General features: G+C 71.6%; 53 protein-coding genes. 19 read left to right on the top strand and 34 right to left on the bottom strand.

All coding sequences use genetic code 11. The features are described from left to right. Positions 1 to 217: 217 nt before the first annotated feature. The 3 genes from HC031_RS17620 (at position 218) to HC031_RS17610 (ending at position 2722) form a co-directional block, all read left to right on the top strand. Positions 218 to 754 (top strand): Lrp/AsnC family transcriptional regulator, encoded by a 537-nt coding sequence (locus tag HC031_RS17620; protein ID WP_167926431.1) that lies wholly within the window; start codon positions 218 to 220, stop codon positions 752 to 754. A 148-nt stretch (positions 755 to 902) separates the two neighbouring features. Next, positions 903 to 1358 carry an Lrp/AsnC family transcriptional regulator gene (locus HC031_RS17615; protein WP_338090711.1) on the top strand — a complete coding sequence of 152 codons (456 nt, stop codon included), beginning with the start codon at positions 903 to 905 and terminating at the stop codon, positions 1356 to 1358. Then, positions 1355 to 2722, top strand: coding sequence for an aspartate aminotransferase family protein (locus HC031_RS17610; protein ID WP_167926429.1), 1368 nt, complete (start codon positions 1355 to 1357; stop codon positions 2720 to 2722). Before HC031_RS17615 ends, HC031_RS17610 begins: the two co-directional genes overlap by 4 nt. Before the next feature lie 87 nt (positions 2723 to 2809). Here the strand turns inward: HC031_RS17610 and HC031_RS17605 are convergent, their stop codons facing one another. Continuing rightward, positions 2810 to 3199: a DUF3499 family protein gene (locus tag HC031_RS17605; protein WP_167926428.1), complete on the bottom strand. Its 390-nt coding sequence runs from the start codon at positions 3197 to 3199 to the stop codon at positions 2810 to 2812. Positions 3200 to 3335: 136 nt separating this feature from the next. On the opposite strand from HC031_RS17605, the gene HC031_RS17600 reads away from it, so the two are divergent. Beyond that, positions 3336 to 3812, top strand: coding sequence for a metallopeptidase family protein (locus HC031_RS17600; RefSeq protein WP_167926427.1), 477 nt, complete (start codon positions 3336 to 3338; stop codon positions 3810 to 3812). Between the two features lie 89 nt (positions 3813 to 3901). Here the strand turns inward: HC031_RS17600 and HC031_RS17595 are convergent, their stop codons facing one another. From HC031_RS17595 to HC031_RS17585, 3 genes are all read right to left on the bottom strand, one after another. Continuing rightward, on the bottom strand, positions 3902 to 4159 hold the full coding sequence (locus tag HC031_RS17595) for a WhiB family transcriptional regulator (RefSeq protein ID WP_167926426.1): 258 nt from the start codon (positions 4157 to 4159) through the stop codon (positions 3902 to 3904). 418 nt (positions 4160 to 4577) lie between these two features. Further along, complete coding sequence (locus HC031_RS17590) at positions 4578 to 7088, bottom strand: bifunctional FO biosynthesis protein CofGH (protein ID WP_167926425.1); 2511 nt, start codon at positions 7086 to 7088, stop codon at positions 4578 to 4580. Positions 7089 to 7141: 53 nt separating this feature from the next. Beyond that, the gene (locus tag HC031_RS17585) at positions 7142 to 8143 is read right to left on the bottom strand and encodes a hypothetical protein (RefSeq protein WP_167926424.1); all 1002 of its coding nucleotides are present in this window, start codon (positions 8141 to 8143) and stop codon (positions 7142 to 7144) included. Positions 8144 to 8252: 109 nt separating this feature from the next. On the opposite strand from HC031_RS17585, the gene cofD reads away from it, so the two are divergent. Both cofD and HC031_RS17575 read left to right on the top strand, forming a co-directional pair. Beyond that, positions 8253 to 9245 carry a 2-phospho-L-lactate transferase gene (cofD, locus tag HC031_RS17580; protein ID WP_167926423.1) on the top strand — a complete coding sequence of 331 codons (993 nt, stop codon included), beginning with the start codon at positions 8253 to 8255 and terminating at the stop codon, positions 9243 to 9245. Next, on the top strand, positions 9238 to 10362 hold the full coding sequence (locus HC031_RS17575) for a coenzyme F420-0:L-glutamate ligase (RefSeq protein ID WP_338090710.1): 1125 nt from the start codon (positions 9238 to 9240) through the stop codon (positions 10360 to 10362). Before cofD ends, HC031_RS17575 begins: the two co-directional genes overlap by 8 nt. Here the strand turns inward: HC031_RS17575 and HC031_RS17570 are convergent. From HC031_RS17570 to HC031_RS17560, 3 genes are all read right to left on the bottom strand, one after another. Then, the gene (locus HC031_RS17570) at positions 10353 to 11453 is read right to left on the bottom strand and encodes a sugar phosphate nucleotidyltransferase (protein ID WP_167926422.1); all 1101 of its coding nucleotides are present in this window, start codon (positions 11451 to 11453) and stop codon (positions 10353 to 10355) included. The genes HC031_RS17575 and HC031_RS17570 overlap by 10 nt on opposite strands. Before the next feature lie 62 nt (positions 11454 to 11515). Beyond that, on the bottom strand, positions 11516 to 12697 hold the full coding sequence (locus HC031_RS17565) for a glycosyltransferase (protein ID WP_167926421.1): 1182 nt from the start codon (positions 12695 to 12697) through the stop codon (positions 11516 to 11518). Positions 12698 to 12891: 194 nt separating this feature from the next. After that, on the bottom strand, positions 12892 to 14964 hold the full coding sequence (locus tag HC031_RS17560; RefSeq protein ID WP_167926420.1) for an FG-GAP-like repeat-containing protein: 2073 nt from the start codon (positions 14962 to 14964) through the stop codon (positions 12892 to 12894). Between the two features lie 150 nt (positions 14965 to 15114). Here HC031_RS17560 and HC031_RS17555 point away from each other — a divergent pair, with 150 nt between their 5' ends. After that, entirely contained in the window at positions 15115 to 15831 is a 717-nt protein-coding gene (locus HC031_RS17555; protein WP_167926555.1) for a TIGR03089 family protein, read from the top strand. A gap of 44 nt (positions 15832 to 15875) precedes the next feature. On the opposite strand, the gene HC031_RS17550 is transcribed toward HC031_RS17555, so the two are convergent. From HC031_RS17550 to HC031_RS17530, 5 genes are all read right to left on the bottom strand, one after another. Next, complete coding sequence (locus HC031_RS17550; protein ID WP_167926419.1) at positions 15876 to 17834, bottom strand: acetoacetate--CoA ligase; 1959 nt, start codon at positions 17832 to 17834, stop codon at positions 15876 to 15878. Positions 17835 to 17894: 60 nt separating this feature from the next. After that, on the bottom strand, positions 17895 to 18434 hold the full coding sequence (locus HC031_RS17545; protein ID WP_167926418.1) for an acyl-CoA thioesterase: 540 nt from the start codon (positions 18432 to 18434) through the stop codon (positions 17895 to 17897). Positions 18435 to 18483: 49 nt separating this feature from the next. Further along, a complete protein-coding gene (locus HC031_RS17540; protein WP_167926417.1) occupies positions 18484 to 19242 on the bottom strand; it encodes a 3-hydroxybutyrate dehydrogenase in 759 nt (252 codons plus the stop codon). Continuing rightward, positions 19239 to 19982 (bottom strand): acetoacetate decarboxylase, encoded by a 744-nt coding sequence (locus HC031_RS17535; protein WP_338090709.1) that lies wholly within the window; start codon positions 19980 to 19982, stop codon positions 19239 to 19241. The genes HC031_RS17540 and HC031_RS17535 overlap by 4 nt, the downstream gene beginning before the upstream one ends. Before the next feature lie 99 nt (positions 19983 to 20081). After that, entirely contained in the window at positions 20082 to 21242 is a 1161-nt protein-coding gene (locus HC031_RS17530) for an acyl-CoA dehydrogenase family protein (RefSeq protein WP_167926415.1), read from the bottom strand. A gap of 248 nt (positions 21243 to 21490) precedes the next feature. Between HC031_RS17530 and HC031_RS17525 the strand changes: the two genes are divergently transcribed. The 3 genes from HC031_RS17525 to HC031_RS17515 all read left to right on the top strand — a co-directional run bounded on the left by HC031_RS17525 (position 21491) and on the right by HC031_RS17515 (position 29639). Beyond that, positions 21491 to 22915 carry a nucleotide sugar dehydrogenase gene (locus tag HC031_RS17525; protein ID WP_167926414.1) on the top strand — a complete coding sequence of 475 codons (1425 nt, stop codon included), beginning with the start codon at positions 21491 to 21493 and terminating at the stop codon, positions 22913 to 22915. A gap of 184 nt (positions 22916 to 23099) precedes the next feature. Then, a complete protein-coding gene (locus tag HC031_RS17520) occupies positions 23100 to 28535 on the top strand; it encodes an SCO7613 C-terminal domain-containing membrane protein (protein ID WP_167926413.1) in 5436 nt (1811 codons plus the stop codon). A gap of 123 nt (positions 28536 to 28658) precedes the next feature. Then, positions 28659 to 29639 carry an endonuclease domain-containing protein gene (locus HC031_RS17515; RefSeq protein ID WP_167926412.1) on the top strand — a complete coding sequence of 327 codons (981 nt, stop codon included), beginning with the start codon at positions 28659 to 28661 and terminating at the stop codon, positions 29637 to 29639. Between the two features lie 5 nt (positions 29640 to 29644). On the opposite strand, the gene purE is transcribed toward HC031_RS17515, so the two are convergent. The 7 genes from purE to mca form a co-directional block, all read right to left on the bottom strand. Then, the gene (purE, locus tag HC031_RS17510) at positions 29645 to 30142 is read right to left on the bottom strand and encodes a 5-(carboxyamino)imidazole ribonucleotide mutase (protein ID WP_167926411.1); all 498 of its coding nucleotides are present in this window, start codon (positions 30140 to 30142) and stop codon (positions 29645 to 29647) included. Then, a complete protein-coding gene (locus HC031_RS17505; RefSeq protein WP_167926410.1) occupies positions 30135 to 31277 on the bottom strand; it encodes a 5-(carboxyamino)imidazole ribonucleotide synthase in 1143 nt (380 codons plus the stop codon). Before HC031_RS17505 ends, purE begins: the two co-directional genes overlap by 8 nt. A gap of 73 nt (positions 31278 to 31350) precedes the next feature. Then, a complete protein-coding gene (locus HC031_RS17500) occupies positions 31351 to 31923 on the bottom strand; it encodes a hypothetical protein (RefSeq protein ID WP_167926409.1) in 573 nt (190 codons plus the stop codon). Positions 31924 to 32010: 87 nt separating this feature from the next. After that, complete coding sequence (locus HC031_RS17495; protein WP_167926408.1) at positions 32011 to 33999, bottom strand: thioredoxin domain-containing protein; 1989 nt, start codon at positions 33997 to 33999, stop codon at positions 32011 to 32013. A 77-nt stretch (positions 34000 to 34076) separates the two neighbouring features. Beyond that, the gene (locus tag HC031_RS17490) at positions 34077 to 36587 is read right to left on the bottom strand and encodes a putative bifunctional diguanylate cyclase/phosphodiesterase (protein WP_167926407.1); all 2511 of its coding nucleotides are present in this window, start codon (positions 36585 to 36587) and stop codon (positions 34077 to 34079) included. Positions 36588 to 36960: 373 nt separating this feature from the next. Beyond that, complete coding sequence (locus tag HC031_RS17485; RefSeq protein ID WP_240942634.1) at positions 36961 to 37221, bottom strand: hypothetical protein; 261 nt, start codon at positions 37219 to 37221, stop codon at positions 36961 to 36963. A gap of 33 nt (positions 37222 to 37254) precedes the next feature. Beyond that, positions 37255 to 38133 (bottom strand): mycothiol conjugate amidase Mca, encoded by an 879-nt coding sequence (gene mca / locus HC031_RS17480; protein WP_167926406.1) that lies wholly within the window; start codon positions 38131 to 38133, stop codon positions 37255 to 37257. 199 nt (positions 38134 to 38332) lie between these two features. Between mca and HC031_RS17475 the strand changes: the two genes are divergently transcribed. Further along, positions 38333 to 38728 carry a DUF4307 domain-containing protein gene (locus HC031_RS17475; RefSeq protein ID WP_167926405.1) on the top strand — a complete coding sequence of 132 codons (396 nt, stop codon included), beginning with the start codon at positions 38333 to 38335 and terminating at the stop codon, positions 38726 to 38728. Between the two features lie 122 nt (positions 38729 to 38850). Continuing rightward, positions 38851 to 39345 (top strand): transcription elongation factor GreA, encoded by a 495-nt coding sequence (gene greA, locus HC031_RS17470; protein ID WP_167926554.1) that lies wholly within the window; start codon positions 38851 to 38853, stop codon positions 39343 to 39345. A 37-nt stretch (positions 39346 to 39382) separates the two neighbouring features. Here the strand turns inward: greA and ilvA are convergent, their stop codons facing one another. From ilvA to HC031_RS17450, 4 genes are all read right to left on the bottom strand, one after another. Next, entirely contained in the window at positions 39383 to 40609 is a 1227-nt protein-coding gene (gene ilvA / locus HC031_RS17465; RefSeq protein WP_167926553.1) for a threonine ammonia-lyase, read from the bottom strand. Positions 40610 to 40697: 88 nt separating this feature from the next. Then, positions 40698 to 41489, bottom strand: a complete 792-nt coding sequence (locus HC031_RS17460; RefSeq protein WP_167926404.1) for a hypothetical protein — start codon at positions 41487 to 41489, stop codon at positions 40698 to 40700. After that, positions 41486 to 42886 (bottom strand): amidase, encoded by a 1401-nt coding sequence (locus tag HC031_RS17455; protein ID WP_167926403.1) that lies wholly within the window; start codon positions 42884 to 42886, stop codon positions 41486 to 41488. Before HC031_RS17455 ends, HC031_RS17460 begins: the two co-directional genes overlap by 4 nt. A 29-nt stretch (positions 42887 to 42915) precedes the next feature. Further along, positions 42916 to 44073, bottom strand: a complete 1158-nt coding sequence (locus tag HC031_RS17450) for a cystathionine gamma-synthase (RefSeq protein ID WP_167926402.1) — start codon at positions 44071 to 44073, stop codon at positions 42916 to 42918. A 33-nt stretch (positions 44074 to 44106) separates the two neighbouring features. On the opposite strand from HC031_RS17450, the gene HC031_RS17445 reads away from it, so the two are divergent. Next, entirely contained in the window at positions 44107 to 44517 is a 411-nt protein-coding gene (locus tag HC031_RS17445; RefSeq protein ID WP_167926401.1) for an HIT domain-containing protein, read from the top strand. A gap of 6 nt (positions 44518 to 44523) precedes the next feature. Here HC031_RS17445 and HC031_RS17440 read toward each other — a convergent pair whose 3' ends face one another. Beyond that, complete coding sequence (locus tag HC031_RS17440; protein ID WP_167926400.1) at positions 44524 to 46152, bottom strand: alkaline phosphatase D family protein; 1629 nt, start codon at positions 46150 to 46152, stop codon at positions 44524 to 44526. 296 nt (positions 46153 to 46448) lie between these two features. Here HC031_RS17440 and msrA point away from each other — a divergent pair, with 296 nt between their 5' ends. Further along, a complete protein-coding gene (gene msrA / locus HC031_RS17435) occupies positions 46449 to 47114 on the top strand; it encodes a peptide-methionine (S)-S-oxide reductase MsrA (protein ID WP_167926399.1) in 666 nt (221 codons plus the stop codon). A gap of 24 nt (positions 47115 to 47138) precedes the next feature. On the opposite strand, the gene HC031_RS17430 is transcribed toward msrA, so the two are convergent. Continuing rightward, entirely contained in the window at positions 47139 to 47336 is a 198-nt protein-coding gene (locus tag HC031_RS17430) for a hypothetical protein (RefSeq protein WP_167926398.1), read from the bottom strand. Then, a complete protein-coding gene (locus tag HC031_RS17425; protein WP_167926397.1) occupies positions 47333 to 47539 on the bottom strand; it encodes a hypothetical protein in 207 nt (68 codons plus the stop codon). Before HC031_RS17425 ends, HC031_RS17430 begins: the two co-directional genes overlap by 4 nt. A gap of 316 nt (positions 47540 to 47855) precedes the next feature. Between HC031_RS17425 and HC031_RS17420 the strand changes: the two genes are divergently transcribed. After that, positions 47856 to 49229, top strand: a complete 1374-nt coding sequence (locus HC031_RS17420; protein WP_167926396.1) for an NsdA family TPR-like regulatory protein — start codon at positions 47856 to 47858, stop codon at positions 49227 to 49229. 287 nt (positions 49230 to 49516) lie between these two features. Here HC031_RS17420 and HC031_RS17415 read toward each other — a convergent pair whose 3' ends face one another. Beyond that, on the bottom strand, positions 49517 to 50131 hold the full coding sequence (locus tag HC031_RS17415) for an SHOCT domain-containing protein (protein WP_167926395.1): 615 nt from the start codon (positions 50129 to 50131) through the stop codon (positions 49517 to 49519). A 246-nt stretch (positions 50132 to 50377) separates the two neighbouring features. Between HC031_RS17415 and HC031_RS17410 the strand changes: the two genes are divergently transcribed. Both HC031_RS17410 and HC031_RS17405 read left to right on the top strand, forming a co-directional pair. Beyond that, positions 50378 to 50686, top strand: a complete 309-nt coding sequence (locus tag HC031_RS17410; protein ID WP_167926394.1) for a type II toxin-antitoxin system Phd/YefM family antitoxin — start codon at positions 50378 to 50380, stop codon at positions 50684 to 50686. Between the two features lie 3 nt (positions 50687 to 50689). Next, positions 50690 to 51208, top strand: coding sequence for a type II toxin-antitoxin system RelE family toxin (locus HC031_RS17405; protein WP_167926393.1), 519 nt, complete (start codon positions 50690 to 50692; stop codon positions 51206 to 51208). Between the two features lie 63 nt (positions 51209 to 51271). Here the strand turns inward: HC031_RS17405 and HC031_RS17400 are convergent, their stop codons facing one another. The 3 genes from HC031_RS17400 to HC031_RS17390 form a co-directional block, all read right to left on the bottom strand. Continuing rightward, positions 51272 to 51469: a hypothetical protein gene (locus HC031_RS17400; RefSeq protein WP_167926386.1), complete on the bottom strand. Its 198-nt coding sequence runs from the start codon at positions 51467 to 51469 to the stop codon at positions 51272 to 51274. A 37-nt stretch (positions 51470 to 51506) separates the two neighbouring features. Beyond that, the gene (locus HC031_RS17395; protein WP_167926392.1) at positions 51507 to 52643 is read right to left on the bottom strand and encodes an AI-2E family transporter; all 1137 of its coding nucleotides are present in this window, start codon (positions 52641 to 52643) and stop codon (positions 51507 to 51509) included. Between the two features lie 239 nt (positions 52644 to 52882). Then, a complete protein-coding gene (locus HC031_RS17390) occupies positions 52883 to 53263 on the bottom strand; it encodes an SHOCT domain-containing protein (RefSeq protein WP_167926391.1) in 381 nt (126 codons plus the stop codon). A gap of 395 nt (positions 53264 to 53658) precedes the next feature. Between HC031_RS17390 and HC031_RS17385 the strand changes: the two genes are divergently transcribed. Beyond that, positions 53659 to 54099 carry a cupin domain-containing protein gene (locus HC031_RS17385; protein ID WP_338090708.1) on the top strand — a complete coding sequence of 147 codons (441 nt, stop codon included), beginning with the start codon at positions 53659 to 53661 and terminating at the stop codon, positions 54097 to 54099. 81 nt (positions 54100 to 54180) lie between these two features. Here HC031_RS17385 and HC031_RS17380 read toward each other — a convergent pair whose 3' ends face one another. Beyond that, on the bottom strand, positions 54181 to 54837 hold the full coding sequence (locus tag HC031_RS17380) for a DUF2306 domain-containing protein (protein WP_338090720.1): 657 nt from the start codon (positions 54835 to 54837) through the stop codon (positions 54181 to 54183). A gap of 181 nt (positions 54838 to 55018) precedes the next feature. Between HC031_RS17380 and HC031_RS17375 the strand changes: the two genes are divergently transcribed. Further along, entirely contained in the window at positions 55019 to 55747 is a 729-nt protein-coding gene (locus tag HC031_RS17375; RefSeq protein WP_167926390.1) for a TetR/AcrR family transcriptional regulator C-terminal domain-containing protein, read from the top strand. Here the strand turns inward: HC031_RS17375 and HC031_RS17370 are convergent. The 3 genes from HC031_RS17370 to HC031_RS17360 all read right to left on the bottom strand — a co-directional run. Continuing rightward, the gene (locus HC031_RS17370; RefSeq protein ID WP_167926389.1) at positions 55707 to 55958 is read right to left on the bottom strand and encodes an acyl carrier protein; all 252 of its coding nucleotides are present in this window, start codon (positions 55956 to 55958) and stop codon (positions 55707 to 55709) included. The genes HC031_RS17375 and HC031_RS17370 overlap by 41 nt on opposite strands. 35 nt (positions 55959 to 55993) lie before the next feature. Then, positions 55994 to 57226: an FAD-dependent monooxygenase gene (locus HC031_RS17365; protein ID WP_167926388.1), complete on the bottom strand. Its 1233-nt coding sequence runs from the start codon at positions 57224 to 57226 to the stop codon at positions 55994 to 55996. Positions 57227 to 57373: 147 nt separating this feature from the next. Then, positions 57374 to 57671: YeeE/YedE thiosulfate transporter family protein (locus HC031_RS17360; protein ID WP_167926387.1), on the bottom strand; the 298-nt coding region annotated here is incomplete at its 5' end.

Raw genomic sequence — 57671 nt, 5'->3', positions numbered from 1 at the left:
TCGTGCCGGCATCTTTCCTGTGACGGAGGAAGGTTGACGACTGATCCTGGCACGACGACGCGGGTGCCACAAGGGATTCCGTTGCAGGACTCGCGCTGAACAACGAAATGCGCCAAGCTATCGGACAATCGAAGGGGTCGAACGTCGGGCGGAGCAACCCGATAATGCGACGGCCGCACCCCGGTGACACAACGGCCGTGAACCGATGGGAGTCGACATGGACAGGTGGTCGCACACTGGCGATGACCACGGTTCAGCCGCGGGGCTCACACCGGGCCGGCGGACCGCGGCCACCGGCGATGGCAACCAGCCGCCGCTCGACTCTGTCGCCAAGCGGATCATCGAGCAGCTGCAGCAGGACGGCCGGCGCACGTACGCCGAGATCAGCAAGGCGGTGGGGCTCTCCGAAGCCGCCGTCCGGCAGCGGGTCCAGCGGCTGCTCGACGCGGGCGTGGTCCAGATCGTCGCGGTGACCGACCCGTTGCAGCTCGGTTTCCCGCGCCAGGCCATGATCGGCATCCGGACGATCGGGGACGTCGAGCCGATCGCAGCCCGCATCGGCGCGCTCGACGAGGTCGACTACGTGGTGATCGCCGCGGGCTCGTACGACCTCCTCGCCGAGGTCGTCTGCCGCGACGACGACCACCTGCTGGACACGCTCCAGCTGATCCGCACGGTGGACGGGATCGCGGCCGCCGAGGCGTTCATGTACCTCAAGCTGCGCAAACAGACCTACAGCTGGGGCACGCGCTAGCCCGTCGCGCCCACGTCCGGCCAGCCCGCCGGCCATCCGGGCGCGGAGGGCAGCAACACCCCTTCCTCCCTGCGGAATCATGAACGATTTAGGCATTCGCCGACGGATTCGGTTGCATGTTGCGACTTCTTCAGCGAAAATCGCGGATGTGACGGAACCAGTGCTGGATGACATCAACAAGCTGATCATTGAGCAGCTCCAGCGCGACGGCCGCATGTCATACGCCGCGCTCGCGAAGATCGTCGGGCTGTCGGAGGCTGCGGTCCGCCAACGGGTACAGCGACTACTGGACACCGGCGTCATGCAGATCGTCGCCGTGACCGATCCCCTGACGCTCGGCTTCGCGCGCCAGGTGATGATCGGCATCAAGGTGACCGGCGACATGCGGGCCGTCGCCGACGCCATCGCCGCGATCCCGGAAGTCGACTACGTGGTCATCTGCGCGGGCGGTTACGACCTCCTCGCCGAGCTGGTCTGCACCGACGACGAGCACCTTCTGCACCTGCTCAACGACACCATCAGAACCATCCCGGGCGTCACCGCGACGGAGACGTTCCTCTACCTCAAACTCGCCAAGCAAACGTACGCGTGGGGGACCAGATGACCGACGACAAATCGATGTACGCAGCAGCCCGCGACCACCTCTGGATGCACTTCACCCGCCTGTCCGCGTACGCCGAGACCGACGTACCCGTGATCGTGCGCGGCGACGGCCCGTACGTCTACGACGCGCGCGGCAGGCGCTACCTCGACGGGCTGTCCGGACTGTTCGTGGTGCAGGTCGGCCACGGCCGCTCCGAGCTGGCCGAGGCCGCCGCCAAGCAGGCCGCCGAGCTGGCGTACTTCCCCCTGTGGTCCTACGCCCACCCGAAGGCGATCGAGCTGGCCGACCGGCTCGCCGACCTCGCCCCCGGCGACCTCAACCGGGTCTTCTTCACGACCGGCGGCTCGGAGGCCGTCGAGAGCGCCTGGAAGCTCGCCCGCAGCTACTTCAAGCAGGTCGGCAAGCCGATGAAGACCAAGGCGATCTCGCGGGCCATCGCCTACCACGGCACCTCGATGGGCGCCCTGTCGATCACCGGCCTGCCGGACCTCAAGAAGGAGTTCGAGCCCCTCGTCCCGAGCACCTTCCGGGTGCCGAACACCAACTACTACCGCCGGCCCGACGAGTCGATGACGCCGGAGCAGTTCGGCATCTGGGCCGCCGACCGCATCGCCGAGGCGATCGAGTTCGAGGGCCCGGACACCGTCGCCTGCGTGTACCTCGAGCCGGTGCAGAACGCCGGCGGATGCTTCCCGCCCCCTCCCGGGTATTTCCAGCGGGTCCGTGAGATCTGCGACCGGTACGACGTGCTGCTCGTCTCCGACGAGGTGATCTGCGCGTTCGGCCGGCTCGGCGAGTACTTCGGCGCCAAGCGGTACGGCTACCAGCCGGACATCATCACCTCGGCCAAGGGGCTGACCTCCGGGTACGTCCCGCTCGGCGCGATGATCGCCTCGGACCGGCTGGTCGAGCCGTTCCTTTCGGGCACCAGTTCGTTCAACCACGGCATCACGTACGGCGGTCACCCGGTCGCCGCCGCGGTCGGCCTGGCCAACCTGGACATCTTCGAGCGCGAGGGCCTCAACGGCCACGTCCGCGCCAACGAGCAGCTGTTCCGGTCCTACCTGGAGCGCCTGACCGACCTGCCGATCGTCGGCGACGTGCGCGGCGACGGGTACTTCTACGGCATCGAACTGGTCAAGGACAAGGCCACCAAGGAGACGTTCAACGAGGACGAGTCCGAGCGGCTGCTGCGCGGGTTCCTGTCCAAGGCGCTCTTCGACAACGGCCTGTACTGCCGTGCGGACGACCGCGGCGACCCGGTCATCCAGCTCGCTCCCCCGCTGGTGTGCGACGAGTCGCACTTCGCCGAGATCGAACAGATCCTGCGCGGCGTGCTGACGGAGGCGTCGGCCCGGATGTGACGCCGGGTCCGCGTCAGGAGGAGGGCGCCCCGCACCGGGGGGCGCCCTCCTCCGTCGTTACGGGCGGGCGGTGCGGTGACGGCCGCGCTACGGGTGGGCGAGGCGGTGACGGCCGCCCTCGGCGCGGTCCGGGGGGATGACGCGGAGGTGGCCGCGGCGCCCGAGATGGCCCAGCTCCTCCTCTGACTCGTCGCGCGGGACCGCCGGCCGGGCGGCTTCCCGCACGGCGTCGGCGAGCGCGACGAGATCGTCGCTACTGGGCGGCGGGGGTTCGAACTCTCCGTCATGGCGGACCATGTTCCAGCCGCGCGGTGCGGTCAGGCTACGTGCGTGCTGCTCGCACAGATCGTACGAGTGGGGCTCGGCGAACGCGGCCAACGGACCGACAACCGCGGTCGAATCGGCATAGACATAGGTCAGCGTCGCGACGGGCTGCCGGGGACAGCCATTGCGGGAGCAGCGTCGTGGTGACCTCACGGCGGAACGTTATCTCTCCGAACCTCGCGGTACCCCATGGTGGCCCCGCGACACGCCGAAACCTGACGATCACGAATGGGACACACCCGGTGGCGCACGGTGCAGGTGGTTCGACGGCCGGCGCTAGTCTGGCGGCGTGACCAGTCCTGACCAGCGCCATGGCGGAGGCCTCGGCGGAGCCGCGGGCAACCGCGGCCCCGGCCGCCGCGGCCGCGACCGTCACGGGCGCGGGTTACGCGGTCGACTCGTGCCCTCCTCGGCGCCCCTCTCGCGCACCCGCGCGGAGATCTTCGACGACCTGGTGCTCGACTCGGTCGAACTGCTCGAGCAGCGGTTCTCCAAGGAGCTGGCCGGCGTGGAGTTCGCGGTGGAAGACGTACCGCCCGATCTCAACGTGTACGACTCGGACGTGCTCGAAGACGGCGACGTGCCGCTGGCCCGGCTCCTGCCCGGCCGGCCCGGACGTCACAGCGTGCCACCGCGGATCGTGCTCTACCGGCGCCCCCTGGAGTTCCGGGCGGCCGACCGCGACGACCTGGCCGACCTCGTCCACGACGTCATCATCGAGCAGGTCGCGAACCTCCTCGGGGTGGCACCGGAGGACCTCGACTAGCCGGTTGACGACCGGCGGACATACGGCGAGGGCGGCACCGGATCTCGTGATCCGACACCGCCCTCGCGCGAGCCTCATGTCACCGCCCGCTAGGCCGCCCGTCGCTTGAGCTTGCGACGTTCGCGCTCCGACAGCCCACCCCAGATGCCGAAGCGTTCGTCGTGTCCGAGCGCGTACTCCAGGCAGTCAGCCTTCACATCGCACCGCTGGCAGATGCGCTTGGCTTCGCGGGTCGACCCACCCTTCTCAGGGAAGAACGCCTCCGGATCGGTCTGCGAGCACAGTGCGCGCTCCTGCCACTCCGGTGCGTTGCCTAGCAGGTCGGCCAGAACCCCTCGGCCGTCCATCAGCGTGCCTCCTTCATGCGCGCCGGTCGCGGTGCCGGCGCTTCCCCCCACGCAGAAGGCGCATTCGTTGACAAATGCGTCTTCCCCGTTCGCCCGAAACGGCGCTTCCCAGCGCCGATTGAACATCCCCAGTGAAATTACACGCGTGTAATGCTCGCGTCGTCAAGCCGAACCTGATAAATGGGTCCAGCCGTGCAGCCCCCGTCTGTGACGTCTATCCTCACGGGCCCCACGCCGATGTGGGCCGGTCGGATGGCGCGACGTCGTAGCTGTTACCGACCGAGCGCGCGGTTGGTAACGCCCTTTTTGACGTTTTCGGCGTGCCGTACGGCGTGGCGCGTTCCAATTCCGCTGTTCGTGGAGTAGTCACGGTCCGAACCGTCGGCGCAAATAGGGACAAACGTCTGATTGCTGACGCTTAGCCCTTTAACGCATAGGTTGTGCTGCGCTCGCGCGCCCGCCGCCCGGCGGCCGCCGCGATCCGGTGCAACTGCTCGACGGTACGGGCGGAGCCGTGCTCGCTGCCCGCCATCCGGGAGATGGTCTCCTCCATCAACGTGCCGCCCAGGTCGTTGGCCCCACCGCGCAGCAGCGCGACCGTGCCCTCGTCGCCGAGCTTGACCCAGGAGCACTGGACGTTGGCGATCCGGCCGTGCAGCAGCACCCGGGCCATGGCGTGCACCGCCCGGTTGTCCCGCCACGTCGGGCCCGGGCGGGCGATCCCGGCCAGGTAGATCGGCGCGCTGTTGTGTACGAACGGCAGCCCGACGAACTCGGTGAAGCCGCCGGTACGGTCCTGGACCCCGGCGAGCGTACGGAAGTGCCCGAGCCAGTGCCGCGGGTTGTCGACGTGGCCGTACATCATCGTCGAGCTCGACCGGATGCCCAGCTCGTGCGCGGTCGTCACGACCTCCACCCAGGTCGCCGCCGGCAGCTTGCCCTTGGTGAGCACCCAGCGCACCTCGTCGTCGAGGATCTCGGCGGCCGTGCCGGGGATCGTGTCGAGGCCGGCCGCGCGCAGCTCGGTCAGCCACTCCCGTACCGACACCCCGGCCTTGGCCGCCGCCGTGACGATCTCCATCGGGCTGTACGCGTGGACGTGCATGCCGGGTACCCGTTGCTTGATCGCCCGCACCAGCTCCGGGTAGACCGACACCGGCAGCTTCGGGTCGATGCCGCCCTGCATGCAGACCTCGGTCGCGCCGAGTTTCCACGCCTCCTCGGCCCGGTCGACGACCTGCTCCACCGAGAGGCGGTACGCGTCCGCGTCGCGCTCGCGCTGCGCGAAGGCGCAGAACCGGCAGCCGACGTAGCAGACGTTGGTGAAGTTGATGTTGCGGTTGACCACGTACGTGACGTCGTCGCCGACCGCGTCCCGGCGCAGGTCGTCGGCGATGCGTGCCAGCTCGTCGAGGGCCGCGCCGTCGCAGGTGAACAGGGCGAGCGCCGCCTGCTCGTGGGCCGGGTCGAGCAGCGCGGCCGGATCCGACGCCGCGAGCGCCAGCGCCGCCTTCACATCGCCGCCGAGCCGCTCCGGCGACGCCGCCCGGACGTGCGTGGCCACCTCGGCCCAGTCGCCGTACACAGAGTCGAAGTCACCGCGCCGGTCGGCGCTCCGGCCGGCGGTGTCGATCGTGGCGAACAGGTCGGTACGCCCCGCGTCGGCGTAGCCCCCGTCGGGCTCCTGCCACGGGTGCCCGGCCGGCCGCGCCTCGTCGGCCGCCAGCCCGGTCGCCGGGTCGGCCAGCGCCGCCACGTGAATGGAGATCCGCGGATCGATCCAGCTCTCGCCGCGCTGACCGTACTCGGGGTAGACCGTGAGGCGCTCACGCAGCGTGAACCCGGCCTCGGCGCTGCGCCGCGCCAGCTCCTCGATCTGCGGCCACGGGCGCTCCGGGTTGACATGATCCGGCGTCAACGGGGAGACACCGCCCCAGTCGTCGATGCCCGCGGCCAGCAGCAGCGCGTACTCGCCCGCGATGAGGTTGGGCGGCGCCTGGATGCGCGCCTTCGGGCCGAGCACCAGGCGCGCGACCGCGACCGTGGCCGCCAGGTCGTGCAGCTCCGCGTCGGGCATGCCGCGCATCGCGGTGTCCGGCTTGGCCCGGAAGTTCTGCACGATGACTTCCTGGATGTGCCCGTACTCGCGGGCGATCCGGCGAATGGCGAACAGACTGTCCACCCGCTCCGCCGGCGTCTCGCCGATGCCGATGAGGATGCCCGTGGTGAACGGCACGCCGACCCGGCCGGCGTCCTCGAGTACCCGCAGCCGGACGGCGGGCTCCTTGTCCGGCGAGCCGTAGTGCGGGCCGCCCACGTCGCTCCACAGCCGGGTGGCGGTGGTCTCGAGCATCATGCCCATGCTCGGGGCGACCGGCTTGAGCCGCTGCAGCTCCGCCCAGGACATGACACCCGGGTTCAGGTGCGGCAGCAGGCCGGTCTCCTCCAGGACGGCGATCGCGCAGGCGCGCAGGTAGTCCAGCGTCGAACCGTAGCCGCGCTCCTCCAGCCACGCCTTCGCCTGCGGCCACCTGGCCTCCGGGCGGTCACCAAGGGTGAACAGGGCCTCCTTGCAGCCCAGCGCCGCGCCCTGCCGGGCGATCTCCACCACCTCGTCACGATCGAGGTACGGCGCCGGCACCCGGTGCGGGACCGTCACGAACGTGCAGTAGTGGCAGCGGTCCCGGCACAGCCGGGTGAGCGGGATGAAGACCTTTCTGGAGTACGTGACGACGCCCGGCCGCCCGGCGTCGGCCAGGCCCGCGTCCCGCACCGCGGCGGCCGTGGCCAGCAGCCGGTCGAAGGCTTCCCCCTGGGCGGCAAGCAGCGTCGTAGCCTCGTCGGCATCGATCGGACGCCCGTCGGAGGCGCGGTGCAGCGCACGGCGGATGGAGCTGTCGGACACGGGATGGCTCCTACCGATGGTCACTCCAAGAACACTAGGCCCTACGCCGACACCGGGCGACGCGAGGTGTCGCCCGGCTACGGCCGCCGCCACTCCTCGGCCGGGCCCACCGGACCCTCGGGCGGGCGGACCTCCCGCGGGGGTGGCACGTCGCCCCCGCCGACCGCCTCCGCCGGCGCACCGTAGGCGGGCTGCGACGGGGCCGGCGGACCGTAGGTGGGCTGCGACGGAGCCGGCGCGCCATAGGCGGGCTGCGACGGGGCTGGCTGCCCGGGCTGCCCCGGGGTCGGCTGCCCGTAGCCCGGCGGGTAACCCGGCTGCCCGTAGCCGTACGGGTAACCGGGGTGCCCAGGTCCGGGCTGGCCATAGCCGGGCTGGCCATGTCCGGGCTGGCCATGTCCGGGCTGGCCATGGCCGGGCTGGCCGTACCCCGACGGGTAACCCGGCTGGCCGAAGCCGGACGGGTACGCCCCGCCGTAGGGCGGCGGGGCCGCCTGCCTGCCGACGCCGCCGTAGAGCCCGTGGAAGATCTGGTACACCGCGAACGCCACGATCGCGAGGAGGGCGACCTCGCCGGATCGGATCAGGAAGTCCTCGAACGCCCGCCGGGCCGACCCGATGCCGAGGATCGGCTGGCTGTCGGTCACGCCGTGCAGGAAGTCGACCAGCAGGCAGACCGCGCCGAACAGGGCCGACACGGCGTACTCCACGAGCGCGACGACGGTGATCGGCCGCGCGTGCGGCACCCGCGGCCTGACAAGGGTCGCCAGCAGGACGGCGAGCAGCGGGAAGCCGATCGACACCACACCGACGAACTCCCCGAACGAACTGCCGGCCCGCGTGACGAAGTTTCCGGGCCAGTCGCCGAGGACCACGAACAGGTCCGCGACGGCGAACAGCAGGATCAGTCCGTTGGTGAGAAGGAGTACGAACGCGGCCGGCTGCCGGAGCGGCTCGATGAGCTGTCGGACGTTCTGCTCCGCCGGCCCGCCCGTGGAACCGGCCGGCGCGGCGGAACCGGCCGGCGCGGTCGACCCGGGAGGCGCGGACGGCGGGTTGTCGCTCGGCTGGCTGGTCATCGGTGCCCCCATGGTGTGACTGGTCGCGTGAGGTGGATTATCCATAACGCGCTCCCCTCCGGCCGGGGTCGGCCGGCCCGGCCGGCGCCCGTAGGCGAGGATGGCAGGCATGCACATCGTCGTACTCGCCGGAGGCATCGGCGGGGCCAAGTTTCTCGCCGGGGTACGCGCGGTCGCGCGGGAGTCCGGCTCCGAGGTGACCGCCGTCGTCAACGTCGGTGACGACGTGACCCTGCACGGCCTGCGCATCTGTCCCGATCTCGACAGCGTCATGTACACCCTGGGCGGTGGCGCCGATCCCGAGCGCGGCTGGGGCCGCCGGGGCGAGACGTGGACGGTCAAGGAGGAGTTGACCGCGTACGGCGCCGAGCCGACCTGGTTCGGGCTGGGCGACCGGGATCTCGCCACGCACCTGGTGCGCACGCGCATGCTCGACGCCGGGTATCCACTGTCCGCGGTCACCGAGGCGCTGTGTACCCGCTGGCAGCCCGGCGTACGCCTGCTGCCCGCCACCGACGACCGGGTCGAGACCCACGTCGTGGTGGAGGACGACCGGTCCGGGCCGCAGGGCGAAGCCGCGCGGGCCGGACTGGTCGCTGGCGGTTCCCAGAAAGCGATCCACTTCCAGGAGTGGTGGGTACGCCACCGCGCCGCCCTGCCGGCCAAGCGCTTCGTCTTCGTCGGCGCGGAGGCGAGCAAGCCGGCCGCCGGCGTACTGGAGGCCCTCGCCGCCGCGGACGCCGTCCTCGTCGCGCCGAGCAACCCGGTCGTGAGCATCGCCCCGATCCTCGCCGTCGGCGGGATCAGGGATGCGCTCACCGCGCCCGTCGTCGGCGTCTCCCCCATCATCGGGGGCGCGCCGGTGCGCGGGATGGCCGACAAGTGCCTGGCCGCCGTGCAGACCGAGTGCAGCGCGGCCGGCGTCGGCGGCCTGTACGGCGCGCGTAGCGCCGGGGGCCTGCTCGACGGCTGGCTGGTCGACACCTCCGACGCGGACGTGACGGTCCCCGGCGTGACCGTGCGCAGCCACGACCTGTGGATGCGCGACGAGGCGTCCACCGCCGCGATCGTGCGCGCCGCGCTGGAGGTGGCCGGTGTTTGAGATCCTCCCGGTCACCGGGATCGGCGAGGTCACCCCCGGCACCGACCTGGCCGGGCTCATCATGTCGGCCGCCGGCTGGATCGCCGACGGCGACGTGCTCGTCGTCACCAGCAAGATCGTCAGCAAGGCCGAGGGCCGACTGGTCGAGGTCCCGGCGGACGGGCCCGAGCGGGAGGCCGCACGCGACGCGGTCCTCGCCGCCGAGACCGCCCGTGTGGTGGCCCGCCGCGGCCCCACCCGGATCGTGCAGACCCACCACGGCCTGGTCATGGCGGCGGCCGGCATCGACGCCTCCAACGTCGAGCGCACCCGCCTGGTCCTGCTGCCCGTGGACCCCGATGCCTCGGCCCGGGCGTTGCGCACCGCACTGCGGGAACGCTACGACCGGCGGGTGGGCGTCGTCATCACCGACACCATGGGACGCCCGTGGCGGCTGGGGCTCACCGACGTGGCCATCGGCGCGGCCGGGGTGATGCCGGTACGCGACTACCGGGGCGAGGTCGACCCGTACGGCAACGAGCTCCAGGTCACCCAGATGGCCGACATCGACGAGCTGGCCGGCGCCGGTGAGCTGGTCAAGGGCAAGTACGACCAGGTACCGGTCGCCGTGGTCCGCGGCTACCGGGGGCTGATCGACGACGACGGGCCGGGCGCCAGGGCGCTGGTCCGCGACGCCGAGCTGGACATGTTCTCGCTGGGTACGGCCGAGGCCCGCGCGGTCGGCCGGGCGGAGGCCGCCACGATCCCCGACGCGGCCCGGTTCGCCCACGCTCCGGTGCGCCCGCAGCAGGTGGCGGACGCGCTCGCGGCGATCGGCACGGCCGCCGCCCCGTTGACGCACGTCACCGACGCCCGTGTCCGCGACAAGCTGCGTGACCTGGCCGTGGCCGGCACCGCCGAGGTGGTCGTGCCGCACGTGCCCGCCGGCGGCGACCCGTGGGCGGCCGCCGAGGCCGGCGCGGCGGTGCACCGGCTTCGGGCGGCGCTCGCCTCGGCCGGCCTGGCCACCGCCTGGATCCGGGCCGACGCCCGGGCGATCACCGACCTGGTCCGCCTGCCGGCCGGCCACGAACCGCTCGGCCTGCTCGCGGTGGGGGCGCCGGCCGATCAGATGTAGGAGGTGCCCCGCTCCTTCAGGCCGTCGACCAGCTTCTTGACGTCCTGGGCGCGGTTGCGGGGGCATACCAGCAGCGCGTCCGGCGTGTCGACGATGATCAGATCGTGGACGCCGACGGCCGACACGAGCCGGCCGGAGCGCGGCACCACCACGGTGCGCTCGCTGTCGAGCAGCTCGACCTGCGGCTTGCTGACCGGGCCGTCGCCGGCCTCGATCACCACGTTGCCGCGCTCGTCGCGCTCGAGGATGTCGCCGAGGGTGTTGAAGTCGCCGACGTCGTTCCAGCCGAAGTCGCCGGGCACCGTGCCGACCAGGCCGGCCGCGGCGGCGCCCTCCATCACCGCGTAGTCGACCGAGATCTTCGGCAGGGTGCACCAGACCTCGCCCAGGACCCGCTCCCGCTCCGGGCCGTCCCAGGCCTGCGCGATCCGCATCAGGCCGGCGTACAGCTCCGGTTGCTGGCGGGACAGCTCACCGAGGAACACGTCGACGCGCCAGATGAACATGCTGGCGTTCCAGAAGTACCGGCCGGACTCCACATAGGAGACAGCCACATCGTACGGTGGCTTCTCGGTGAACTCCGCCACCCTGCTGACCGGGCCGTCCCCGACGGCGTCCCCGCAGCGCAGGTAGCCGTAGCCGGTCTCGGGGTGGGTCGGGGTGATCCCGACGGTCATCAACAGGCCGGCCTCGGCGCCGCCCATGGCCGCGCGGACCGCCTCGACGAAGGCGTCGGTGTCGCGGACGAGGTGGTCCGCGGCGAACGAGCCCATCAGGGCGCTCGGCTCGCGCAGCGAGATGATGGCCGCCGCCAGCCCGATGGCCGCGCACGAGTCACGCGGTGACGGCTCCACGAGGATGTTGGCGTCGGGCAACGTCGGCAACTGCCGGGCGACCGAGGCGACGTGTGCCACGCCGGTCACCACGTAGGTCGACGCCGGATCGGCGAGTGCGCCGAGCCGGTCGACGGTGGCCTGCAGCAGGCTGGCTGAGGTGCCGGTCAGCGTGTGCAGGAACTTGGGGTGGCCCGCTCGGGACAGCGGCCACAACCTGGTGCCGCTGCCGCCCGCCGGAATAACCGCGTAGAACACGCCGCCCATCATGCCGATGCCGCCCGCGCGCCACCACCGGGGCTACCGGAGTGTCGCGAAATCTACTTTCGCGCCAGCCGGTCCGGAATCACGCCGTGACCGCCCGTACCGCTGGCGGCCCGCGCCCAGGCGCCGAGGTGCACCTCGGCGCTGGACTCCCAGGTGAACTCCTTCGCCCGGTCGACCCCGGCCTTGGCGAGCGCCTCGCGACGTGGCTGGTCGTTGAGCAGTTCGTTCAGATCCCGGGCGATCTCGTCGGGGTTGGGCCCGGTGTAGGCCACCGCCTCGCCGCCGACCTCGGGCAGCGACAACCGTGGCGTGGTCAGCACCGGCGCCCCGCAGGCCATCGCCTCGAGAATCGGCAGCCCGAAACCCTCTCCATAGGACGGGTACGCGGCCACGAGCGCCCCGCCGAGGAAGCCCGGAAGGTCGGCGTAGCGCAGATACCCCGGCCGCAGCAGGCGCAGGTGCGGTGGCACCTCAGCGACCGCCTGGTCGATCTCGTCGTCGTGGCCCTGTCCACCGGCGACGACCAACGCGGGCGGATCCTCCCGGTCGCGCACGGCGGCGACCCAGCCCCGGATCAGGTTGGGCACGTTCTTGCGCGGCTCCTTGGCGCCGAGGAACGCGATGTAGTCGGTGCCGCCGAGGCCGAGCCGCGCGCGTACCCGCGCCTTCTCGTCCTCGGTCGGCAGGTGGAACGCCTGGGGGTCGACGCCGTGGTAGGCCACGTCGATGCGCGTCGGGTCGGCGTCGAGCAGCCGGATCAGCTCGTCGCGGGTGGCCTTGCTCGGCACGATGACCCGAGCGGCGCGGCGCAGTGACGTCTTGATCGCCGACCGGAAGAAGGTACGGCGGGACTTGTCGTAATGCTCCGGCTCCGTGAAGAAGGTCGCGTCGTGCACGGTGACGGTAACCGGACAGTTAGCGCGCAGCGGGCACGTGTAGAACGGCGAGTGCAGCACCTCCGCGCCGACCTGTTGGGCGAGCAGCGGCAGGCCGGTCTGCTCCCAGGCCAGCCGGGCCGGACGGTGCGCGACCGCCGACGGCGCCGCGATCACCTGGGCCGACGGAAGCAGCCTGCCGTAACGCTCGGCGTCCGTGCGCTGGCAGACCACCGCCAGATCGACGTCCATGTGTCCCAGCGCACCGAGCAGACCATCGACGTAGCGGCCCACCCCACCTCGGTCGGCCGGGACACTCGTGGCGTCAACTAGCACACGGAATGGGCGGCCGGCGGTCACGTGGCAGCTCCTCGCGGTCGTTGCGGTGCGCACCCACTCGACCCCGGCCGGTTGATTCTCCACCGCGAAACGCGGAGCGAATCCGGCCGGCGCCGCGCGGTTGCGCGTGGTTCGGCGTCTGTTCGCCAGCCTACTGCTGCTGGCCTACCACCCGATGCCCAGAACGCGTACCCGTCCCGGAATCGACGAAACGGTTACCCGACAGGCGTCGGCATGTCACCTAACGTACCGATCGGATAGCTCCCCGCCCCACGGATCAGCCAGGTGCCGGTCTTCGCGTGATGCGCCGGCGGCCGCCAGACCGCCAGGTCGGCCTTGCCGTCACCGTCGTACTGCGCGGGTACCGGCACGTCGCCGGGCTTGCCGAAGCGCACCGGCTCCCTGCCCCGGAAGTACCACAGCCCGGACTTCGGCGAGAACGTTGCCGGCTCGGCCTTCCCGTCGCCGTTGTAGTCGGCCGGCACCGGGATGTGCCACGCCGATCCGAGGTAGACCTTGCCCACGCCCCGGATCTCCCACCGGCCGGCCTTCGCCCGGTACACGGCCAGATCCGCCCGTCCGTCACCGGTGTAGTCGGCGGGTACCGGCTGGTCACCCGGCTTGCCGTACACCACGTCGGCGGCGCCCCGGACGTGCCACGTCGCGGTCGACGGCGTGAACGTGGCCGGATCGGCCCGGCCGTCACCGTCGTAGTCCGCCGGCACCGGAATGTCATCGGGCCCGCCGAGCACGAACGTCTCCGTGGTACCGGCAGCGGAGTTCCGGATCCTCCACACGCCGCTCGACGGCGTCCAGGTCGCGACGTCGAGCTGACCGTCCCCGTCGTAGTCGGCCACCACCGGAACGTCACCCGGCTGGCCCGTCCACGTCGGCGTCGCGTCGCCCAGCTCGGTCAGGGTCGCACCGGTCGGGCTCCACACCGCCAGCGTGCGGCGCATCGTCTGCGGCTTCGCCCAGGCGCCCATCATCACGTACGCGCGTTCGCGCAACGCCTGCAGCACGCCCGACGCGACCCTGGCGTCGGCGCTGAAGACCCGCGGGACGGTCACCGCGCTGCCGATCGCCGGCTTGGCCTTTGTCGACTTCGAGGCGGCCAGCGTCGGCTGCGCCGGCCGGGAGTCGAGCCCGGTCGCGGTGCCCGACAGGGTGGTGTGGCCGCGCGGATCGACGGCGGGACCGATGGACAGCTTCCAGGCGACGTAGTGGGCAGCGGCCTCGATCGCCGCCGTACCCGCGCGGGAGTCGGCCCCGCCCAGCATCCCGATCCCGGCGGTACCGACGTTGCGGGCGGGCGTGTGCGCGCCGACGACCGGCCGGGACAGCCCGCCGTAGCGGCCCTCCCACAGCCGGCCGAACCGGTCGACCAGCACGTTGTCGCCCAGGTCACCCCAGCCGCGGCTCACCGCGTCGTAGTAGAAGAGCGCCCGCAGGATCCGCGGTACGTCGGTCTCGGCGTAGTCGCCGCCGATCGCCTCCTCATGCCAGGACAGCGCCTGGACGGTACGCGCGTACTGCGGCGGCCAGGTCATCAACAGTTCGTCGGCGCCCCACTCGGCGCGGCTGTGGATCGGCGGGCGCGCGACCCGGGTGGCGTCCACCGCGGTGCTGGTCACGGGTGGAACCGTTACCGCGTCGCCGGGTGCCTCGCGGGGATCGATCAGGTCGACGGTCACGTCGTCGGGGATCGCGGCGCCGGTAGCGGTGACGATCACGTCGACGGCGTCACCGCTGCCCAGCCAGATCAGTTGCGCGCCCTGCCGTACCCCCGGCCCGGCGCCGTCGAACCCGCCGGTGGGCTCGGCGGTGTGCCAGGTACCCCACTCCTGCCCGCCGGTGCGGCTGCGCACCGCGACGCTCACCCCGGCCGCCGGGCCCGTCCAGGTCACGCCTACGGCGCGGAACGGCGCCACGCCCTCGCGGGTGAGGCTGAGCGACCGGGCGCCGTTGCGGACCGCGAACCCCGGCGTCACGGGCACTCCGTCGGGTACGCCGATGCGGGCGACCGCGTCCGTGGCCGGCGCGTCGAAGCGGCCGAGCCGCAGCCGGACGACTCCGGGAGCGATCCCGGCCGCCGTGGGGGTGGCAGCGGTCGCTGTCGCCGCGTCGGGCGTCGCGGTGTGCGACGGGGCGGGCGTGACCGGACTGCCGGCGGGCGTGACCGGACTGCCGGCGGGCCTGGGCGGGCTGTCGGACGGTTCGCCGGCGGTCCGCCCGGCCAGCCGCACCGACATCGGCGACCGCTCGGCGTTCCCGACGCCGGCCAGCATCAATGGAACCGCCGCGACAGCGACAACCCCCGCTGAGATCAGCCGGTATCGTCGCCGTGACCGTGTCGCCATGTCACTCACGCCTACCGCCACTCGTCCGATTTGGAGTACCTTGTGGTTATATCTTCTGAAGGCGGTTTTGGTACCTTAATTGACATATTTCATGCTGCGGTCGCGGTCGACCCCACGCGCCCGCTGCTGACCTTCTACGACGACGCGACCGGCGAGCGGACCGAGCTTTCCGGTACGACGCTCGACAACTGGGTCGCCAAGACGGCGAACCTCCTCGTCGACGGCTGCGGCCTCGGGCCCGGCGATGTCGCGGCGATCCTGCTCCCACCGCACTGGCAGACGGCCGCCGTCCTGCTCGGCGCGTGGTCGGCGGGGCTCTCGGTCGCCTACACCGCCCCGGCGCTGGGTACGGTCACCGGCCCGGCCGAGGTGGCCTTCGTCGCCGCCGATCTGGTCGGCCGGGCGCCCGACGCCGGTGACCGGTTCGTCCTGGGCCTCGCCCCCATAGCGCTGCCGATGCGCGATGTTCCGGCAGGCTTCGTCGACTACGCCGCCGAGGTGCGCGGACACGGCGACCACTTCCGCCCGTACGCCCCGGTCCGGGGCACGGATCCGGCCACCGCCGAGGGCACCACGCACGAGGAGCTGTGCCGGGTGGCCCGGGAGTCGGCCGCGATGCACCGCCTGGGCCCGACCGACCGGGTACTCGTCGACGCCGCCGAAGCGGTCCACCCGTTGAAGTGGCTGTTGACCCCGCTCGCGGCCGGCGCGTCGATCGTGCTGTGCGCCGGCCTCGATCCGGCGGCCGTAGGTCGCCGGATCGAGGCCGAGCGCATCACCCGAGTCCTCTCATGATCGCGGAAACTTCTCCGCGTCAGAGCACGGAGAAGTTTCCGCGATCATGGGGAGGTGCGGCGCGCGGCGAGGTCCTCGAACGCGGTCAGCGACTCCGGGTTGGCCAGCGCGCCCTTCGCCGCCGCCGACTCCACCGGCGTACCGGTGAGGATCCGCTTGACCGGCACCTCGAGCTTCTTGCCCGACAGCGTGCGGGGCACCGCGCGTACCTGGTAGATCTCGTCGGGCACGTGCCGCGGCGACAGCGCGCTCCGCAGCTCCCGGGCGACCTTCGCGCGTAGCGCCCCGTCCAGCTCGAGCCCCTCGTCGAGCACCACGAACAACAGCAGCTCACCGGCGCCGCCGTCGGCGTCCTCCAGGTGCACCACGACGGAGTCGACGACCTCGTCGAGCCCCTCCACCACCGAGTAGAACTCGGCGGTGCCCAGGCGTACGCCGCCCCGGTTCAGCGTGGCGTCCGACCGGCCGGTGATCACGCAGGAGCCGCGCTCGCTGATGGTGATCCAGTCACCGTGCCGCCACACCCCCGGGTAGACGTCGAAGTAGGCCTCGCGGTACCGGCTGCCGTCGGCGTCGCCCCAGAACCCGACCGGCATGCTCGGCAGCGGCGCGGTGATGACCAGCTCACCGAGCTCACCGATGACCGGCTTGCCCTCGGCGGAGAACGCCTCGACCCGGGCGCCCAGGGCCCGGCAGGAGATCTCCCCGGCGTACACCGGCAGCAGCGGCACCCCGCCGACGAACGCGGTGCACACGTCCGTGCCGCCGGACGCCGACGCCAGCAGCAGGTCCTTGCCGACCGCCTCGTACACCCAGCGGAAGCCCTCGGGCGGCAGCGGCGCGCCGGTCGAACCGACCCCGCGCAGCTTCGACAGGTCGGCGATCTCGCGCGGCACGATGCCGGCCTTGCGACACGACAGCAGGAACGGCGCGGAGGTGCCGAAGTACGTCATTCCGGAGGCCTCGGCCACGCGCCACAGCTCCCCCAGGTCGGGCGCGCCCGGGTTGCCGTCGAACAGCACGATCGCCGCGCCCACCGCCGGGCCGGAGGCCATGTAGTTCCACATCATCCAGCCGGTCGTGGAGAACCAGAAGAACCGGTCGCCCGGGCCCAGGTCGTGGTGCAGCGCGAGCATCTTGAGGTGCTCGAGCAGGATCCCGCCATGGCCGTGCACGATCGGCTTCGGCAGCCCCGTCGTGCCCGAGGAGTACAGCACGTACAGCGGATGATCGAAGGGCACCGGCTCGAAGCTCAGCGGCTCGTCGGTGGGCGCGGCCAGCTCCGCCCAGCCGTCCGGGCCGTCACCGTCCAGGTAGGACAGCGTCACGGTGTGTTCCAGCGACGGCAGCGCCTCGCGGATGGCCGCCACCTCCCCGGTACGGTCGATCGCCTTGGCGCCGTAACGGTAGCCGTCGACGGCGACCAGCACCTTCGGCGCGATCTGCTGCCACCGGTCGACCACGCTGCGGGTGCCGAACTCCGGCGCACAGCTGGAGAAGACCGCGCCGAGGCTGGCGGTGGCCAGCATCAGCACGTAGGTCTCGGGGATGTTGGGCGCGTACGCCGCGACCCGGTCGCCCTTGGCGACACCGAGCCGCCGCAGGCCGGCCCGGACCCGGCGGACCTCGTCGCGCAGCCCCGCCGCGGTGAGGGTGACCGGCGCGCGGGTCTGCGAGTACGCGATGACGGCCGGCTCGTCGTCGCCGATGCCGGGCATCCGCAGCACGTTCTCGGCGTAGTTGAGCCGGGCGCCCGGGAACCACCGCGCGCCGGGCATGCGCGCGTCGGGCAGCGTGTCGGTGGGCGCGACGGCGGCCACCACGTCGAAGTAGTCCCAGATCGAGCGCCAGAAGGCGGGCACGTCGTCGACCGACCACTGCCACAGCTCGGCGTAGTCGGTGAAGTCACGGCCGTACTCGGCGGACAGCCACCTCAGATAGGCGCCGATCCGCGAGTGGTCACGTATGTCGCCGGGGGGCGTCCACAGCACCTCGCCTGTCATAGCCGCCATCCTCGCACGCATGTCTGCCTGCGCTGAATGGGTCCGCGACACATACAGGCGTCAGATCTGTGGTGGGCCGGCCGCCTCCCGGGACTCCTGGATCGCCTGCCGGCGGGCCAACCGGTGTGCCCGGCGGATCTCCGCCTCGCGCCAGCGGCGCTCGTCCTCGGCGGTCTCGGGTACGACCGGCCGGACCTCGCGGGGCTTGCCGTCGGCGTCGATCGCCACGAAGACGAGGTACGCCGTACCGACGTCGACCGGCTCCTCCTCCACCCGGTCCCACCGCTCGGCGACCAGCCGCACCCCGACCTCCATCGAGGCCCGGCCCGTCCAGTTGACCTGGGCGTGCGCGTGCACCAGGTCGCCGATCCGTACCGGTTCCAGGAAGACGATCTCGTCAATGGCGGCCGTCACCGCGGTCCCGCCGCTGTGCCGGGCGGCGACGGCCCCGGCCACGTCGTCCATGAACTTCATGATCACGCCGCCGTGCACGGTCCCGTACAGGTTCGCGTCGACGGCGGTCATGATCCGGCTGAGCGTGACCCGGGAGTACGAGGTGCGCTTGCCGGACAGGTCGGTGCTGGTGGTGCTGCTGGTCATGGCACTCAAAGGTACGGTGCGGGCCAGCTCACACCCCGGCTCCCCGGGTTCAGTGCGCGGTCCAGCCGCCGTCCATGACCATCGAGGCGCCCGTTATCGACGCCGCGGGCGGGCTGCACAGGAACAGCACCATCTCGGCCACCTCGTCGGGCTCGACCAGTCGCTTGAGCGCGGCCGAGGACAGCAGGACCTTCTCGAGTACCTCGCTCTCGCTGACGCCGTGCGCCCGGGCCTGGTCGGCGATCTGCTGGTCCACCAGGGGTGTGCGGACGTACCCCGGGTTGACGCAGTTGGAGGTCACGCCGTGCGGGGCGCCCTCCAGCGCGGCGACCTTGGACAGGCCTTCGAGGCCGTGCTTGGCGGCCACGTACGCGCTCTTGAACTCCGAGGCGCGCAGGCCGTGCACCGAGGAGATGTTGACGATGCGGCCCCAGCCCTTGTCGTACATGCCGGGCAGGCAGCCACGGATGATCCGGAACGGCGCTTCGAGCATGATCCGCAAAATCAGGGAGAACTTTTCCGGCTCGACCTCCTCGATGGGCCGCACATGCTGGATGCCGGCGCAGTTGACGACGATGTCGGCCCGCAGGTGGAGCGCGTCCAGCGCGTCGAGGTCGGACAGGTCGGCCACGACCGCCTCCCCGCCGGTCGCCGCGACGACCTCGCGTACCGGCTCCTCGTTGAGGTCCAGGGCGATCACACGGGCACCGGACCGGCCGAGGCGCAGGGCGGTGGCGCGCCCGATGCCGCTGCCGGCCCCGGTGACGAGGGCGGTACGTCCGGTGAGGTCGACCTGCACGGTGTTCATCCGGAGGCCGCCAGGTAGTCGTGGACCAGCTCGGCCGGCGGCAGCGTGAGATCGGTCAGGATGTGGCTGGCGCCGACCACCTGCCGTACCGGCAGGTCGGCGAGCGGCGCCATCGCGTGCTCGAACAGCTGCAGGCGGGCCGGGCCGGTCCACGCGCCGTGGATGGTGAGGTCGGTCATCCGGGTACGGATGAGCTCGGCGATGCGCGGGCGGCCGTCGTAGCCGGGCATCAGCTTGAGCATGTAGGTCGGCATGGCCAGTTCGGCCCGCGCCTCCTCGGCGTCCATGACCTCGTGCTTGTACCCCATGGTCGCCGTCGCCACCCGCAGGCTGCCGTAGTCCAGCGTGCCGACGAGGGTGTCGGAGTCGACGAACAGGCGGGGACAGCCGAGCTTCTTCGGGTACGCGCTGCCCTCGCGCCCGACGGCGATCGCCGGACCGTTGTCGAGGTACATGCTGTGGATGTAGTCGGCCGGCCCGCCCTCGTACGTCACCCGCAGGACCTGGCCTGACTCGGTGTAGTCACCCAGCCCGGAGGCGTCGGGCATCCTGATGGCCTCGAACCGCACCAGCGGGTCGGCCACCTCGAGCGGCTCGGGGACCACGGCACTCATGGCGTCGAGGTCGGTGCGGTAGGTGATGTTGAGGTACTCCCGCCGCCGGAATCGGTAGGGGCCGGCCGGGTACGCCGCGCCACCCAGCGGGGTGGCCATGGCCCGGAGTACGTCCTCGCTTCGCACTGTGCCCGCCGCGCGAGATCTGCTCGACCGGTGCGGTCCCCGCGCCGTGGATGCCGCCCGGCCCCGTGCACCTTCCACGGTAGCCGGGCGGCGGCCGTACTAGCCCTTGAGGAGCTGGCGCGCCATGACGATGCGCTGCACCTGGTTCGTACCCTCGTAGATCTGCGTGATCTTGGCGTCGCGCATCATGCGCTCGACCGGGAAGTCCTTGGTGTAGCCGTACCCGCCGAGCAGCTGGACCGCGTCCGTGGTGATCTCCATGGCGGCGTCGGAGGCGAAGCACTTGGCGGCCGCCCCGAAGAACGTCAGGTCCGCGTCGCCCCGCTCGGACTTGCCCGCCGCGGCGTAGGTGAGCTGCCGTGCCGCCTCCACCTTCATGCCCATGTCGGCGAGCATGAACTGGAGGCCCTGGAACTCCGCGATGGCCTTGCCGAACTGCTTGCGCTCCTGGATGTACTCCTTGGCGAAGTCGAGCGCGCCCTGCGCGATGCCGACGGCCTGCGCGGCGATCGTCACCCGGGTGTGGTCGAGGGTGCGCATCGCGGTGGTGAAGCCGGTGCCGGGCTCGCCGATCATGCGGGACGCCGGGATCCGGACGTTGTCGAAGTACACCTCGCGGGTGGGCGAGCCCTTGATCCCGAGCTTCTTCTCGGGAGCGCCGAAGCTCACGCCCGGGTCGGACTTCTCGACCACGAAGGCGGAGATGCCCCGGGCGCGGGCGGCCGGCTCGGTCACCGCGAAGACCGTGTAGAACTCGGAGACCCCGGCGTTGGTGATCCAGCGCTTCGCGCCGTTGAGCACGTAGTGGTCGCCGTCGCGCTCGGCGCGGGTCTTCATGGACGCGGCGTCGCTGCCGGCGTCCGGCTCGGACAGACAGTACGAGAACATGCCGTCACCGCTGGCCACCGCCGGCAGATACTGGCGCTTGAGCTCCTCGGAGGCCGCCAGCAGCAGCGGCATGGTGCCGAGCTTGTTGACCGCCGGGATCAGCGAGGACGAGGCGCACACCCGCGCCACCTCCTCGATGACGATCGCGGTCGCGAGCGCGTCCGCGCCGGCCCCGCCGTACTCGACCGGGATGTGGGGCGCGTGGAAGTCGGCCGCCCGCAGCGCGTCGAAAGACGCCTGCGGGAACTCGCCGGTCTCGTCGGCCGCGGCGGCGTTGGGGGCCACCTTGCCCTCACAGACCGCGCGCACCGCCTCCCGGATCGCCTCGTGCTCCTCCGGCAGTCGGTAGACGTCGAACTGTGGATCCGCCATGGCCAGCCCTCCCGAAACGACGTGAGCGGCTGACAGGATACCGGCGAGTAACACCGGGCTTCCGGCGCGGTCGGTGAGTTGGGATTATCCTCGCCGAGCGGTGTCCAGGTTGGGTTCCGCAGCTGCCCTGTGGCGGTTGACGCAGCATTGGCGACGTTTGCCCTGGTATTGCTCCGATATATTGACAACGAGCGCACAGCACCTACCCCCCGTGCGTCGGCGCTCCTCACACTGACCGGAGACCTGGCGTGACCATCCCTTACCCCAGTACGACGCCCGCAGCTGTGACCCCACCGTCGGGCGCCGCTCGACCGCGGCTGACCTTCCTCGGCACCGGCTACCTCGGCGCGACGTACGCGATCTGCTTCGCCGAACTGGGGTACGAGGTCCTCGGCTTCGACGTCGACGAAGCCAAGATCGCGATGCTGTCGGAGGGTCAGGTCCCGTTCCACGAGCCCGGCCTCGACGAGCTGCTGCGCAAGAACCTCGCCTCGGGCAAGCTGCGCTTCTCCACCTCCTACGAGGAGGTCGCCGCGTTCGGCGACGTGCACTTCATCTGCGTGGGCACGCCGCAGCGCGCGGACGGCATGGCCGCCGACCTCTCGTATGTCGAGAGCGCTGTGACCAACCTCGCACCGCACCTGACGCGGAAGTCGCTCATCGTCGGCAAGTCGACCGTGCCGGTCGGCACCGCCGAGTGGATCGAGCAGCTGGTCCGCCGCCACGCGCCCGCCGACGCCGGCGTCGAGGTCGCGTGGAGCCCGGAGTTCCTCCAGGAGGGGTACGCGGTGGAGGACGTGCTGCGCCCCAACCGCATCATCCTCGGCGTCAAGAGCGAGTGGGCCAACGCCATGCTCTACGCCGCCCACAAGGGCGTGTTCGACCTGGCGGTCACCGAGGACCGCGAGGTGCCGGTCGTCGTCACCGACTTCGCCACCGCCGAGCTGGTCAAGGTCGCCGCCAACGCGTTCCTCGCCACCAAGATCTCGTTCATCAACGCCATGGCCGAGGTCTGCGAGGCTTCCGGCGCCGACGTCACGCTGCTCGCCCGCGCGATCGGCTACGACTCCCGCATCGGCAACAAGTTCCTGCGCGCCGGCGTCGGGTTCGGCGGCGGCTGCCTGCCCAAGGACATCCGCGCGTTCCAGGCCCGCGCCCAGGAGCTCGGCGTCGGCGAGGCACTGCGGTTCCTGCACGAGGTCGACCTGATCAACCAGCGCCGCCGCCAGCGGGTCGTCCAGCTCGCCGCCGAACTGCTGGAGCGGCCGTACGGGCCGGCCGGCCCCGACCTGTCCGGCGTACGGGTCGCCGTCCTCGGCGCCGCCTTCAAGCCAAACTCCGACGACGTCCGCGACTCCCCCGCCCTGTCCGTCATCCGTAAGCTCGCCCGCAGCGGCGCGCTGGTCACGGTGTACGACCCGGAGGGCATGGAGAACGCCAAGCGCGAGGTCTCCGACGTCTCGTACGCCAAGGCCCTGACCGAGGCGGTCACGGGCGCCGAACTGGTCTGCGTCCTCACCGAGTGGGAGGAGTTCCGCAGCGCGGATCCGCAGACCCTCGGCGAGCTCGTCGCCGGTCGCCGGATCATCGACGGCCGCAACTGCCTCGATCCCGCGCTGTGGACCGCCGCCGGATGGGAGTACCGCGGAATGGGCCGCCCGGTCCTCTCCTGACCGCCACGCGGTATTCGCGCAGGTCAGCGGGGACACTCGCGGAAACCTCGCGAACCGCGCGGTAACCGAAGCGCGCCGAACCTCCGCCGAACCTCCGCCGAACCTTCCTGTCAGGGCCCCGCGTACGGGAAACTCGCCTAGAGGCGTCGGGTGTACGAACACCCCCCGGGCGGGAGGGAGCGGCGTGGACACCTATCAGTGTCCGGTCTGCGGCGGCACGGTGACACGCGAAGACGGGTGCCGCGGTTGCGGCCGCCCGTATGACCGGGACGTCGCCGCGCTGGCCCTGTTCAAGCGGACCGTGGCCGCGCTCGAGGCCAAGAAGCGGCAGTACGAAAAGGACCAACTGCAGCTGAAGGCTCAGCTCGCACACGCCTCCGCGCAGCGCGACTCGCTCGCCCGGCTGGTACGCGAGAAGTTCGACCGGGAGTCCGGCGGGCGGGGCTCGACGCGGTCGCTGCGCGGCCGGTTCGCCCGCCGTGGCGAGCGCGCACCGACGGCCGCCCCGCCGCCACCCGCGCCCACCTCGTACGGCGCCGGATACCCGCCGGAGCCGGGTCCGGCGGCTGCCGAGGCGCCGGTCACCGAGGCGCCGACGACCGAGAGTCCACAGCGGACCTCCACCCGACCGGACCAGCCCTCGTCACCGTGGACACCACCGCCGCCGCGGAAACCTCCGTCCGCCCGAACGCCACCGCAGACGCCTCCGCAGCCGCCTCCGTCCGCCGGGACGCCGCCCGGCGGAGCGCCGCCCTCCCGCCCCCGCGCGTCGGGTGGCGGTCACCCGCCCCGCCGCCCCGGCGACCTCCCACCGGCCATCGCCGCCCGGCTGCCCGGCGTGCTGGCCCAGGCGCAGCCGCAGGCCCGGGTCCGCGCGCCCAAACGCCCCCGCCCACCCACCACCGCACCCGGTCGGCTCGGCGGCGCGGAGACCAGCACCGCCACCTCCCAGAGCGCCGTCCTGGTCGTCGGTGGCCTGCTGCTGGCCGGCGCGGCCGTGGTGCTCGCCGTCTTCGGATCCGGCGGCCTCGGCGCGCCGGCCCGCGTCGCGCTGCTGACGCTGGCCACGGCGATCCTGCTCATGCTGCCCGTACAGCTGGCCCGTCGCGGTCTCGTCGCCACCGCCGAGACCCTGGCCTCCGTCGGGCTGCTCATGGTCCTCCTCGACGGGTACGTGGCCTGGTCGCTGGGGCTGCTCGGCGCATCCCTGCTACCCACCCCGGTCTACTTCGGCTTCGTGTGCCTGGCGACGGCCCTCATCGCCACCGCCTACCGGGGCGCCAGCCACCTCATCGCCCCGCGCTACGCCACCGTCGGAGTGCTACAGCCGGTGCTGCCGCTGCTCGGGTACGAGTGGATCCACGGCCCCACCGGCTGGGGGCTCGCCCTCGCCGGGGTCGCCGCACTCGACCTGGCGCTGGGCATCAGCCTGACCCGCCCGGGGCGCTTCGCCGCGCTGGCCGGGTTCGTGACGCCGGTAAACCTGCGCGTCTCCCGCCGCCCCGCGCCGGAGCCGGAACCGGAACCGCTCGACCCGACCGCGCCACCGGTACGGCCGGAGAGCGCACCCGAGGAGCCCGACGACGTCAAGACCCCGGCCGGCTTCGCCGAGCGGCGCGAACGGCCCGCGCGGGTACGCCCGCAGCCGGTCCGGCCCCGGCTCTCCCCGACCGCCGCGGCGCAGCCCCCGGAAGCGCCGGCCATCCTGCGGGACGCGACGTGGGTACTGTTCACGCTCGCGTACGGGGCCTCCCTCGCGTACGCGAGCGCCGCCCTGATGAGCACCACCGCGCTCGCCCCGGCGGTACGCGCGGCGCTCGTGCTGCTCCTCGCCGCGGGCATCGGCCTCGCCGGCGCGCTGGCGTGGCGGCGCAACCCGCTGCCCGACCTCACCGGAGCGCTGGCCACGCTCGCGGTCATCGGCGCCGTCACCCGGGTCGGCATGATCACGCTGCCCGGCCGGGGCCTGCTGTTCGCCTCCCTCGCGGTGGCGGCCGCCGCCGTCATCGTGCCGCTGCTGCCCGAGCGCGCGCGGTACGGGCCACGGCTGGCGGGCGGTGCCGCCGCCGCCGTCACCGCACTGGTGCTGATCGGCAAGGCCGGTCCGGCGATCGCCGCGCCCATCCAGGCAGCGCGGCCCTGGTGGCGCGCCGACCTGTCCCGGTACGCCGGCCGGATCGCCGCCGCCGCCGGCCCCTCGGGATGGCAGCTGGTCCTCGCCGGCGCGCTGCTCACGCTCGCCGTCGCGCTGGCCCTGCGCGGCGCGATCCGCACCAACGCCGCGCTCGCCGGCGGTGTCCTCACGCTCCTCACCCTGCCCGCCGCATGGCACCTCGGTTGGGAAGCCACGCCCGGCGTCCTCGCGCTGGCCGCGATCGCGTTCGGGGCCGGCGGGCTGACCGCGCGCGACGAGGACAGCGCCAACGGTTTCGTGGCCGCCGCGGGGGCGCTCGGCGGGTACGCCACGCTCGCCAGCCTCACCCACCCGGCGGTCACCGCGCTGACCCTCGCCGCCCTCACGCTCGGCGGGTTCACGATCGCGACGCTGCGCCCACCCCGTACCGACCCCGAGGCGGAGCTGGCCGGGCAGCGCGTCGGGGACTGGGCCGCTGGCGGCGCGGCGTTCGCGCTGCCCGGCGCGGTCTGCGCCGGCTTCGACGCGCTCGTACGCGAATCGGTCATCCCCAGCGCCGGCGCGTCGTTCGTCCTCGCCGGCGGGTTCGTCGCCGTGTCGGGCACCCTCGGGTACGCGGCGATCCGGATGCTGGCGGGCCGGCCGAACAGCCGCCCGCTGCTGCTCGGCACGTCGCTGGGGGCGTTCGCGGTCGCGCTCGGGTCGCTCGTCGCGCACGGTACGACGGTCGTCGACATGGCGGTCAGCGCGCTGCTGGCCGCCAGTTCGGTCCTGCTGTGGAAAGCTCCGTCGCTCGGCAGCCGGGGCGTGTTCGGCCAGGATCTCGACGGCCGGGACCTCGCCGCGGCCGCGGTCACCGCGAGCGCCACCGCGGCCCTGGCCCGGGTACTCGCCCTCGCCGTCCCCGGCATCGGGCTGGTCACGACCGCCGTCCTCGTCCTGTCCGTCGCGATCGTCGTGCGCTCGATGCCGCCACGGCAGCGGCGCGGGCCCATCACCGGCGAACTGCTCATCGGCGCGGTCATCACGGTGGCCAGCGGGGTGGCGGCGGTCGGCGCCGGCGCCGGCGTGATCGACGCCGCGACCCCGGTCTGGCACGCCGCGCTCGGCCCGGCCTGGCTGCGCACCGCCGAGCAGTACGACCTGTACGGCTGGCAGCCGCCGGTGGCGCTGCTGCTGATCGCGCTGGCCGCGGTGATCGTCGTACCGAGCCCGCGCCGTCAGGGCACCGCCGCCGCCGTATGGCCCCGCGACGGCGTGGTCGCCGTCGCGGTCGCGCTCGCCGCCGTGGCCGCGCCGGTCGCGTTCGGCCTGACCTGGTGGTCGCCGATCGTGATCGGTCTGCTGACCGTCGTCGCGCTGGGCGTCAGCGGGTGCCTCGCCGACCTGCCACGGGTGGCGTACATCCGCTCGGCGGTGGCCGCGGCCGTCGCCCTCTACACCGTCGCCGCCAGCCTGACCAGGCCGGCGGCGACCGCCGCGGCGCTGGTGAGCCTCACGTTCGTCGGCGTTGCCGTCGCCGCGCTCGCCGGGGTGCTCCTCGCCGAGGCCCGTACCCCGACCGCCCGGGTCCGCCGCTCCCACCTCGTACCCGTCGGTGGTGGCGCGAGCGCCGCAGCGGTCCTGTCGCTGACCGGCGCGGCCGCCGCCGTCGCGGCGGGCGCCTACCGCCCGGCGCCGGTGGTCCTCGTCAGCGCGCTCGCCGCCCTCAGCCTCGCGCTGACCGTGGCGGGGCTGACCTGCTGGCGCACGCCCGGCTTCCTGCCGTTCGTGACGGCCGCCATCGGCATCGCCAGCAGCGTCATCGCGCTCGCCGCGCTGCCGCACCGCCTCCCGGTGGGCGTGTACGGCGCGACCGGCGCCCTGCTGGGCGTCCTCGCCGAACTGCTGCGGGTCGCCGCGGTCCGCCGGGTCGGCTGGCGGCCGGAGGACGGCTGGCAGCCGGTGGAGGACTGGAGCCCCGGCCGGGGCTGGCAGCTCGACCGGTGGATCCCGGGCCGGGGCTGGTTCGCGATCCGCCGCTGGCGACCCGCGAGCCAGGACACGGGCTTCGGGGCGGGCGCGGCGGCGGCGAGCGCCATCCCGGCCGTGATCGCCATCGCCTCCGTCGCGCTGCCCCTGGTGGCGGCGCTGTTCGGCCCGTACCACTTCGCCCTGCACCCGTGGCGGTCGACGCTGAGCGAGTCGGGCGACCTGTCCCCGTTCAACGGCTGGAAGGCGCACGGCACCGACGTCATCGCCATGGCGGTGTTGACGTTCGCGGCCGCGCTCGCCGCAATCGGCCTCGGCGGCTCGCGGGGCACCATGGCCAACCGGACCGTGGCGGTCGTCGTACCCGGCATCGGCCTGACGATGCTGCTCGTCCCGGCCGGCACCGGCCACGGCTCGCTGCAGGCGGGGTTCGCGCTGCTGGTGACGACGCTGTGCGGGTTGAGCCTGGCGCTGACCGTGCCGCCCGACCCGGACAGCGTGGCGAACGGCCGGCTGCGACTGGCCCGCCGGCTGGTGTTCGCCCTCGCCGTCCTCGCCACGTTCGCCGGGCAGTTGGGCAGCCTCGCGACGCGTTCGATGACGATCCAGGCGCTCGCCGGCTCCGTCGTCGTCGGGGCCGTCGCCGCGGTCTGGGGCCGGTACCCGCTCGCCCGCATCCTCGGCTGGTACGTCGCCGTCGGCGCCGCGCAACTGCTCGCCGTCGCGGCGAGCCTCGCCTCCGGGTACCCGCCCCGCTGGGCGACCTTCCCGCTGCTCGGGGTGTGTGCGGTGGCCATCGCGATCGCGGCGACCCTGCCGAGGTGGCACCCGACGGTATCGACCGAGATCGAGATCATGATCATCGAGGCGAGCGCGTACCTCGGCATGGGCGGCGCGCTGATCCTGACCGCCGGGGCGCTCCGCTACACCGCGCTCGCCTGCACCGCGCTCGGGGCGATCCTCGGCCTGGCCGCGAGCCGGCCCAACCGTCCGGAGAAGTACCGGCAACTTCTGATCTTCAGCGCCGCGGCGGCCGAGGTCATCGGGGTCTGGCTGCTGATGAGCACCGGCCGGGTCGCGCTGCCCGAGGCGTACAGCCTGCCGTTCGCCGTGTTCGCCCTGCTCGTCGGCGTCCTCGAACTGCAGCGCCGGCCCGACCTGGGCAGTTGGCTGGCGTACGGGCCGGCGCTGATCGCCGGCTTCCTGCCCAGCATCGCCCTCGTGCTGATGACGGACACCGCGCCGCTGCGGCGGGTACTCGTGATCGTCGCCGGGGTGCTGACGCTGGCGGTCGGCAGCGTACGCCGGCAGAAGGCGCCGGTCGTGGTGGGCAGCGTGGTCACCGCCACGGCGACGCTGCACGAACTGCTCCGGCTGTCCGCGATGCTGCCATGGTGGGTACTGCTCATGCTCTTCGGCGCGGCGGGTGCGCTGCTGATCGGGCTGGGTGCCACGTACGAGAAGCGCCGCCGGAACGTGTCGAGACTGCGCGGAGCGCTGAACCGCCTGCGGTAACGTTCCGCGATCTTGGACAGTTGTGCGACCTATAGGTGGCACAACTGTCCAAGATCGCGGAGAGGCGGCCGGAGTTATCCACAGGGACAGCGGGCGTGAGGTATCGGTCGCCAGGATCGGTCCATGTTGTGGCGCGACCGGGAGCCCGGACGGTGGCTCGACGAGGCCAGCGAGTTGGAACAGGTGCTGTGGAGTCAGCACGGTGCGGTGAGCCGTGAACAGGCGCTCCGGCATCTCAGCCGCGGTGCGCTCGACCAGTACATAGCCGCTGGCCGGTGGCAGCACCCGCACCCGGCGGCGTACGTGGCGCACAACGGGCCACTCACCCGCGATCAATCGTTGTGGGTCGCCGTGCTCGGCGTCGGATCGGGCGCGGTCCTCGCCGGCTCGACCGCCGCCGAACGGTGTGGCCTGCGCGGCTTTCCCGACGACCGGATCCACGTGCTCATTCCGGCCGACTGCCGGGAGCGCCACGCACCGCGCGGCGTCGTCGTCCACCGGAGCACGCTGCTGCCGGCGACCGACCTGTGCGACCGGGCCCGTCCGCCCCACACCGGCAACGCCCGCTCCCTGGTCGACGCCGCCTCCTGGACCGACACCGACGCCCAGGCCAGGGCGATCATCGCCGCCGGGTTCCAGCAGCGCCTGGTCGCAGGCGACGACATCCATCTCGTTCTCAAGCGGATGCCGCGGGCCCGCCGGCGGGCGCTCATCGCCGAGGCGGCCACGGACGCGCTCGGCGGCGCCCACTCGTTGCCCGAGGCGGAGTTCGTACGCCTGCTGCGCCGCGCCCGGCTGCCGGTGCCGCGTCTACAGGTACGGCGCCGGGACAGTGGTGGACGCACGCGGTACCTGGACGGTTACTACGACGAGTGGCGCCTGCACGTCGAGATAGACGGCGGCCAGCACGTGGACGTACGGGCGTACTGGGCCGACATGCGACGCCAGAACGCGCTCTGGGTGGCGGGCGACCGGGTGCTCCGCTTCCCATCCTGGGCGATACGGAGCGAACCCGAGGCGGTGGTCGCCCAGGTGCGAGCGGCGCTACGTGCGGCCGGTTGGCGCCCCACCTCCCGAGATCTTGGACGGCAGTGCGACCTATAGGTAGCTCAACTGTCCAAGATCGCGGGTTGAAGTGCCGCGTCCTTCTCCGCCACCAGGCGCTTGAGGTCCTCCTGGTACGCGGCCATCTTCGAGCGCAGGGCCTCGTCGGAGGCGGCGAGGATCCGCACGGCGAGCAGCCCGGCGTTGCGGGCACCGCCGATCGACACGGTCGCGACCGGCACCCCGGCCGGCATCTGCACGATGGACAGCAGCGAGTCCATGCCGTCCAGGTACTTCAGCGGCACCGGTACGCCGATCACCGGCAGCGGGGTCGCCGAGGCCACCATGCCCGGCAGGTGCGCCGCGCCGCCCGCCCCGGCGATGATGACGCGAAGTCCGCGCGAAGCGGCGCTGTGCGCGTACTCGAGCATCTTCTCCGGCGTGCGGTGCGCGGAGACGACGTGCGCCTCGAACGCCACCCCGAACTCGGTGAGCGCCTCGGCGGCGGCCTTCATCACCGGCCAGTCCGAGTCGCTACCCATGATCACGCCCACGTCAGGCATGCGGATCTCCGCCTTCGGTCAGCCACCGGGCGGCGCGCGCGGCGCGCGCCCGTACGTCGTCGAGATCGTCGCCGAGCACCGTCACGTGACCGATCTTGCGGCCGGGACGTACCTGCTTGCCGTACAGGTGGACCCGCGCCCCCGGATCGGCGGCGAACAGGTGGTGCAGCCGCTCGTCGATCGGCATACCGCCCTCGGTACCGCCGAGGACGTTGGCCATCACCACCACCGGAGCGGCCAGCGAGGTGTCGCCGAGCGGGTAGTCGAGCACCGCGCGCAGGTGCTGTTCGAACTGGGAGGTACGCGCGCCCTCGATCGTCCAGTGTCCGGAGTTGTGCGGACGCATCGCCAGTTCGTTGACGACCAGACCGTCGGCGGTCTCGAACAGCTCGACCGCGAGGATGCCCACCACGCCGAGCGCGTTGGCCACCTCGATCGCCAGCCGCGTCGCGTCGCAGGCCAGGTCTTCCGGCAGGTCCGGGGCGGGTGCCAGCACCTCCACACAGATGCCGTCGCGCTGCACGGTCTCGACCACCGGGTACGCCGCGACCTGGCCGAACGGCGACCGCGCGACCACGGCGGAGAGTTCCCTGCGCAGCGGGACCTTCTCCTCGACGATCAATTCCGTGTCGGGGACCGGATCGGACGGGCCGAGCACCCACACGCCGCGCCCGTCGTACCCGCCGCGCACGGTCTTGGCCACGACCGGCCAGCCGACCTCGGCGGCGAACTCGGCGATGTCCGCGGGGGTCGAGACCGCGCGCCAGCGCGGAACGGGGAGTCCGAGCGACGACAGGCGCTCGCGCATGGCGCGCTTGTCCTGGGCGTACCGCAGGGCGTCGGCGCTGGGCAGCACCGTGAAGCCTTCGGCGGCGAGGGCGCGGATGTGCTCGCCCGGCACGTGCTCGTGGTCGAACGTCACGACGTCGCAGCCCTTGGCGAAATCGCGCAGCGCGGCGAGGTCGGTGTGGTGACCGATGACGACGTCATGGGCGACGAGGGCGGCGCCATCGTCTGGCGAGGTGGCGAGGACCCGGAGCGACTGGCCGAGCGCGATCGCGGCCTGGTGGGTCATCCGGGCCAGTTGACCGCCGCCGACCATGCCGACAACGGGCAGACCGGTGTGGGGATTCATCGGCGCAAAGACTACTGACCAGGTGCGTCCATTGACGAACCGGGAGCCGTTCCGGTAGCGGGGTGGCTCCCGGTCAGAGCTGCGGGCCGCGCCGGCGCAGTTCGTCGACGGCGCCCATCGCGTCGCGCAGTTCGCCCAGCCACGCGTCGGCGTGCTGGCCGACCAGGCTCACGCACCAGGCGAGGGCGTCGGAGCGCGAGCGCGCGACCCCGGACGCCACGAGCGTGTCGAGCACCTGCCGGTCGGCCTGGCGCAGCCGGGTCATCACCGGCGCGGACAGGGTCGTGAACAGCTCACGGGTGCCACCGGTGGCCGCGCCCCAGCCGACCTTGCGCTTGTAGCGGTGCTCCAACTGCCGCGCGATGGCGATACGGCGGTCGCGGGTGGACTCCCGGAACGAGGCGATCCGCCCTTGTTCGGCGGCGGCCCGGTCGGCGTCGGTGGCGTCCGGTGCGAGCGCCGGCTCCGGCAGGCGGCCCACGATGATGATCTCGTCCCGGTCGATGCTGATCTCCGGCGCGGCCACGAACCAGTCATCGGGGATCGCGCCCGCGATCCAGGCCGGCGCGTCGTCGGCGGGCGGCGGCTCGGCGCGGCCTCCGCCCCGGCTCCAGGCCTGGGCGCTCCCCCATCGTTCCTGCCTCATGACGGTCTCCCCTCCGTAGTTCGATTACACGATTACATCGTTACACCGAATACGAAGGGGAGGCGTTCGCTCGTAGCGAACGGACGGTCACGAGAGCTTGCCGACCAACTCCTCCACCGTGGTCACGGGCGCGTCGCACACGAAGCCGCGGCACACGTACGCCGTCGCCCGGCCGTCGCGCAGCGGCCGGCCCGCCAGCAGCGGCACCCCGGGGGCGTCGGGCTCGCCGGCGACGATGACCGCTCCGGGCGGCGCCGCCCGCCACGCCGCCGCCACCAGCGGCTCGGCGTCGGCGACGGTCCCGGCGATCGCGATCTCGTACGGTCCCGACAGCAGCGCCTCGCCGACCGCGCAGGAGTACCCGGCGAACCGGGCGTGCTGCGCCGCGAGCGCAGCGATCTTCGTCAGCGCGAGTTCGGCCGCGTCGCGGTACCGCTTGTCCCCGGTCAACGCCGAGTACGCGGTCAGCGCCGCCGCGATGGCCGACGCCCCCGAAGGGGTGGCGTTGTCGGTCGGGTCCGCCGGCCTGGTCACCAGTCGCTCGGCGTAGTCGGCGGTGTCGTAGAACCCGCCCGACCCGTCACCGAAGTGCTCCAACGCGTGGTCGACGAGCTGCCCGGCCAGCTCCAGCCAGCGCCCCTCGCCGGTGTACTCGTGCAGCGCGCAGAAGGCCTCGGCCACCGCGCCGTAGTCCTCCAGTACGCCCACCGGCTCGCCGACGGCGCCGGCGAGCGACACCCGCCGGAGCCGGCCGTCGACGATGTGCCCGGCCAGCGCGTTGCCCGCCTGCTCGAGGGCCGATTCGACGGCCAGCGCGTTGGACTCCCGGTCCCGCGCGATCGCCAGGTACTCCGCCAGCGCCGTCACCGTCAGGCCGTTCCACGCGGCGACGATCTTGTCGTCGCGGGCCGGCTGCGGGCGCTCCGCGCGGGCTTCCCGCAGCCGCGCCCGTATCCGTTCGAAGCGCTGCGGGTCGTCCGGATCGGCCGGCAGCCGCAGCACGCTCGTACCGTGCTCGAACGTGCCCTCCGGGGTGACGTTGAAGACCTCCGCCGCCCAGGCGCCGTCATCCTCGCCGAGCGCGTCGATGAGCTGGGCCGGCGTCCACACGTACGTCAGGCCCTCGACCCCGTCGGTGTCGGCGTCCAGCGAGGAGGCGAACCCGCCCTCGCTCGTACGCAGCTCGGCGAGCAGGAAGTCGGTGGTCTCCCGCGCCACCCGCAGCGCCAGCTCGTCGCCGGTCAACCGCCACAGGTGCGCGTACACCCGCAGCAGCAGCGCGTTGTCGTACAGCATCTTCTCGAAGTGCGGCACGGTCCAGGTGCGGTCGACGCTGTACCGGGCGAAGCCGCCGCCGAGCTGGTCGTAGATGCCGCCGCGGGCCATCGCCGCGCACGTTCCCCGCACCATCTCCAGCGCCTGTGCCGAGCCGGTGCGCTGGTGGTGGCGCAGCAGGAACAGCAGGTTCATGTGCGGCGGGAACTTGGGAGCGCCGCCGAACCCGGCGTACTCGGCGTCGTACTCGCGCGACAGCGACGCGGCGCCGGAGTCGAGCACGGCCGGCGACATCGGACCGACCGGAAGGTCCCGCCCGCTGGCCCGCCCGAGCGCCTCGACGACGGCGGAGCCCTGCCGCAGGACGGCGTCCCGGTTATGTCGCCAGGCCTCCGACACCGACTGGACCAGGCGTACGAAGTTGGGCTTCGGGAAGTACGTGCCGCAGAAGAACGGTTCGCCGTCGGGCGTGGCGAACACGGTCATCGGCCAGCCGCCCTGGCCGGTCATCGCCTGGGTCGCGGTCATGTAGACCGCGTCGATGTCCGGGCGCTCCTCGCGGTCGACCTTGATCGGTACGCACGCCGCGTTGACGACGGCCGCCACGCCCTCGTCGTCGAAGCTCTCGTGGGCCATGACGTGGCACCAGTGGCAGGCCGCGTACCCGACCGAGATCAGCACCGGTACGTCGCGGCGGCGCGCCTCGGCGAACGCCTCCGGGCCCCACTCCCACCAGTCGACCGGGTTGTCGGCGTGTTGTTGCAGGTACGGGCTTGTCGCGTTGGCCAACCGGTTAGGCATTGTCCGACCCCTCACTCACGTTCCGCCCCTCGTCCCATCCTTACCCGGGCCGGAACCCGCCTCCCGTCGGGTGGAGGTCAGCCCGCATCCTCCTGGCGGAGGCGGATGACCGGTGCGGTGGTCAGTTCGCGCAGCACCTCGAGGACGCGCTCGGGCGGCAGCGGCGGGTAGAAGAAGAAGCCCTGCGCGCCGGTGCACCCCAGCTCCGCCAGCGCGGCCCGCTGCTCGGCGGTCTCCACGCCCTCGGCGATGACCCGCAGCCCCAGCCGGTGGGCGAGGTCGACCGTGGTCCGCACGATCGCGCCGACCTCGGCGGACTCGACCATCCGCCGGACGAAGTCCCGATCGATCTTGACCTCGTCGACCGTCACCCGGGTGAGGAACGTCAGCGACGAGTACCCGGTGCCGAAGTCGTCGACCGCGAGCTGGACGCCCATCTCGCGGAGGGAAGCCAGCACGTCGTCGATGACCGCCCGCTCGCTCATCACCACGGTCTCGGTGATCTCCAGGACGAGCCGTTCGGCGGGTACGCCGTGCCGGGCGAGCAGCCGGGCGACATCGCCGGGCAGCGCGCGGTCGAGCAGGCTACGCGGCGACAGGTTGACCGCGACGGCAACCTCGACCTGCTCGGCCGCCCAGGACGCCGCGGCGGCGAGCGCCCGGTCGAGAACGTACCGGGTGAAGTCGCCGAGCAGCTCGCTGTGCTCGATGACGGCGACGAACTCGGCGGGCATGAGTACGCCACGGCGGGGGTGGTTCCAGCGCACCAGCGCCTCGACGCCGGTCACGCCGACGCCGCCGTCGAGCCGCACCGCCGGCTGCATCACGAGGGTGAACTGGTCGTCGCTCGCGAGCGCCTCGCGGACCTCGGCCAGCAGCGACAGCCGGTCCGTGCTGGCCCGGTCCCGCGCCGGGTCGTACCAGGCGACGCTGGAACCGCCGCGCTTGGCCTCGTACATCGCCACGTCGGCGCGGCGCAGCAGCTCGGTCACGTCGAGCGTGCCGGCGCCCGCCACGACGACCCCCACGGAGGCCTCGACCGACAGCTGGACGCCGGCCACTTCGCTCGGCGCGGCGACGATCTCGGCGAGCTGCCGGGCGCGGGCCAGCGCGTACGCCGGCCGGGCCGGGTATCCGGACGCGGACCGATCCGACGGGTCGCCGCCGGCGGTGTCGGGCAGCGGCAGCAGGAGCGCCAGCTCGTCGCCGCCCAGGCGGGCCAGCAGCTCGCCGTGGCCGACAGTCGCGGTCAGCCGGGAGGCGGTGAGCTGGAGCAGCACGTCGCCGGCGCCGTGGCCGAGCGTGTCGTTGACGTCCTTGAAGTGGTCGAGGTCGAGCAGCAGCAGCGCGACGGGCGTACCGGCGGGAAGTTCCCGCAGCATCGCGTCGCCGGCGGTGAGGAAACCGGTCCGGTTGGCCAGGCCGGTGAGTGAGTCATGACTCAGTTCCCGGACGCTCCGTTCCCCGATGGCGCGTAGCTGGTGGTGGGTCACCGCGTCGTGCAGCGCCGCGGCGAGAGCGTCGGCGTACGCGGCGAACACGAGCTGGTCCCGCGGCCCCATCCGGGTGGTCGAGCGCAGCCGCAGCCGCAGCTCCCCGATCCGCATCCCGCCGACGGCGAGGTCGCGGGCCACCGTGCCGGCCTCCTCGCCCTCGTCCGGCCCGCACGCCGTGACGGCGCCGTCGGGTGTGCCGACGTACGCGTACACCCGGCCGTCGGGCCCGGTCACCGACAGCCGGGCCCATTCACCGCCCAGCAGCCGCAGCGCGCCCTGGATCCCCGCCTTCGCCGCGGCGCGCCCGTCGAGGCGGTTGAGCTGGCGCGTCGCGTCGGCGAACGTCTGCCAGCTACGCCGCTCGTCGGCGACGCGCAACCGGTACCCGTACGCCTGGTGCAGCAGCCACAGCGCCGGCAGCAGCAGGGCCAGCCAGCGCCCGTTCAGCTCGTAGAGCACCACGGCGAGCAGGCCGACAGCGACGTTGCCGATGATCATCGGCATCTTGCTGGCGTTCGCCCGGCGCAGCACGAGCCCGAACCGCTCGCCGTGCACGTGCGACACCTGCCGGGAGACCATCACCATCCCGATGGCCGCGTAGGCCGCGGCGGCCAGGATCAGCGCCGCCGCCACCCGGGGGGTGAGGGGCTGCCGGTAGGTGACCGTGACGAGGTTGGCGGCGAGCGCGGACGCGCTTCCCGCCAGGGTCAGCATGGCGGCACCCCACAGCGCCGTGCCCGGCCTGCGGTACTCGGGCCGGGTGACCGCCTGGATGGCGCGGGCCAGGCCCACGCCGACCAGGGTCACCGGCGGGATCCACGCCGCGGGAAGCAGTACGCAGAGGATCACGATGGCGGACTCGCCCCACGCGAACCCGAGCGATCCGGCTCCGACGCGTACCCGCAGCATGGGCAGTTGAGCCCCGGCCACCAGGGCGACGGCGACCGCCAGCCAGCCCGGGTTGGGTGCCGGCACCGCCAGCGCCGGGACGTCCGTGCGCAGGACGTGGGAACCGACGAGCGCGCCGGCGCCGGCCAACGCGAGCGCGAACGCCGGCACGGTCCTGCCGGTTCGACGCAGCGTCGCCGTCATACGCCGCACCCCTCCCGCCCATGGAGTCCTGGCGCGCGTTCCCTCGTGCAGATTAACGGGACGACCGTCGATAGGACATCGGTCTCGCCGATTCCAGGGCTCACCCGGACGGTCGTCGGGTCGGCGCCGGGGTCAGACGCGGCGGTGAGGTCGCCGCGCCCGAGGAGGGCGAACGGCCTCACCGGGTGGGAGGAGACGGTGGGGCGCGGGACAGATCGTCGTCGACCGGCCATGCCCACCCTCCCTCACCCGATCTGGGCGAAGGCTAGAGCAAACTGTGGAACCATTCCAGTTTGCTCGATATTTTGGGCCGGGTCAGCGACAAAAGTCGCATTTACGCGTACCGCTGCGCGGGTCGTTCCCGCGGACGTACCTACGGTTGCGGGCGCTCGTCGCCGTGGGGCTCCGCGGCCGACGACACCCGACCCGGCGCACGGTCACCCGAGGGGCCGGCGGAGGTGAATTTGTTCGGCAGCCGACGCAGCCTGCTGTTCATGTTTCGGATCAACAGCACCGTGCCGACGATCAGCACCAGGATGATGAACAGGCCCATCGGGCCGGCCAGTCCACCGGTCTGGGTGTCGCCGAAATTGTTCTGCGCGAGATTGTCGGCGAGCAGGGTGAGCGTGTTCATGACCTAAACGGTACGCCCGGAACCCGGCCGGCCTCACACCCCCACGGATCCGCGGATGCCGGCGAACAGATCGTCTTCCGGCAGGCGCTGCTCCACCAGGCTACGGGTCAGTTCGTAGTCCTCGGTCGGCCACGCCCGCTTCTGGATCTCCAGCGGCACGTGGAACCACGACCCGTCGGGGTCGACCTGCGTGGCGTGCGCGCGGAGCGCGTCGTCACGCACCTCGAAGTACTCCCCGCAGGGCACCCGGGTGGTGATCCGGTGGCTCTTGTCCCGCGCCGGGTCCCACTTCTCCAGCCACTCCGTGTAGGGCGACTCCAGCCCGGCCGCGAGCATGGCCTCGTGCAACGCCCGGACCCGCGGCAGCGAGAAGCTCATGTGGTAGTACAACTTCAGCGGCTGCCACGGCTCGCCGTACTCGGGGTAGCTCGCCGGGTCGCCCGCCGCCTCGAAGGCCGCGACCGACACCTTGTGGCACATCACGTGGTCGGGGTGCGGGTAACCGCCGTCCTCGTCGTAGGTGGTGACGACGTGCGGCCGGAACTCCCGCATCAGCTTGACCAGCGGCGCCGCGGCCTTCTCCACCGGCTCGAGCCCGAAGCAGCCCTCGGGCAGCGGGGGCAGCGGGTCACCCTCGGGAAAGCCGGAGTCCACGAAGCCGAGCCAGGCCTGGCGTACGCCGAGGATCTCGCGGGCCCGCTCCATCTCCTCGCGGCGGATGGTGGCCATCTGCTCCCAGATCTCCGGCCGGTCCAGCTTGGGGTTGAGCACGCTGCCGCGCTCCCCGCCGGTACACGTGACGACGAGCACGTCGACGCCCTCGGCGACGTACTTCGCCATGGTCGCCGCGCCCTTACTCGACTCGTCGTCGGGGTGTGCGTGCACCGCCATGAGGCGCAACTGCTCGCCCACTGGTTCTCCTCGCCGTCGCTGCTGAGACAATAAGCCGGTCCATTGTTACGGGGCGCCGACGCCGATCGGCGACCCGGCCCGCCAATTGTGCGCGCCCGCACTGACGCCACGCGCCCGCACAGACGCCACGCGCCCGCACTGACGCCACGCGCCCGCACCGACAGATTCGACGAGGACCGTGCCTGAGACGGAAGCCACCGTGAACGGACCGACGTTCCCGCCCGGGCGGTACGGCCGCCGCCGGGAGGTCCGGCCGGCGCGGCGCGGCCGCGCCGTGGTCCTGGCGGTCGTCGGGGCGGTCATCGGCCTGGTGCTCGCGATCGCGCTCTACCAGCGCTACGGCTCCCCGGAGTTCAAGGCGGACGTGCTGAGCTTCAAGCTCGCCCCCGGCGACGCCACGGTGCGGTTCGTGGTGCACAAACGCAGCGACGCGCCGGCCGTGTGCGTGGTACGGGCACGCGACCGCGCGGGGGCCGAGATCGGCTCGGCCGACGTGCCGGTACCCCCCGGCAACCCGGTCACCGTCACCTACGCCCTCAAAACGAACGGGACGCCGGTCAGCGCGGAGGTGCCGACCTGCCGCGCCGCCGGCTGACGACCCAGCCGACCGGCCAAGACCCAGTTTCAAATCGTTACACGCTCAGTAATGAGAGTCGCTGGTAACTTGGTAGGTCTTGACCTGTCGGCCGCAGCAATCGGAGGAGATCTTCAGTGTCGATCAACGACCGTGGAGAAAACGCCACCTGGCTCTCTCAGGATGCGTACGACCGGCTGAAGGCCGAGCTGGACGAGCTCATCGCCAACCGCCCCGTCATCGCCGCCGAGATCAACGCCCGGCGCGAGGAGGGCGACCTCAGGGAGAACGGCGGCTACCACGCCGCCCGCGAAGAGCAGGGCAAGCAGGAGGGCCGCATCCGGTACCTGCAGCAGCTGCTGCGCGACGCCAAGGTCGGCGAGGCGCCGAAGACCGACGCCGTCGCCGCGGGCACGGTCGTCACGATCCACTTCGACGACGACGAGGACGACACCGAGACCTTCCTGCTCGGGTCGCGCGAGATCGCCTCGACCACCGACCTGACCGTGTACAGCCCGGAGTCGGCGCTCGGCAAGGCGATCCTCGGCGCCCACGCCGGCGACACCGTGACGTACACCGCGCCGAGCGGCGCGGAGGTCAAGGTCACCGTCGTCTCCTTCGAGGCCTTCGCCGGCTGACGCCCGGGCGACCCGGTCGGCCCCCCCGGCCGGCCAGTTACGCCAGCGAGCCGGTGAACGTGACCGTGTAGCCCGCGGCGCGCAGCGCGCTGACCAACCGGTCGGAGTGCTCCGCGCCGCGGGTCTCCACCGAGAGCGCGACCTCCACCTCTCCCAGCCGCAACCGCGGGTCGTGGCGGCGGTGCTCGACGTCCACGACGTTGGCGCCACCCTCGGCGATCAGGCCGAGCAGGCTCGCGAGCTGCCCCGGCCGGTCACCGCAGCGCACCGTGAACGTCAGGTACCGGCCGGCGGCGGCCAGCCCGTGCTCGATGAGCCGCAACATCAGCAGCGGATCGATGTTGCCGCCGGACAGTACGGCCACCGTGGGCGTCACGACGGGCACGACGCCGGCCAGCAGCGCCGCCACCGCGACCGCGCCCGCGGGCTCCACCACCTGCTTGCCGCGCTCCATCAGCATGAGCAGGGCCCGCGAGATGTCCTCGTCGGTCACCGTGACGACCTGGTCGACCAGCTTGCTGACGTGGTCGAAGGTGACGTCGCCGGGACAGCCGACCGCGATACCGTCGGCGATCGTCGCGAACGTCGGCAGCCGCACCGGCCGCCCGGCGGCCAGCGACGCCGGGAACGCTGCCGCGCCGGCGGCCTGCACCCCGATGACCCGTACGTCGGGCCGCAGCGCCTTGACCGCCACCGCCACCCCCGCGATCAGCCCGCCGCCACCGATGCCGACCACAATCGTGCGTACGTCCGGGCACTGCTCCAGCAGTTCCAGCGCGAGGGTGCCCTGACCGGCGATGACGTCGGGATGGTCGAACGGGTGGATGAACACCGCCCCGCTGGCCTCCGCGTACTCCTGGGCCGCCGCCAGCGACTCGTCGACGGTGTTGCCGACGAGCCGGACCTCGGCGCCGTAGCCCTTGGTCGCAGCGATCTTCGGCAGCGGAGCACCGATGGGCATGAACACCGTCGAGTCGGTGTTCATCAGGCCGGCGGCGAGCGCCACGCCCTGCGCGTGGTTGCCGGCGCTGGCCGCCACGACACCCCGGGCCCGCTCGGTGTCGGAGAGCCGGGCGATCCGCACGTACGCCCCGCGGATCTTGAACGAACCGGCCCGCTGCAGGTGCTCGCACTTCAGCCAGGCCGGGCCGCCGAGCTTCGCCTGCAGTGGCCGGCACGGCTCGAGTGGGGTGACGCGGATGACGCCGTCGAGCAGTTTTCGCGCGGCTTCGATGTCGTGGAGCGCCACCAACTCGGGTGCCATGGTCATGTGCCTGATCGTGCCATTCGCCGCCTCGCCCGGCACGCCGAGCCCTCCCGGCACCCACAGAATGTCGGCAGCCGGCTCACAGTCAGCGCAGTTCGTCGAACCGTTGGTACTGGGCCCTGGTCACCCGGTCGACCGCCACCGCGCCCAGCGCCGCGGCCGCCAGTAGCAGCACGGCACCCGGCAGGCGGCCGGCGATCTGGTAGCCCAGCAGCAGGCCGGCCCGGTCCACATCGACGGTGGCCCCGTCGAACACCCTGGCCAGGATGCCGCGCAGCTCCGCCGGCCAGGTCAGCACGGTGCCCGCCACCAGCGCGGCCACGCCGACCAGCCAGGCCGACCACCATGACCAGACCAGCGCCCGGTGCCGCCGGCACCGGCTGGCGCGGGCCACCGCGGAGGCGGCGAACACGGGTACGAGCCAGGCCGATGCCTGCAGACCGGTCGAGGGCCGGGCCAGGCCCAGAACCCGCGCGTTGGCGGCGGTACGAAGGAGCCAGACGGCCAGGAAGACCCAGGCGGTTGCGTGTGTCACGGCCATCAGCGCGAGGACGCTTCCGTGGCTGGCGATGAGCACGGCGGCGGGCAGTTGGCCGCCGCGGTCGGCCGCCTCGTGCACCGACCACACCGCCGCGAGCGGCGTGAACGCCCAGAGCAGATCCGTCAGCGCCGCCGTGGCCATCGCCACCATCGCGGTGGTGGCCAGTCCGGACACCGGCCGCACCTGGCCGGGCCGGCCAGCGGCCAGGCCGACCAACGGGGGCACCGCGCTCGTCCCGCCGGTCATGCCACCCGGCTGCGCTGCCTCGCCGGTCATGCCACCCGGCTGCGCTGCCTCGCCGGTCATGCCACCCGGCTGCGCTGCCTCGCCGGTCATGCCACCCGGCTGCGCTGCCTGGCCCGCGGCCAGCCCGGCGCGTGCCGCCGCCAGGGCGCGGCCGCCTCGATCTGCCCGGCCACGGCGAGCAGGGTCAGCTCGCTGCCGGGACGCCCGATGAGCTGGACCGCGGTGGGCAGCCCGTCGGCCCGCACGCCGGCCGGCACGACGACGCCCGGGAAGCCCGCGATGTTCCACGGCGCCGAGTACGGCGCGTACCGCAGCGACGAGATCATGTTGGCCTGCCACGAACGGTTGTGCCAGTCGGTGGCGACCGGCGGCGCGGTGGCCAGCGCCGGGGTGAGCAGCACGTCGAAGCGGCCGTCGGCGAACCAGTCGCGGTAGCGCTCCCGGCAGGCGGCGCGATCGTCCTCGCGTACGAGGCCGGCCTGTACCGCCCGCGCGCCCAGCGCGGCGTGGCGGCGGGTGCGCGGCTGCAGCGCGTACATGTCGATCCCGGTCTCCGCGGCGTCCCGGTAGGCGGCGGCGAACCAGGTGGCGATCCCGCGCAGGCCCAGCGACACCGGGTACGCCGGGTCGGCGCGCACCGCGTCGTGTCCCAGCCGCACCAGCAGCCGCGCGATCGATCCGGTCGACCGGCAGGCGTCGGCGTCCGGGAAGACGCCGGCGACGGGCGACCGCAGCGACACCGCGACCCGCAGCCGGTCCGGCTCGACCAGCCGTTCAGGCGCCCGCCCGGCCAGCACCGCGAAGCCCAGCGCGGCATCGGAGACGGTCGTGGCGAGAATCCCGTGCTCGGCCAGGCCGAACCAGTCGGTCGCGCCGATCCCGGCGGGCACCACGCCCCGCCCGGGTTTGATGCCGACCAGGCCGCAGCAGGCCGCCGGGATACGGATCGAGCCCAGGCCGTCGTTGCCGTGCGCGATCGGCACCAGGCCGGCGGCGACCGCCGCGGCCGCGCCGCCGCTGGATCCGCCGGGAGTACGGTCGGTACGCCACGGGTTGCGGGTGGTCGCGCTGTCGTCGTCGGTGGAGGCGAACAGGCCGAGCTCCGGCATGCGCGTCGTGCCGACGACGATGGCGCCGGCGCCCCGCAGCCGGCGTACGACCTCGTGGTCGCGCTCGGCCACCGGGCCGGCCGCCGCCTCGGAGCCGTGCCAGGTCCGCACGCCGACGACGGGCGTGTTCTCCTTGACCGCGATCGGTACCCCGGCCAGCGGCAGGTTACCCAGCTCCGGCTGCTCGTCGACGGCCTCGGCCTCCGCGAGCGCCTCGGCCGCCCGGACCTGCCGGAACGCGTGCACGATGCGGTCGTAATGCTGGATGTGGTCGAGATGGTCAGCGATCACCGCCGTCGCTGACGTGTCACCCCGGCGTACCGCACGCGCGATCTGCCGCGCGGTGGCGCCCACCCACGTACCGGCCTGGCCGAGCATCCCGCCTCCCATCTCGAACGCTGACTGACTTAACGAGCGAGAGCCTGTTCCAGGTCGGCCAGCAGATCGTCAGCCGTCTCGATGCCCACGGACAGCCGCACCAGGTCGGCCGGCACTTCGAGCGGCGACCCTGCGGCGCTGGCGTGGGTCATCCGGCCCGGGTGCTCGATGAGCGACTCGACGCCGCCCAGCGACTCTCCGAGAGTGAACAGTCTCGCCCGGTTGCAGATCGCAAGCGCGGCCGCCTCACCACCGGCGGCCCGGAAGCTAATCATGCCCCCGAAGCGCCGCATCTGCTTGGTCGCGACGTCGTGTCCGGGGTGCTCCGGCAGGCCCGGGTAGAGCACCTGGCTGACCTGCGGGTGCCCCAGCAGGAACTCGGCGACGCGCTCGGCGTTGTCGCAGTGCCGCTCCATGCGTATCCCCAGGGTCTTGATCCCACGGAGGGTGAGCCAGGCGTCGAACGGCCCGTTGACGGCGCCCATGGCGTTCTGGTGGTAGGCGAGCTCCTCACCGAGCGCCGAATCGCCGACGACGAGCGCGCCGCCGACGACGTCGGAGTGGCCGCCGACGTACTTGGTGGTCGAGTGCACCACGACGTCGGCGCCGTGCGCGAGCGGCTGCTGCAGGTACGGCGAGGCGAACGTGTTGTCGACGACGAGCAGGGCGTCGTGGTCGTGCGCGACGCCGGCGAGGGCGGCGATGTCGGCGATGCCCAGCAGCGGATTGGTCGGCGTCTCGGCCCAGATGATCCGGGTACGCGGCGTGATGGCGGCCCGGGTGGCGTCGATGTCGGAGAGGTCGGCCGGGGTGAACTCCAGGCCCCAGCGCTGGGCCACGCGGGCGAACAGCCGGTACGTCCCGCCGTACGCGTCACCGGGGATCACCACGTGGTCGCCGGGCCGGCAGACGGTGCGCAGCAGCGTGTCCTCGGCCGCGAGGCCACTGGCGAACGCCAGCGCCCGGCGCCCGCCTTCGAGCGCCGCGAGGCACTCCTGCAGCGCGTCGCGGGTGGGATTGCCGCTGCGGCTGTACTCGTACCCCAGCCGCGGATCACCGACCGCGTCCTGCGCGTACGTGCTGGTCTGGTAGATCGGCGGGACAACGGCTCCGGTGCGCGGATCGGGCTCCTGACCGGCGTGGATGGCGAGGGTGTCGAAACCGGGCTGTCGTTGGCCGTGCGTCATGGGATGACCCTAGCCGCCACTACGGTGATCCGCGTGACAGGATGCGTCTTCTGCGCCATCGTGGCCGGCGATACGCCCGCCTTCCAGGTCGCGGGTACGGACTCGGCGGTCGCGTTCCTGGACGCCCGGCCGGTGTTCAAGGGGCATGTGCTCGTCGTGCCGCGCGAGCATGCCGTGACGTTGGCCGATGTGCCGGCGTCGGCGCTCGGTGGCTACTTCGGCTTCGTGCAGCGGCTGTCGGTCGCGGTCGAGCGGGGGCTCGGCGCGGGCGGCTCGTTCGTGGCGATCAACAACAAGGTGTCGCAGTCGGTTCCCCACCTGCACACCCACGTCGTACCCCGGACCAAGGGCGACGGGCTGCGCGGCTTCTTCTGGCCCCGCACCAGGTACGCCTCCGATTCGGAGGCGTCCGAGTACGCCGCGCGGATCGCCGCCGCCCTCTGATCGGGCCTACTCCTCGTGCAGCCGGGCCACCTCCTCGTGCAGCCGGGCCACGCCGTTGTCCACCGAGAACGACCTGGCCAGGTACGCGCCCGCGTCGGCCTTCGTCCGGTCGGTCACGAAGTACCAGTCCATCCGGCAGCGGTCCGGCGTGACGTCGAGGACGCCGTACCCGTGCTGGTCCAGTTCGGCCCACTTGACGTGGGGGTTGGCCGCGCGCAGCACCCCGGCGATCGCCAGCGACAGCGTGTCCGGCGGGGTGTGCGTGAAGTCGTCGACGTTGTCGCTGGTCACCGAGGTGACGACGAACTCGACTGCGGTGGGTGACTGTACGGTCGTCCTGGTGGTCAGCTCGCTGGCCCAGGAGCTGTGGATGTCGCCGGTGAGGAACACGACGTTCGAGACCCGGTTGGCACGCAGGAAGTTGACCAGGTGTTCGCGGTCGGCGTTGTAGCCGTCCCAGTCGTCGGGATTGACGGTGTAGCCGTTGCTCGGAATGCCGAGCAGCGTGGCGAGCGGCCCCAGCGACCACGCGGGCAGGGTCCCGAAGTCCAGCCGCGAGATCATGACCGGGTTGCCGACGAGCTTCCAGCGCGTCGTCGACGTGGCCAGCCCCGACAGCAGCCAGTCCAACTGCGCGTGGCCGGTGATCGTACGGTTGGGGTCGTCGACGGCCACGCCGCTCGCCTGCTGCGAGCGGTAGCTGCGCAGGTCCAACATGGACAGGTCGGCGAGCGTGCCGAAGCGCAGCCGCCGGTAGATCCGCGCGTCCGGTCCGAGCCGCACCGGCATCCACTCCGCGTACGCCCGGTGCGCGGCCGCCACCCGATCGGCCCAGCTTCCCTCGGTGGCCGGGTCGTGGTTCTGCGCCCCGCCCGACCACGCGTCGTTGGCGAACTCGTGGTCGTCCCACGTGATGATCCACGGTACGAGCGCGTGCAGCGCCTGCAGGTCGGGGTCGGTCTTGTAGGTGGCGTGCCGGATCCGGTAGTCCCGCAAGGTAATGATCTCGTTGGCGGGCTGGTGCGGCCGGACCACCCTGCCGGCGGCGGCGAACTCCCCGGTCTTGTACTCGTAGATGTAGTCACCGAGGTGGACCACCGCGTCCAGGTCCCCCCGGGCAGCGAGGTGGCGGTAGGCCGAGAAGTAGCCAGCCTCCCAGTTGGCGCACGAGACGACGCCGAGGCGCAGATGCGCGAGGTCGGTGTCGTAGGCGGGAGCGGTGTGGGTACGCCCGACCGGCGAGGTCGTGGCGCCGTACCGGAACCGGTAGTAGTACGTGGTCGCCGGCCGCAGGCCGGTGACATCGATCTTGACGGTGTGGTCGCGGTCGGGGCCGGTGGAGACCGTGCCGGACCGTACGACCGCGGCGAAGCCGGGGTCGGTGGCGACGTGCCACTCCACGGCCACAACCGGCCCGAGGCCGGAACCGGGGCGGGACTCGTCGGTCGGGGTCACCCTGGTCCACAGCAGGATGCCGTCGGGCAACGGGTCCCCGGACGCGACGCCGTGCTGGAAGACGGTGGTCGCGGCGTGTGCCGGGCTGGCCAGACCCAACGGGGTGAGCACGGCGGCGGCGCCGGCAGCGGTTCCCGCAGCTTTGAGCAGGGTGCGCCGCTCGAGAGAGGTATTCACCATGCTCGATGGTTTACCAAGTCGGTAACCCTTATGAATACCCCCTTATCGAAGGTTGGCGAAAAGTTCTCACGTCAGCCCGACGGCGGTAACCCGCGCACGGCGTAACGTTGATCGTCCGGTTGCCTGCGGTATGCACCGTCCGGTTTCCGCCGGCACACATCGTCCGGTTGCCGCCGGCACACCTGGACGCCGGCGCGGCGTGCGTGATACCGGCGCGGCATGCTTGAACCGGGCGAGATGCGGATCCTCGACAGAGGCCACGCCCCTCCCGGCCCCGCCACGAAAGGAGCCCGACCGTGTTTCTGCGCCGCAAGAAGCTCGACCTGCCCACGCCGGAGGAGGCGCTGCCCGGCCGGGACTCGGCCATGCCGGTCTCCGGGCGCCACACGGTGCTGGGCACTCCCCTGACCGGACCCTGGCCGGCCGGCCACCAGGTCGCGATCTTCGGGATGGGCTGCTTCTGGGGAGCCGAGCGGCTGTTCTGGAAGATCCCGGGCGTCTACTCGACCTCGGTCGGCTACGCGGGCGGCATCACCCCCAACCCGACGTACGAGGAGACCTGCACGGGCCTGACCGGCCACACCGAGGCGGTCCAGGTCGTCTTCGACCCGTCGGTCGTGTCGTACCAGCAGCTACTGAAGGTCTTCTGGGAGAACCACGACCCGACCCAGGGCATGCGACAGGGCAACGACATCGGTACGCAGTACCGCTCGGCGGTCTACGCCACCACCGACGAGCAGCTGGCCGAGGCCCTGGCGTCCCGGGACGCGTTCGCGCCTGTGGTGAAGGACGCCGGGTACGGCGAGATCACCGCCGAGATCGCGAAGGCGGGCCCGTTCTACTACGCCGAGGACTACCACCAGCAGTACCTGTCCGACGCCAAGAACCCGAACGGGTACTGCAACCACGGCCCGAACGGACTGAGCTGCCCGATCGGGGTCGCCAAGTCCACGAGCAGCTGAGGCCCTCACGCGCCGGACGCCGGACTACCCGCTCCGGTCGTCCGGCGCGGCTTCCCGCGGCTGGTCCGAGACCTTGGCGAGAAGGGCTGACAGGACCGTGATCGCCTCGTCGGCCGCTCCGGCGGCCCACAGCAGCTGCGCGAGGTAGCGCACCACGGCGTGGTAGCGCTCCTCGGCTGTCGACGGCAGGCGAGTCCCACCTTCACCGGTGCCCGTGGTCATGCCGACGGCTCCGTTCGGTCGGGGTCGGGGTGACGCCGTGGCGGGTCCTCGGGTAGCGGCTGGCGACGAAGCGCGGCGACACGAACGAGCACGTCGCGGCCGTTGCCGTCGCTGCCGTCCGGGCGCAGCTCCACGCCGCACAGCCGAACCCATTCCAGCCCCGGATAGCGGCGGATGTCGGCACCGACCGTGCTGACCCGCATGGTCAGCGGACCATGGCCGTAGCAGTAGTGCGCCTGCGGGATCCGGACGACATCGCCAGTCCGGACCCACCGACTGCCGGGATTGGACGTCACAGCGGTCCCCCAGTGCGAGATCGGTTGGTGTGGCACCGAGACGGGCGGGGTGGAACTTCACGACGGGTCGCCGACATCCGGTGCCCAGCACCCGCGCCTGATCTCATCCTGTCGTTTTGATCGATGATGGGTTATGGCCTGGCGTGGCCCCAACGGTGCACTTGCGTGGCCGTCTGACCACTACGCTGGAGGCACCTGATGCCGCGCGGGAGAAGTCGTCGCGATGACCGCTGTACGCGTATGGACCGGCCGCGAGGCCAGCGCGTTGCGAGCCGCGCTGCGCCTGAGCATCCGCGACTTCGCCGAACTCCTCGGCGTCGGCGTGCGCACGGTGACCAAGTGGCAGGCGCGTGGCGAGGATGTGTGCCTCCGTCCGACGATGCAGGCGCTACTGGACACCGCCCTCACGCGCAGCGGTGACGAGGTACGCGCGAGGTTCGAACTGATCCTGGGAGCGGAGCACGACCCGGCATCGAGTACCGACCACTCCCCCGCGCTCGCGGTGCCGCCGTCGCTACTGGCCGACCAGTGGGACCACAGGAAAGCCGATGCACTGGCCGAGTTCCTCACCGACGAGCGGGAGTTGACGCCAGGTACCGCGCTCACGCTGTCGCAAGAGTGGCGCGTCGTCGACCCGCCACAGCTCGTCGAGACCAGGGCCGGACGTCGGATCGGCACACGCCTGGCCGAGGTAGTTGTCGAGCGCACCGACGCTCTGCGACGGATGGACGACTTCCTCGGTGGCGGCGACATGCACGACCTCGTCCGCCGTGAGCTGCGTGTGACCCTCGCAATGGTGCGCGGTGCCTCCTACACCGAGAAGACGGGCCGGCTTCTCCTCGGTGCGGTCGGTGAACTCTGCCAGCTCGCCGGGTGGGTCGCCAGCGACGCCGGCCTGTACGACCTCGCGGCGCGGTACTACCTCGGCGGGGTATCGGCTGCCCACGCGGCCGACGACAAGCCGCTCGCCGCGAACCTGCTGTCCTCGCTGGCCTACCAGGTCGCCAACGTCGGCGACCGCCCTGACGCCGTGCTGCTCGCCTGCACCGCGTACCACGGAGCCGAGAAGACCGCGACCCCGACGGCACGTGCCCTGCTCCTGGAACGCCTCGCCTGGGCCAACGCTCGCTTCGGCGATACACAGGCAACCATCCGAACACTGGCCCAGGTCGACGAAACGTTCGCAGACAGCCAGCCGGACAACGATCCGGTCTGGGTGTACTGGCTCAACCAGGACGAGATCGACGTCATGGCCGGCCGTTGCCTCACCGAACTGAAGCAGCCGAAGAAGGCGATCGCCCTGCTCGACCAGGCGGTGCGGCGGTACGACGACAGCCACGCCCGCGAGAAGGCGCTGTACCTGTCGTGGCTGGCCGAGGCCCACGCGGACAACGGGAACGCCGAGGAGGCGGCCGCGACGGCGCTTCGGGCGCTGCACCTGTCGGCGAGCACCACCAGCGCCCGCAGCACTGATCGCATCAAGGTCGTACGGCGAGCGCTTCAGTCGTACCGGGGAAACTCGGCCGTTGACGAATTCGAGGACCAGGCCGCGGCGGTACTCGACCTCAGCGACAGGGGATCAGGCCTCGGCTCATAGCCGTCGGCATCCGACATCGTCGCTCCAGCGCCAACACTCGCCGCCGCGCCGATCGATACTCGTGCCCCAGCGTCGCCAGCAGGCCGAACGCGAGCGGCGCGCTGACTCCTTAGACCAGCGGAGCGCGGTCTGCCCCTCCCTTCACCAACGACGAGATGCGGCGAACCTTCTGGTTATGACCGCGCAGGATCGAGGTTGGCAGCGTCGGTTGCTGTCAGCGTTGCTGTCACCCGGACACGTCATGCACCATGAAGCAGCGGCGCCTGGGATCGACGACCAGTAACCAATCAGGAGCCACCTAATAGCCTCTGGCGAGCTGCGCCGAACTCCTCGTCTGTTAACTCGCCGCGTTGATGCCGTCGGACCAGGACCGATAGTTGCGACTGCTGCTCGGCCGTCGGCTGAGTTGCCTCAGTATTCGGCAACCATTGCGAGGCATCCGGATAGTAGAAGACCGGTACAGCTACCGACTGCGTGGCCGGACGGAAGAAGCGGTTCGCGGAGGGACGTGCTAACAGCACGATGACAACGGCTAAGGCGAGCATCGCAAAGCACACGAAGCCGGCGCTGAGGTAGCGGTAGGCCGGCGGGTACGCCGCTGGCAGGCGTTGAGCGAACGTATGAGTTCCAGCGGCGTCCCGGCTAAAGGCGGACACGTAGGCGATGCCGCTGAATGCGGGCGTGCCCGCCTGGCCCAGCCCGCAGACGTTGCACGTCAAGGGCAGACCTGCCGCGACCCAGTCGACGATCCGCCCTGCGAACTGCCCCGCCCATACGGAGGCCGCCACACCTAGCAAGATCATCGCCGCAATGGCCGTGACCCCTGTGGCGACGTAGGGCAACGTCGAGGCGATGGGCTTTAGGGCCGCATATGCGCGTGGGTCGGCGTCGGAGGCAATCAAGGCCTTACGGACTCGATCAGGATAGGCGGCGGCCCCAGCGACGACCGCGACGGCGCACCGACGGCGATCGATCGCACTCCAACAAGATGCACCGAAAGTTGTTCGGTTCGCTTTGTTTTGCTGAAGCGAACAACCCCGAACGGACTGAACTGTCCGATCGCGGTCGCCGCGACGACACGCACCTGACGGATCCGACCGGCCGCTCACCTCTCGCTATTCTGTATACCTTTCTGTACAGTTACTGGCATGACCATCCTTCATGACGCCCACCGGGTCAGCGTCACCGAGGCCACACAGCGAGGGGTCGCCGGACTCGTCGCCGACGCCGAGCGCGGGTCCGAAGTTGTCGTCACGCGGCGGAATGAAGCAGTGGCGGCAGTAGTGAGCATGCAACGCCTCAACGAAATCGAAGAGGCAGCGGCAGACCTTCGCGATCTCGCTCTTGCACTCGCCCGGACGGCGACGGACACCGGCGTGCGCACTCCACTCGATGACGTCTTGAAGGCATTCGGGCACACTCGCGAGTCGTTGGCCGCACTGCCAGACGACGAGTGACCGATGGCCGAGATCAACTTCACGGAAGCGGCTATCGACGACCTGAGGCGGATCGGCCCCGATGCGGTCCCGAAGGTGCTGAAGAAGGTTCTCCTGCTCGAAGACAATCCTGAGGCCGGTTATCCGCTCGGCGGCGAACTGACCGGCTTCCGCAAACTCGTCGTAGGCCGTAACACCTGGCGCATCGTCTACCGCATCACCGACGACAAGTCGGTAGAAATCTGCGAGGTATGGGCCGTCGGAGCGCGGGCCGACGCCGAGGTTTACGCCGAGGCGGCTGCGCGCATCAGGGCGGCCGGCGCGACCCGTCCCGACCTCGTGAAGCTCGCCCGAGTGGTCGAGCAGCTCGGACGCAGGGCAGGCGGCGTCATCGCCGCGGAAGTCACCCCCAGAGAGCCCGTACCCGACTGGCTCGCAGACAGACTCATCTTCACTGTCGGCATGCCACGGGAGGAAGTCGCCGCCTTGGACCTCCAACAGGCTGTTGACCTATGGGCCGCTTTCATATCCAAGCCCAATTAGAAATATGACCCGAGCGACATGACAACCACCAGCAGTACGTGCTGTGCGATCGGCTGGACGGGCTTATCCGGCGACGGTGACGACGGCGAAGAACAGGATCACCACCTCGTTGATGACCCACGAGTACCTGTTCATCCAGTCGCGGAGCCGGGACTGTACGGGGGCCAGAAACACGGCGCTCACGAACTGCGGGCCGGCGACCATGACCACGGCCATGGGCAGGAGCGTCAGGAAGTTCACGTCGTCCTCGCCACCGCTCACGGCCCGAGCCGCCGCGGCCGGCCGTGCTCCTTGCCGGTCACCGCTCCGGATCGGAATCGGCCGGATGACCGGCCGATGTCGGCCCTGCCGGCGGTGGCAGGTCGGCTTCGTCCGCCAGCCGCTGCGGCTGCCTGAGCACGTCGACGCTGCGTTTGACGATCGCGGCCACCGGGGTCGCGAGCGTCAGCCCGGCGACTCCCGCGATGGCGCCGCCCAGCATGGCGCTGAGCAGCACCACCGGCGCGCTGAGCTGGAGCGCCGCACCGAAGGCGAACGGGCTGACGAGGTTCTGCAGCAGGGTGTTGGCGACGATGACGACCAGGATCATCCACAGGGCGGTGGTCCGCCCACCGGCGCCCAGCGCGATCAGCACCGTGAATACGGACGCGACCGCGGCGCCGAGGTACGGCACGTACGTGCCGAGCAAGGTGATCACCGCGATCGCGCCCACCAGCGGTACGCGCAGGATCAACGCGCCGATCGCGACCGCGACGGCGTTGACCGCGCCGAGCAGGGTCAGCCCGACGAAGTAGCGCCGGATCGCGATCGCCGACTGGCCGAGCAACTGCCGGCTCAGGTGCTCGGGCAGCGGAATCCACCGGGCGAAGCGGGGCGCCATGGCGTGGCCGTCCTTGAGCAGGAAGAAGCAGACGAACAGCGCGATGAACAGGCCGAGCAGGACGTTTACGCCGGCGCCAAGCAGGTTGCCCAGCGCCGGGGCGAGACCTGCCAGCAGGGTGCCCGACGAGCGCTGCACGGATCGCTGGCCAGCCTCGGCCACGCCGCCGTTCCCGCCCGCGGAGGCGAGGATGTCGTGCACCCTACCGACGGCTTTGTTCAGACTCAGGCTGATCTCCCCCCACTGGCTCACCACCCCCCACACGACCAGCACGACCGCGCCGGCGCCCACCCCGATCACGATCAGCAGGGCGACGACGGAGCCGAGCGCACGGGGCACGCCATGCCCGGCCAGGGCGTCGACGACCGGTAGGAAAACGGTGGCCAGAAACAGGGCGACCAGCAACGCCAGCACGATCGGTCGCAGCACCATGACCAGGACGATCAGGCCCGCGACCAGCAGCCCCACGCCGATGAGCGACCAGGCCAGCCAGCCGGCCGCGCGGAGCCGGTCCGAAAGCCCCCGTGGCGGAGCGTGATCTTGGTAGGTAAACATCGTCACCACCAACTGATCGGCCATATCCTTCCGACTCGCCGTGGCCGCACGTCACGGCGTTCGTGTCTCTAGCGGCAGTCGAGGCGAGACCCCACCGCACGGCAGGCTCGCGCAGATGATTCCGCCGCCGAGAAGCTCCGGCACATCAGCGTGCGGAGCGTGAGCGGACAGACCCGCCAGGGACCTGCCCGCTCTGCGCCCCGCTCGACCGGGTCGTTCGAAACACCTCCGGACGCGGGTCAGCTGAGGATCTTCGCCTTCTCCCGCTCGTACTCGGCCATGTTGATCACGCCCCGGTCCTTCAGCTCGGTGAGCGTCTTCAGCTCGGCGGCGTTTCCGCCTCCGGCCGCCTCCCTGATGTAGGAGCGGGCCCTCTGCTCCTCGATCTGAGCCGCGCGGACCTGCCGCTCGTGCATCTTCCCGCCGCGCGCGATCAGGTAGGCGAGCACACCGACAAGTGGAAGCACGATGACGAGGAACGTCCAGCCAGCCTTGGCCCAGCCACCGAGATCGGGACTACGGAAGATGTCAACGATGATCGAACCCACCAGGAAGATCCAGAGGACCCACAGGAAGAACCACAGCATCGTCAAGAACGCATCCAACAACGGGTAATTCATCTGCCTGTCCTCCCATTCGGCAGTTCCGCATCACGCGGGTGTATCTGTAGAAAGCGTCATTCGCCCTGCGGTCACCCCACCACACCCGCAACGGGTGGGATCGCGTTCCGCGAGCCCTCCCGCGCGGGTGGCTTCGAAGGTCGTTGGCCGCCCGGCGCCCGTTCCTCCCTGCCGGTGACGCGCGAGGTGTTGGCAACTCGGGCACGATCCGCTGGCACCAGATGAGAAGCGGAGCGCTGACAGCCCAACGAGAAGTCCCCGTCGCGGCGCACCGTGGAGCCGCTGTTCACATATGCGCAGTAGTGATGTCGCTCGCCGGACGGAAGGGGTAATTTCCCGACGCATGTCCGTGTTCGTTGGCGGGCTTCAGCTGCCTCCCCGGAAAGGATCCGGCAGTGACGCATCCAGCACGGAAGCTGACCCTTGCCGCGGCGGCGGCGCTGGGAGTCGTTCTGCTGGCCCCGACGGCGGCGATGGCCACCCCGCCGGCCGGCGTGACCGGCACCATCATTTACCGAAAGACCATCGGTGACACCGACTACATCCTCCGGGAGATCACGGTTCAACCTGGTGGCACGACCGGATGGCACACGCACGAAGGCACGCTCTACGGCGTGATCAGGTCGGGCACCCTGACCCACGAGATGGCTGACTGCACGACGGTTGACACCTACCGGACCGGTCAGCTGATCGTTGAGGAGAGCGGTGCCGAACATGTCCACCGGGGTGTGAACCTCGGCAAGACGCCGCTGGTCCTCGATGTCCTCTACGTGGACCCGAAGGGTGCCCCGCTGTCCGACGACGCGGCTGACCCCGGCTGCCCCGAACTGGGCTGATCTGTCGGCGGTGCCAGGCGCAAACCCCGACAGCCAGCTCGCACCCGCGCTGAACACCGCTCGGAACAAGGCACGTCGCCTTCATCGGCCGGCGAGAACCCCTACGCGAGCGTCGGCGGGACCCCCGAGCGTCCGGGTTGACCTGGTCGGCCGCCTGCGCAGCGCCCATTCCACCACCGCAAGGTTGATCACCCAGCCGGCCAGCATCATCATCGCCCGCGGAAGCCCGCTCGGCTGGCCGACCAGCAACATCCAGGGCAGGTGGGTCAGGACCTGGGTACCCGCGCCCAGACCGATCGCGTAGGCGCGGGCCATCCAGGCGCGGTGGCCGGCGATGTCCCGACGCCGGACAGCGGTGAAGCCGAGGACGATGCAGGCGACCATGGCTGCGCCGAAGACGAAACGGAAGCCGGTGAGGAGCACGTCGTCGGCGGGAGGCCGCGGATAGAACGCCGTCATCCACAGGCCCGACAGCGCCGCGCCGAGCCCGCAGAGGACCAGCAGCCGTCCGGCGAGGCGGTGCCAGCCGGGTCTGCGGCGGCGGAAGCCACGGGCGAACTGCAGCGCCCCCAGCAGGGAGTACGGGGTGACGCTGAAGATGTGCACCAGGACGGGCACCGGTGAGGCGAAGAACCGGGCGTTCTCCGGGGTGACGGTCGCACCACCGGTGAGCTGGGTGACCCGGGCGGCACCGGCCATCACGGGTACGACGCTGAGCATGATCAGCCCGACTGGCACCAGCCAATCGCGCTTGGCGGAGGAGGTCACGGCAGGATCCCTTCTTCCCGTGCAGCCATCGGCCGGCCTGGCCGACAGCCAAGGTGTACGCCGTACACCGCACGAGTCAGAGTAGGGTGTACGGCGTACACCGTCAAGGACGGGTACCGATCCGCAACCGTTCGCAGGAAAGGCGGTCGACGTGGTCCAGCAGGTAGCCGGTGCACGCCGGGCCCCGCTCAACCGGGACCGCGTGCTGCGCGCCGCCGTCGCGCTCGCCGACGACATCGGGATCGAATCGCTGAGCATGCGCAGCCTCGCCCAGGAGCTGGGCGTCGTGCCGATGGCGCTCTACAAGCACGTGGCCAACAAGGAAGAGCTCCTCGACGGCATGGTCGACGTCGTCGTCGGCGAGATCGACCCACCGGTCGGGGGTACCGACTGGAAGACCGCGATCCGCCAGCGCATCCTCTCGGCCCGGCGGGCGCTGCTGCGCCACCCGTGGGCGTCGCGCGTCATCGAGTCCCGCCCCCGACCCACCCTGGTCGTGCTGGACTACCTGAACTCGGTCGTCGGCATGTTCCGGGCCGGCGGCTTCTCCGTCGACCTGACCCACCACGTGATGCACGCACTCGGCAGTCGCGTATGGGGATTCACCCAGGAACTGTTCCCCGGTTCACCGCTACCCGCCGACCCGGAGGCGCAGGCGGCGGCGTTCCGCGAGCTGGCGGGCAGGTATCCCCACATCGCGGAGATAGCGATGGGTCCCGCCCATGACGAGGGGTCGGTCGTGGGTCAGGGCTGTGACGACCAGTTCGAGTTCGAGTTCGCGCTCGACCTGCTGCTCGACGGCTTCGAAAAGCTTCACCAGCAGGGGTGGAGGTCGGCACTCATGCGGGTGCGACCATCGCCTGCCGGAGGTACCGGGTGAGGTCGGACACCGTGTGGAGCCCTGACCACGCGTCATCCGCGACGACCACGCCGAACCGGTCCTCGGCGGCGACGATGAGTCCAGCCATCGCAAGCGAGTCGAGACCGAGGTCGTGGGCGAAGGACGTCTGTGGAGTCAGGTCCCCAGGGTCGGTATGAGCGACGGTGGCGACGACCTCCGCGACGCCGGTGAGTACGTCGTCCGGTGACATGAGTCGCCTCCTGCTCGTGATCGGAAGCCGAGCTGTCACCGCCGGCTTCCCGCGAGTTCGACCGGGACGTGTCCGGCCTTCCGGAGCGCCTCCTGCACGTCGTACTCGTGGATCCAGCCGAAGTCGTCGGCCACGTTGGCCACCTTGGCGTTCCGCATCCGGGCCGCCGGCCCTTCGGGCAGGTGAAGCAGGGAGCTGGTGACCCGGGAGCTGTGTTGGATCGCGCGGGTACGAGCCCGCCGCAGGGCCTGGTACCGGGCGAACACCGGATCGAGGTCGTCAGGCCGGGCCCCGACAAGCAGCCCGGCGAGCGCGAAGGCATCCTCGACGGACGTGTTCGCGCCCTGCCCGTGGTGGGGCAGCATGCCGTGGGCGGCGTCGCCGAGGATGACCACCCGGCCGCGGTACCACCGCAGCAGGGGACGGACGATGAACAGTCCCCACCGGACCGGGCTGGACGCAGCTTTGACCATTTCGGTCACCGCGGGGTGCCAGCCACGGAAGGTCGCGACCGGGACATCCTCCTGTACGCCGGCCACGGTGCCGTCGTGCGGCCAGATTCGGGGCGCCTCGACGACCGCGAGGAAGTTGACCATCTCCGTGCCGCCGCCGATGGCGTAGTGCAGCAGGTGCGCGTCGGACCCCATCCAGAACTGCATGGCCCGCGGGTCAGGGAGGGAAGGCAGGTTCTCCACCGGTACGAGGCCGCGGAAGGCGCTGGTTCCGGAGTAGACGGCGTCGTCGGTTCCGGTCACCCACCGGCGGACCGTGGAACGCACACCGTCCGCGCCGACGACAAGGTCGGCGTGATCGGCTCGGCCATTGGCGAATTCGAGCCCGACGCCGTCGTCCCGCTCGACGAGGTCGACCAGCCGGCACCCCAGGTGCAGGTCGACCACCCCGAAGGCGGCGCTGAGGATCCGCTGCAGGTCTGCGCGGTGAACTCCGAAGTACGGCGCGCCGAACCGCTTGCGGTACCAGTCGCCGTCGCCGATGGGGTGAGCTGCGACGCGGCCACCGTCCCGCCAGTGCCGGTAGATCAACTGTGTCGGAACCGTGGACACCTCGGCCAGTTCGTCGAGTAGACCGAGCCGGACGTACTCGCGCGTGGCGTTGGCGGAAAGTGCGATCGCGGCGCCGATCTCGGTCAACTCGGATGCCTGCTCGAACACCTCCGCGGCCAGACCGCGCTCCCGCAGCGCCAAGGCGAGGGACAGCCCCCCGATTCCGGCGCCGATGATCGCCACCCGCAGGCCGGCTCCAGCCACCGCGTTCACCTTCCACCGGTGACGGTGAGGATCCTGAAGGCTTCGTTGCCTACCCGCCGGCAGGCCACCGAAACGGTCTCGAGCGCCCCGACACAGCGCGTACCGTCGAGACGGTGCAGCCGGCTCGTCAGGTCACCCTCCTGGCGACTACCGCCCGCAGGATCCGGTGTCGAGGTGGAAGTACTTCGTGTTGGCCCAGCGGCAGAGCCGCGTGCCGACGACGATGCCGGCGATCGTGACGAAGGCGGGAAGGTATCCGCTGGCGACCTGCACGATCGGGATCGCCGGGCAGCCACCCGAGATCGCCCAGCCGGTGCCGAACAGCACCGCGCCGGGTATCACGCCGGCGTGGATCCGTACTGGCGTACGGCGGACCCGCAGTACGGCGAAGGCGACGACGATGATCGCCACGGCACCGGCGAACGCGAACAGCATGCGCAGGTCA

The organism is Planosporangium thailandense (assembly GCF_011947195.1).
Taxonomy (GTDB): Bacteria; Actinomycetota; Actinomycetes; order Mycobacteriales; family Micromonosporaceae; genus Planosporangium; species Planosporangium thailandense.
The sequence above is the reverse complement of the archived record's forward strand: the minus strand, read 5'-3'. Positions and strand labels throughout refer to the sequence as shown.

Excerpts from the sequence above, each read along its gene's own strand:
- HC031_RS17620 (WP_167926431.1), top strand. The coding sequence starts at position 218 with ATGGACAGGTGGTCGCACACTGGCGATGACCACGGTTCAGCCGCGGGG.
- HC031_RS17610 (WP_167926429.1), top strand. The coding sequence starts at position 1,355 with ATGACCGACGACAAATCGATGTACGCAGCAGCCCGCGACCACCTCTGG.
- HC031_RS17595 (WP_167926426.1), bottom strand. The coding sequence starts at position 4,159 with ATGGACGGCCGAGGGGTTCTGGCCGACCTGCTAGGCAACGCACCGGAG.
- HC031_RS17585 (WP_167926424.1), bottom strand. The coding sequence starts at position 8,143 with ATGACCAGCCAGCCGAGCGACAACCCGCCGTCCGCGCCTCCCGGGTCG.
- cofD (WP_167926423.1), top strand. The coding sequence starts at position 8,253 with ATGCACATCGTCGTACTCGCCGGAGGCATCGGCGGGGCCAAGTTTCTC.
- HC031_RS17560 (WP_167926420.1), bottom strand. The coding sequence starts at position 14,964 with ATGCTGGCCGGCGTCGGGAACGCCGAGCGGTCGCCGATGTCGGTGCGG.
- HC031_RS17550 (WP_167926419.1), bottom strand. The coding sequence starts at position 17,834 with ATGACAGGCGAGGTGCTGTGGACGCCCCCCGGCGACATACGTGACCAC.
- HC031_RS17545 (WP_167926418.1), bottom strand. The coding sequence starts at position 18,434 with ATGACCAGCAGCACCACCAGCACCGACCTGTCCGGCAAGCGCACCTCG.
- HC031_RS17540 (WP_167926417.1), bottom strand. The coding sequence starts at position 19,242 with ATGAACACCGTGCAGGTCGACCTCACCGGACGTACCGCCCTCGTCACC.
- HC031_RS17530 (WP_167926415.1), bottom strand. The coding sequence starts at position 21,242 with ATGGCGGATCCACAGTTCGACGTCTACCGACTGCCGGAGGAGCACGAG.
- HC031_RS17515 (WP_167926412.1), top strand. The coding sequence starts at position 28,659 with ATGTTGTGGCGCGACCGGGAGCCCGGACGGTGGCTCGACGAGGCCAGC.
- purE (WP_167926411.1), bottom strand. The coding sequence starts at position 30,142 with ATGCCTGACGTGGGCGTGATCATGGGTAGCGACTCGGACTGGCCGGTG.
- HC031_RS17505 (WP_167926410.1), bottom strand. The coding sequence starts at position 31,277 with ATGAATCCCCACACCGGTCTGCCCGTTGTCGGCATGGTCGGCGGCGGT.
- HC031_RS17500 (WP_167926409.1), bottom strand. The coding sequence starts at position 31,923 with ATGAGGCAGGAACGATGGGGGAGCGCCCAGGCCTGGAGCCGGGGCGGA.
- HC031_RS17495 (WP_167926408.1), bottom strand. The coding sequence starts at position 33,999 with ATGCCTAACCGGTTGGCCAACGCGACAAGCCCGTACCTGCAACAACAC.
- HC031_RS17490 (WP_167926407.1), bottom strand. The coding sequence starts at position 36,587 with ATGACGGCGACGCTGCGTCGAACCGGCAGGACCGTGCCGGCGTTCGCG.
- HC031_RS17485 (WP_240942634.1), bottom strand. The coding sequence starts at position 37,221 with ATGAACACGCTCACCCTGCTCGCCGACAATCTCGCGCAGAACAATTTC.
- ilvA (WP_167926553.1), bottom strand. The coding sequence starts at position 40,609 with ATGGCACCCGAGTTGGTGGCGCTCCACGACATCGAAGCCGCGCGAAAA.
- HC031_RS17460 (WP_167926404.1), bottom strand. The coding sequence starts at position 41,489 with ATGACCGGCGAGGCAGCGCAGCCGGGTGGCATGACCGGCGAGGCAGCG.
- HC031_RS17455 (WP_167926403.1), bottom strand. The coding sequence starts at position 42,886 with ATGCTCGGCCAGGCCGGTACGTGGGTGGGCGCCACCGCGCGGCAGATC.
- HC031_RS17450 (WP_167926402.1), bottom strand. The coding sequence starts at position 44,073 with ATGACGCACGGCCAACGACAGCCCGGTTTCGACACCCTCGCCATCCAC.
- HC031_RS17440 (WP_167926400.1), bottom strand. The coding sequence starts at position 46,152 with ATGGTGAATACCTCTCTCGAGCGGCGCACCCTGCTCAAAGCTGCGGGA.
- HC031_RS17430 (WP_167926398.1), bottom strand. The coding sequence starts at position 47,336 with ATGACCACGGGCACCGGTGAAGGTGGGACTCGCCTGCCGTCGACAGCC.
- HC031_RS17425 (WP_167926397.1), bottom strand. The coding sequence starts at position 47,539 with ATGCGGGTCAGCACGGTCGGTGCCGACATCCGCCGCTATCCGGGGCTG.
- HC031_RS17420 (WP_167926396.1), top strand. The coding sequence starts at position 47,856 with ATGACCGCTGTACGCGTATGGACCGGCCGCGAGGCCAGCGCGTTGCGA.
- HC031_RS17410 (WP_167926394.1), top strand. The coding sequence starts at position 50,378 with ATGACCATCCTTCATGACGCCCACCGGGTCAGCGTCACCGAGGCCACA.
- HC031_RS17405 (WP_167926393.1), top strand. The coding sequence starts at position 50,690 with ATGGCCGAGATCAACTTCACGGAAGCGGCTATCGACGACCTGAGGCGG.
- HC031_RS17395 (WP_167926392.1), bottom strand. The coding sequence starts at position 52,643 with ATGTTTACCTACCAAGATCACGCTCCGCCACGGGGGCTTTCGGACCGG.
- HC031_RS17390 (WP_167926391.1), bottom strand. The coding sequence starts at position 53,263 with ATGAATTACCCGTTGTTGGATGCGTTCTTGACGATGCTGTGGTTCTTC.
- HC031_RS17370 (WP_167926389.1), bottom strand. The coding sequence starts at position 55,958 with ATGTCACCGGACGACGTACTCACCGGCGTCGCGGAGGTCGTCGCCACC.